This is a genomic window from Pseudoalteromonas luteoviolacea CPMOR-1, from assembly GCF_001625685.1.
GTDB lineage: Bacteria > Pseudomonadota > Gammaproteobacteria > Enterobacterales > Alteromonadaceae > Pseudoalteromonas > Pseudoalteromonas luteoviolacea_K.
In genome coordinates this window covers 115344-173014 of record NZ_AUYC01000062.1, presented here as the reverse complement: position 1 = coordinate 173014, position 57671 = coordinate 115344, and the positions used below count along the sequence as shown (strand labels likewise).

The window sequence follows — 57671 nt, the reverse complement described above, 5'->3', positions numbered from 1 at the left end:
TATTGATTAAGCGTTGGCTTCTAAAAAGTCTTTTGCAAAACGCTGCAATACGCCACCCGCTTCATAAATAGACACCTCTTCTGCGGTATCTAGGCGGCACGTTACATCCACTTCGATACGCTCACCATTTCGACGATTAATCACCAGCGTCAACGTTGTACCCGGTGTACGCTCACCCACAACGTCATAGGTCTCTGTACCATCTAACTCAAGTGTCAGCCTTGTTGTACCAGCTTTAAACTCCAGCGGTAATACACCCATACCAATCAAGTTGGTTCTGTGAATACGTTCGAACCCTTCCGCAACAATCACTTCAACACCTGCAAGGCGCACCCCTTTTGCCGCCCAATCTCGCGAGGAGCCCTGACCATAGTCCGCACCTGCCACAATAATAAGCGGTTGCTTTCTATCCATATACGTTTCGATTGCTTCCCACATACGGGTCACTTGGCCTTCAGGCTCGACGCGTGCAAGAGAGCCTTGCTTCACCTCACCATTTTCCTTCACCATTTCATTCAGTAGCTTCGGATTCGCAAACGTTGCTCGCTGCGCGGTTAAATGATCTCCTCGATGTGTGGCATAAGAATTAAAGTCCTCTTCAGGTAGGCCCATTTTGGCCAGGTATTCACCCGCGGCACTGCTTGCCATAATTGCGTTAGAAGGTGAAAGGTGGTCGGTAGTAATATTGTCACCTAGAATTGCCAGTGGCCTCATGCCTTTCATCGTACGCTCGCCTGCAAGCGCACCTTCCCAATATGGTGGACGACGGATATAAGTGCTCGTTTCGCGCCATTCATACAAGGGGTCATTATCTTCACCATAATCAACCGTGAGGTTGAACATAGGGTCGTATACTTCTCTAAATTGCTGTGGTTTTACACTATTTGCTATAACCGCATCAATTTCTTCATCACTTGGCCAAATGTCTTTCAGTGTTACCGGATTGCCCGCTTGATCATGACCAAGGACATCTTGCTCAATGTCAAAGCGCACACTACCTGCAATAGCATAAGCCACAACCAATGGCGGTGACGCCAAAAATGCTTGTTTTGCATATGGATGAATACGACCATCAAAGTTTCGGTTACCCGACAATACAGCCGTTGCATATAAGTCTCTGTCGATGACTTCTTGTTGAATTTTAGGGTCAAGTGCCCCACTCATTCCGTTACACGTAGTACATGCAAACGCCACAATGCCAAAGCCAAGCGCTTCAAGCTCTGGTAGTAAGTCTGCTTCAGTCATATAAGAGCGCACCGCTTTGGAGCCTGGCGCAAATGATGTTTTTACCCAAGGTTTGCGCTTCAGGCCAAGTTTATTTGCGTTTCTTGCCAGCAAGCCCGCTGCGACCACATTGCGTGGATTACTGGTATTGGTGCAGCTGGTGATTGCAGCGATGATCACCGCGCCATCCGGCATTTGGTCTTCTGTTTTTTCGTAATCAGCCACAATGCCTTGCTTTGCCAAATCTTGCGTTGCCACACGGCGATGCGGATTAGACGGACCCGCTAAATTACGCCCTACACTAGATAAATCGAACTTTAATACACGCTCATACTTGGCTTCAGTCATAGCGTCAGCCCACAAACCTGTCAGCTTGGCATATTTCTCCACTAACTCGACTTGCTCATCATCACGGCCCGTGAGCTTCAAGTAATCAATGGTTTTCTGATCTATGTAGAACATAGCAGCCGTTGCGCCATATTCGGGTGTCATATTTGAAATCGTCGCACGGTCACCCAGGGTTAGGTCATTTGCGCCTTCACCGAAAAACTCTAAGTAGGTTGAGACCACTTTTTCATTACGTAAAAATTCAGTAATGGCTAATACAATATCCGTTGCAGTGATACCCGGTTGGCGTTTACCCACCAGCTCTACACCCACAATATCTGGTAGTCGCATATAAGATGCACGGCCAAGCATGACACTTTCCGCTTCTAGGCCACCTACACCAATGGCAATTACCCCCAACGCATCAACATGCGGCGTATGGCTGTCTGTACCGACTAAGGTATCAGGAAATGCAACACCGTCTCGCGCCTGAACCACTGGTGACATTTTTTCTAAATTGATCTGGTGAAGAATACCGTTACCCGGCGGGATCACATCGACATTTTTAAACGCTGTTTTTGTCCAGTTTATAAAGTGGAAACGGTCATCGTTACGGCGATCTTCTATCGCACGGTTTTTCTCAAACGCATTTTCCTCATAACCTGCGTGCTCTACAGCAAGACTGTGGTCAACAATTAGCTGAGTTGGTACAACCGGATTAACTTTGGCAGGATCGCCTCCTTTTTCTGCGATGGCATCACGAAGACCTGCTAAATCAACAAGTGCTGTTTGACCAAGAATATCGTGACATACAACGCGCGCAGGAAACCATGGAAAGTCCAGATCTCTACGCCTTTCGATTATTTGCGTCAAGAAGTCATTAAGCTTTTCAGGCTCAGCTCTTCTCACTAGGTTTTCTGCGAGGACTTTTGAGGTATAAGGTAATCCATCATATGCACCGGGCTTTATCGCTTCGATGGCCTCGCGCGTATCATAATAGCATAGTGTAGAATCAGGTAATCGTTTACGGTATTGGGTGTTCATAACTGCTTTTTCCAACTGAAGATGTGACGGTGTGCTTAGCACGCAGCGCTATCAAGCACTGCATGCTCACGACTTATGGTCTATATAAGTCGTCGGCTAATTAGCGCGCTGCAATCGCAGGCACTGGGCGAAGATCTTCACCTGTATATTCAGCCGAAGGACGAATAATACGGTTATCCGCACGCTGCTCCATCACGTGTGCAGCCCAGCCCGTTAGGCGAGACATCACAAAAATTGGGGTAAATAGCTTCGTTGGGATCCCCATGAAGTTATAAGCAGATGCATGGAAAAAATCCGCGTTACAGAATAACTTTTTCTCACGCCACATCACTTCTTCACAGCGAACAGACACAGGGTAAAGCACCGTATCGCCAACATCTGCAGCCAGTTTTTCAGACCACGTTTTAATAATTTCATTACGAGGATCTGACTCAGAATAAATCGCATGACCAAAGCCCATGATTTTCTCTTTACGCTCTAACATGCCCATCATTTCTTGTTCAGCATGATCAGCAGATTCAAAGCGCTCAATCATCTCCATCGCGGCTTCATTAGCACCACCGTGAAGTGGACCACGCAGTGAACCAATTGCGCCTGTCACACAAGAATGCATGTCTGATAGTGTTGACGCACATACACGCGCAGTGAAAGTAGATGCATTAAATTCATGCTCAGCATAAAGGATAAGTGATACATGCATAACGCGCTCATGAAGCTCTGATGGCTTTTCACCACGCAGTAGATGTAAGAAATGCGCACCGATAGAATCATCCTCCGTTTCAACATCAACACGAACGCCATCATGGCTAAAGCGATACCAATAACAAATGATGCTTGGGAAACACGCCAACATACGGTCTGTTACTTTACCTTGCTCATCAAAGCTAGCTTCGCCTTCCAAGTTACCAAGCATAGAACAACCTGTACGCAATACATCCATTGGGTGAGCATCTGCTGGAATACGTTCTAGCACGTCCTTAAGTGCCACAGGTAAACCACGCATTGACTTCAATAAGGCTTTATATTCGTCAAGCTCGCTTTGATTTGGCAGCTTGCCTTTAAGAATAAGGTAGGCGACTTCTTCAAACTGACAGTTTTCAGCCAAATCTTTCACATCATAACCGCGATAAGTTAGCCCCGAACCAGATTTTCCTACTGTTGATAATGCAGTTTTCCCTGCTACTTGACCACGTAGACCTGCACCACTTAGTACTTTAGCCATCACTTTCTCCTGAAAATTTTTTACCTGCTGAATTTTAGAATCTTTTTTCTGAGCATGTTAAAACATACTCTATTATATTATTTGTTACTTGTTTTTACCTTGAGCAAACAATGCATCAAGCTTTTGCTCGTAATCGTGATAACCAAGATAATCATATAAATCCATACGTGTTTGCATGGTATCTACAACCGCTTTTTGGTCACCGTCATTCAATAAAGTACGATATACCAGCTCGGCAGCTTTATTCATCGCACGGAATGCGCTTAAAGGATACAGCACCATGCCTACGCCCCACTCACCAAGCTGTTGCTTGCTCCAAAGTTCAGTCTTACCAAACTCTGTCATGTTCGCTAAAATTGGCACGTCTAACGCTTCTGAAAATGCTCTGTAGTGTTCTTCAGTTTGAATCGCTTCTGCAAAAATGCCATCTGCGCCCGCTTCTACATAGGCTTTTGCGCGTGCGATTGCAGCGTCTAGACCTTCTTGAGCAAAGGCATCTGTACGGGCCATAATGAAAAAGTCTTTATCAGTACGAGCATCTACCGCTGCTTTAATTCGATCGACCATTTCTTCTGTTGATACGATTTCTTTGTTTGGTCTGTGACCACAGCGCTTTTGCGCCACTTGGTCTTCAATATGCACCGCCGCAGCGCCGGCTTTTTCCATATCGCGAATAGTTTTAGCAATGTTGAATGCACCGCCCCATCCTGTATCAATGTCCACCATCAGAGGTAAGTCACAAGCAGATGTAATGCGCTGAACATCAGCAATGACATCATTTAATGAGGTCATGCCTAAATCAGGTAAGCCATATGATGCATTAGCGACACCACCACCAGATAAATAAATTGCTTGGTGGCCTATTTGCTTTGCCATAATCGCACTGTAAGCGTTAATCGTGCCTACAATCTGCAATGGTTGATTGGCATTTAACGCGTCACGAAATTTTTTTCCTGCACTCATGATGGTGTACTCTCCTGTGATGTTTACTTCATGTTTGATAGCTTGACGGCGATGTTATTTTTTGAATATTGAATGTGGCGTCGCATTAAGATCTCTGCCAATTCGCCATCACGATTTGCGATGGCTCTTACGATATGTATATGCTCGTCATAAGCTGTTGTCACTCGTGGTCCAGTCATACCTAACTGAACTCGATACATTCTAGCTAAATGGTAAATCCCGTTGCTTAACATCGTGATCAATTGTTGATTTTGGCTGCCAACGATAATGCGGTAATGAAAGTCCAAATCTCCCGCCTCTTGATAATAGACGTTGCGCTGCTTTACCTCATCTTGCTGGCCTTCCAACAGGCTGCTCAATTGATTGATCTCAGCATCAGGCATATTTTGTGCTGCCAGCCTGGCCGCCATGCCTTCTAATGCTTCACGGATCTGATACAGCTCAAGTAAACCGTCAGACGTTAAAGTCACGACGCGCGCACCGACATTGGCTTTACGCTCAACAATATTGCATGCCTCTAAGCGGTTGATTGCTTCGCGAACGACTGCACGGCTAACCTCATACTTTGTCGACAATTCAACTTCACTCAGCTTTGAGCCCGCTGATATATGGCCTTCAACAATCTCTTCCCTCAATTGAAAAAACGTTTTATCTGAAGAGGTTACAGCTTTTTCTTGAAAGAAGTTCATCAAATGATCACGCAATAGTTTTTATCAATTGCCAACAATATAGATACACTTTACGTTAACGTCAACCTACAAACAAATAAATTGTCGACAATCTTGTTATTCACACTATTCACCTTATTTATGATGGCTGAGCAAGCGCCTACCAATCTAATAGTACTGATAAAGTAATAAACTAACGTGACACGCTTTTAGTAAACAGGCAAAAAAGCAGATTTAAACGTTGATATGGTAGTGAGCAGAAAGAGAATAGGTAAGTATAAAAACAGCAGGAGATAGACAATAAAAAAGGCAAGCTAAGCTTGCCTTTTAAAATTCGTATAAACTGTGACAGTTACAGCTTAACGATTTCCTCAGCTTGAGGACCTTTTTGGCCTGTAGTAAGTTTAAATTCTACACGCTCGCCTTCAGCTAGAGTACGGAAACCGTCGCCTTTGATTGCACTGAAGTGTGCAAAAACGTCTGGGCCATTTTCCTGAGCGATAAAACCAAAGCCTTTTGACTCGTTAAACCACTTTACTGTACCTGTTAAAGTATTAGACATAATAATAAATCCTGATAAAAAATATAAATGCCAATCCTTAAAAGCAAATTCTAAACTGCTTAAAGAGAATCCATCTTTATAAACTGGCAAACCTATGCCCTTGTGGGCGCATAGACCTAAATTTTGCCGGTGATAAAACTTCAGGACGGTACTACTACAAGCTAACACTTATACAACAACGTAATGGAGATTTATAAACACTGACTGAAATTCTGTCTATGTTCATCTTATAGGGATGCCCCTCTAAGTCAACTAATTTTTAAACATATTTGTGAATGCTTAATGACATAATCACATAAGCAATATGAACAATTAAAGACTCAGCTATAACCCCAGTAAAAACAGGGCCTAGCGCGGCGATTAGACAATTTAAATTTTATTGATTTTTATGCATAAAATAGTGCTTGTGTGTCTTTGCATAAATCAGTTGGCGTAACTTTATAAATACTTTATTTAAGGCTATAACGAGGTGAAATAAGCTGGAAATTACGCTTACTTCCCTTAATGACAAAGTTGCAATAATAGCAATTAAAAGTTACTTCATCTGCGGCAAGAATAATTTTTTTAAAAGTTTAGCGTAAATCCATCTAGACTAACCCACAATAACAAGCCGATCACTTAACGCATAATTATACGCGGCTGCGAAGAAAAGATTCATGCATAGTTATTTGCAAGTTTTACGACTTAACAGCTTTGTCTAACAAGGCGTCAACTTCCACACTTGGAACAGGTTTTGAGAATAGATGTCCTTGCAATTGGTCACACCCATAAGATGTCAAAGTTTTGGCCTGCACTTCGCATTCCACTCCTTCAGCAATACAATTAACCCCCAAACTTTTTGCAATATTAATCATCACCAGAGCAAGATCATCTTGGTGTTCTCCCCCACCCATTTCATTAATGAAACTCGGATCAATTTTAATTGAATCAAAATGTAACTCCCTCAACAAAGAAGGGTTGGTGTGTCCAAGACCAAAATCATCAATGGCCAAATTAAACCCAAGTCGACTTAACGCATCCAAAGTCGATTTAAGCTCGTCAGCACGTTCTAATAGCGGGCGCTCAGCAATTTCCAACTCAAACTGCTCTGGTTTGAGTTGAAACTTATCAAGTAGAGACATTAATTGCTCTGTGAATAGGCCATTGAGTAAATGTTTTATCGATAAATTTAAGCACAGCTTGAGATCTGGGTATCGCGCACTCCATTGCACGAAGTCAGGCATTGCAAGCTCAAAAACGTACATACTGAGATGTCCGTTGATACCAGCACTTTCGGCAATATCCACAAACTGCTCAGCAACAATAAGTTCTGTACCATGCTGCCAACGTGCCAATACTTCAAGCTTTTCAACCTCTAAAGTCTGGGCATTGTAGATAGGTTGAAAATGCGGCAAAAAAGTCTTTAGATGCAGGGCCGCTATCATCGCCGTTTCTTTTTCTAAGTACAGCTCTGCTTCTTTATCCAGCTCAGCGCAGTAAAATTGATAGTTTGAATGCCCCACCTTTTTGGCCCTGTACATAGCAGTATCTGCACTTTTCATCAAACTATCTGCATTTTCTCCATCCTCAGGATACAATGCAACACCAGCACTGAAGGATACTTTGACCTGTGTAGACCTGAGTTCGTAATCTCCACTCGACGCCTGAAATATCTTCTCAACGACATGGCGTACATGCTTTCTATCGTCCATGCTATCGATAAGGAGTACGAATTCATCTCCCCCTATGCGTGAAACCGTATCACATGCTCTGATACTGGCAGTTAAACGTTTGGCTACTTGTTTTAACAGCTCGTCGCCGCTGTCATGACCTAGGGAATCGTTGATTGCCTTGAACTTGTTCAAATCTAAAAAAATCAGCGCAAATTGGTGCTTGTGTCGTTTTGCTCGTTTGCATGATTGAACAAGACGGTCCTGCAAAAGCAACCTATTTGGTAAACCAGTTAATGCATCATGATGTGCCAAATGATTCATCCTTTTACGCATCAACCGAGATTCTGTGACATCTTGGAACACCAGCACAGCCCCCGCAATTTTCTCGCCACGAATAAAAATAGGTGAGCAACACACTTCAATAGCAAAATCTAATCCGAGATGATTCCTAAAACAAATAAGCTCACTTAAACAAACAGTTTGAAGCTCTGTCATTGCTTGTTGCATAGGGTCATCAATAGGCTCTTTGTTATCTTCATGATAGAGCGGCATGACTGCTTTAAACCCTTTCCCTTTAACTTCTTCGGTGAGCAATGCTAAAACAGCCTCAGCAACGGGATTCATAAAAGTAATTTCGTTATGCGTGTCAGTACAAATAACACCATCACCAACGGAGCTGAGGGTAATGGCTAACAACTCATGCTGTTTTTGCAGCTCACTTTGCTTGGCTACATCAACAAGTTGACCTAAAAACACACCATGCAAATGAGTATGATTGATCGACACAGTGATTTCTTTTTGCTCATATTTAGCCTCGGCTAAAGTCAATACAAGTTGGTCAAAATCCTTTCCTTGTGCTTGCCATTGCATGAAAAGCTCATAGCTAGTCTGGTCAACTAACCCTTTAAGCCCTTTACCAATCAGCGTTTCCTCTGTATCACCTATTTGCTTGCAAAAACCTTGACTCACTGCATATAAGGTCCCGTTCTCACACACTAAAAACTGTGCAGTGAGACACTCTCTAAACACTTCATAATACAGCTCGCCATGCTCTCCAAACCCTATTTCTTGCTGTTTCTTTCGAGCAAAATAAATCACCCCACCACCCAGCACAATGGCCATTACGAAGCCGATAATGCCGAGTGAAAAGTAGTTAAACAGCTCTATCATAGATTCATTGCCATAATGCCCAACTTCAGTGAAAATCCAATTTTCAACAAACTGACTAATTTGAACACCAAAAGACAGGCCAACGAGTAGAAAAAACAAACTAAGTAAGAGTTTTTGAGTGTGTCGATTCATATGCATTTACGCAAGATCACGATATTATGAACAGTTCCTTAAGCATGTATTAAGCGTAGACACTGTTATTGAACTTTAACAGCCAGTTTAAAAAATTGATTGTTTAGATTTCTGGAATTTAAGCGACTTTTGTCCTACATCTAAAGGGGGTTAGATTATCGGGATCAAGCTATGATGACTTTGGGCGATGATGCAAAAGTAGTTGAGAATTTCGTGCGCGTGGCACAGATAATCGCTAATTTAGAGTCGATATTAACGCAGGCGAAAAACCTCTCTTTGACAGCTAAAAATGCAAGAGTTGTTGCACTTAGAGCCGGTGATGCCGCGCTTGGCTTTAAACCCATCACCAATTTCATTGATGAATTTTCGGAACAAACAATCGCCTCGACGACAAAAATAGCTGAACTATCAAATCAACTCTTTAGAGTCGCGCACAAACTTGTCAGAAGCAGCCAGTACTTTCATCAAATGACTGTACTAAAAACGCTCGTAAAATCAAACCAAGTAGAAGCGATGTATCAGCACGCCCTCAAGTCACAACGTCGTGCAGCTTCGCAACTTTCTCTTGCACTGAGTGAACTAGAAAATCATTTTGAAGACATCCAAAAGCAAATGCAAAGCGCTGAATATATTGCGGTGACAAGCCGAGTCGAAGCAACCAATGCTGGGGACTTTAGCGATAGCTTACAATCTGTCTCAGACTTCATCGCCAGCGCAGCGAAAACAATCAAAACCGCAGTTGTATATAACTTAAGTGAAATCCATACCTTACGGGGAGTTTTAAAGTGAAACTAGCGGAGCTATTTAAAGGTAAAACACACAGCTGGATGATGTTAGAGTGCAATGGCTCAACACAAAACACGCAAGGCAGTATAAATCAGTATTTCATTCACACAGACTATGAATCCATGCTCATGGACCCTGGTGGAATCGAACTTTTTTCTCCTATGCTTGCTGCGGTTTTACAGCATACGGAGCTTGAAAAATTAACCACCTTATTCGCGTCGCATCAAGATCCAGATCTCATTGCCACCCTCAGCTTATGGGATAAAGCCATTTCTAATGCCACCTTGTACGCGCCTTCACTATGGGAAAGGTTTATCGGCCATTTCGACCTCGATAATTTACATTTTGAAGGGATCAGTGATGAAGGTGGAGAGATCCAATTAGGCGGTATACGCTTGCGCTTACTCCCAGCACACTATTTGCACTCTGCAGGTAATTTTCAGCTATTTGACCCGACGGCAAAGATCCTTATGAGTGCCAACGTTGGCTCAGCAATCAATGCGCCAAATGACAATAAATTCGTTGAAGACTTCTCGCAACATGTTAAACATATAGAGCAGTTCCATAAACGCTGGATGCCCTCAAACCAAGCGAAAGCTAACTGGATTGCACGTGTAAGAGAGCTTGATATACAAGTACTGGCCCCGAACCATGGCAAACTCTATAAAGGCGAAAAAGTTCAAGAGTTTTTAGAATGGTTTGACAAGTTAGATGTGGGCAGCGCCGCGAAATAGAAGCCATAAAAGAATAACTTTTTCTGGAGTTTATTTGATAAAGGGGAGTGTTTGACAATTGATGTATGGCCCCTTCCAAATTGGTTTTAGACCGTCATATGAATAATTCATTGTCATTATGGACTTGATGGTATGTAAGCAAAAATAACTTGTTGGACGATCAAGCCCCCCTGATCGTCACATTGCTACACAAAGGATAGATTTAGAAGATGGTTTCACTGCCAGATAATATGTTCAACGCCAAAGAGAGACCTGCCGTTGCCCACTATATTGGCCGAACCGCGCAAGAGATAAAACAGCAGCAAGTACAAATCCCCCACCGCAGCTATATCGCCAGCTGCAATACCCATACAGATTCGCCCAGTATGTTTGTATCTACAACCGTTCAATCAATCAGCGATGATACACAATCACCCAGATTTGGCGCAGTCTACGAGCTAAAACTCAACCCACAAAGCGGCATCTTTGAAAACACAGAAAACCAACGTGTACTCAATGAGTGCACTGCAAGCCATGGCATTAGCGTGAGTAAGGACTGCAAGCGCATTGCCGTGGTCTGTGAAAAGCCGCATGGTGCATCTGAGCGGGATGAGCATGTCATTGATTTACCAGCTCAAACAAAAGGAAATTTTGTCAATAAACACGCCGATAATCACGCCACCATTGACAGAGCAATGCATGATTTAAGTATTCGAAAATCACGAAAATCCCCCATGACACTGCCCTCACTGATAGCTAGCAACCGCTATTATGTTTCTCAGTGTTTGGACAATAACCCATATAATACGCTGTCTGTTACACCGTATGTCGACACCTTAGTTAATCAATTTGGGGCAAATCGAAAAAAGCTCAAATCCTTCACTACTGTCGTACAAGGCAATGCGTTTAAACAACAAGATAGATGGCAGTACTTACTAAACGCTTTGCCAAATAATGAGCAAAAAGCGCATTTTCTAACGTGTGTCGAAGCGATGGCGAAAAATGAAAACACCGAAGCCTGGCTACTTGAATGGCACAATGAGCCACTCAGCCACGAGTACGACGCCTATGTAGCGACGAAAATGAAGTCTCAACACCTAGGAAACGTGTCATTAAACTATTCTGAAAAGGACCAAAGCTATGCCATCGCCAATGTGGCGGCAGTGTACAATCATATTAACGGCACCAAACATAAGTCAGCGCAGCTTATCGTGTTACAACGCGAAGGAACGACTCTCAAGATCGACTATAATGAACGTGGCTGGGAATGGAGCTGCGGCAAAGGACATGTACTGCATATTCGTGGCTATTATGACCCCAACAACGACCAGTTTGGTGCGGTGTGTACGACAGATATGACCGATAAAGAGTTCTCAAAAGCTGTCAAACCCCATAAAAAATCGCCAAAACGTGCACGCCATAAAATCTGAAGCAAACTCTAACCGGGGTCCTGGCACATATCTATTTACTGTTCCAGCAAACAACGCATCGTTTACTCGAGGTGGTATACATAACTTTGTGCCTGTTCGTGACAATTACGGTCTGTCGGTTGCTGTAGCCCCAAAGAAAGTGGCTGAATCAGACCTTAGAAACTTCATAGCACATTTAAATATCACACCAAAAGAAGATGTTTACCGTACAAACTGTTTAAAAAAAGGGATATTCTCCAACTGTGAGTTAGATTACTTATCTGCTCTTCGCCACAATGAAATCAAAATTGAGCACTACCCACTTGTTCCGACACAAAACTTAATGGGCGAAAAGCACATGGACAGCACCAGCGCCACAAGAATTGGCTTATTTGGTATTCCAATTGGCGGCAGCAGGAGTACACCTAGAGAAGATCAAACCAGTTCCACGCGTTGGCTAGTCGGCGATGACAACTGCCAATACTCAGATCCACAATTAGTAAACCTACATAATGGTCGATTTTTACTGGGCTATGCCAAGTTTCAATGCGTTGACGACAACCAAAGCTTGCAGCCACTTGGCTCCAGCCGCGCACTCATACCAAAAACATATCACTTGGTTGAAATAAATGAGCAAGGTGACAAACTCACAGAAACATTGTCATTCACAGATTACGGTTGGGGTGGCCTAGATGACCTGATCTACATTGGTGATGGCAAGGTTGCTTGGACTTACATCAACAACCCTACACTCAGTAATCATATTGGCGCACAGCACCAGCAATGGGAAGTCATGGTGTACCAATCGCCACATTAAATAATTAACTTAGAATTTAAAAAAGCCCGAATAATCGGGCTTTAATGAACATAAGCTCTATTACCCACGGTAAGAGAACCCAAACCAAACAGAGCGGCCAAATTCAATTTCACTGGCCAACATGTGTTGATGCTCACCTGTCATACTGCGACGCTTTTCGTTGGTGAGATTACGCACTTTGGCTTTCATCACCCAATTTTTATTGACGTCATAGCGCAACTGCATATCCCATTGTGAAAAGGCTTGCCACACCTCTCGAGTTTGAGCAGTAAGCGGCAAAGGCTGATAAGGTGAGTACTCTCCTGCGTAGTGATAGCCTAAACGGATCTCTGTTTTGCTGCCACCAAATCGATAATGTGCAATCACGTTCGCCGTTTTATCAGCTTGGCCAAATTGATAATCTAAGCAAGACACTGCTTGATTGGGTATTTCGTAGCACACCTCGTGAGACAAAATCGTCGCATTTGCAACCAGCCCGAACCCTTTAAGGTGCTTTGACCACGCAGACCAATCCTGCAGTGTTAAACTGAGTTCAACGCCATTAACTTCAGATTGACCATAGTTAGACTTTTGCTCAAGTATCACTCGGTTATCTTGCTCACCCAGTACAGTACGCGTATCCACTGCAGTGTCATCAATATACTTTTTAAATAGCGCCATTGAGGCCAGATTGCCATCTTGCCAATAATACTCAGTTGATACATCCCAACTCTCTGCAAGGCTGGTTTTTAAGTTTGGATCGCTTCGTTTGATAACCGTATAGTCGCGCCTTTCATTCACAGAATTTAGGTTATTACTGGCAAAATAATCTGGTCTCGCAACGCTTTGCCCAACACTGGCAAATATGCGCCAATTGTCAGTTATATCATAACGACCACGTAATACGCCCAACCACTGTGAGTCTTTCAGAGAAAGTGTATTGGGCGTCACGCTTCGGGTATTCATATTAATATCTTGCCCTTGCGTTTCTTGCTCCCATGCTTCGTAACGAGCACCGATAGACCAACGCCACCTATCAGATTGGTTAATTAACTCAATATGTGCAGCACTGACTTTATCGACGCTATTAAAGTCATGCCTCAAGCTTGCAAACTCACTGGCATTGTTATTTAACTTAAAATCCCTGACATTTTCATTGAAGTAATTACTTACATACTCATTAGATAACCAAGGTAAATTAAGCCCAAAAGCATCTACCGAATACCTGCTGTCACTAACAAGCTTGCCAATTGAGATATCTCTTTTGACATCATACCTACTAACATCTCTATTAGATCGCACTTTGCTGTGTGTATAGCGCAGTCCAGACTTAACACTCCAACCCAGCCCATTGCCGTCGGCATGCCAATTATACAAAACTCGGGAGTCCAATATGGTGTTGCTATTTTCTCTGCGTTGTAGCTCAAATTCATCAAGCTTGATGACACGAGGGCTCTGTGCAAAACGAGGATCGTTTACTGACCAGCTCCTATCGCTGTCGAACCCCATATATTGATACCCCAATAAGTGATATTCTTCTGGGTTGCTTGCGCTTAACCACACACTTTCTTCATCTTGCCTATCTGAGCTAGCTTCACTGTAAGCAATATCAAAGCTGAGGTGTTGACGTGAATAAAGCTCATTTTTAAAGTGTATATGACTGCCAAGCTGTTTACGCGCAGTGTCTCTATAAATGGTATCCAAAACTAAATCAGCCTGTTCAATCTCGGCCTGATTTCGATTCACTCTTACTGGCGTTCTGGGCACTTGCTCAAATGCAAAGCTATTACGCGGTTCATTCTCTGTTTGTTGGTAGTAATAACTATGCCAAAACCCATAGCTTTGTTCTGTTGGCACAGCTTCAAGCTTAATTGAACCGCCCTGACGTACCCAGACATTTGAATATGCCGATTGGCGAGAGCGACTAATAAACGCTTGCCCCTCTTTATTGACATGATACTGATTACTGAGGTTGCTTTGGTCTCGTGATTTTTCTGAATACATACCAAATGCAACCAAACCGAACTGTGAATCTTGCCCAAGAACTCGGCTATATTGGCTACGAATATTTAATCCCAACTTGTCGTCATCATCGGGCACATCTTGATAACTATACTGAGATAATTCAGCATCAAACCTGAAGTGTGGCGATCGTTTGTCAAACGCACTATAGCTCTTAAGATCCATCACCGCCCCAACAGAGTTGCCGTTAAAGCTCACATCAGGGGTTTTATACAACCACAACTGGCCCACAGAAGAGGCCGGAATAGTTTCTAAATTGACGCCTCGAGTATGCTGCCTGTCACTGGCAAGGGCCATGCTATCTAGCGTGACGGAGTTCATACCTGATTGTACACCACGAACAGTGACCAACTGGCCCTCATCCGAATCATTGATGGTGTGCACACCCACAATGCGGCGATATGAATCGGCGACATTAATATCCGGCAGCTCGCCAATATCATCCGCAGCAATTAAATCAACAAGGCCTACTTGATAGTTGTGCTTCAGCCACACCGCCTCAGTGCTTGCTCCCTTTTGACCTAATACGCTTATTCTTTCGATCTCACTGTCATGCTTGGACCCAGATTTACGCTTTTTCCTTTTGCCATCATTTACCTTATTTGGCCGGTAAACAATGTAGCCAGAACTTGCTTGCTTAACTTTAAGGCCAGTATCTTTGAGCAATATTTGAAGTAGCTCATCAAGTGTAAATTGGCCTTTTATTTCAGCCGTTTGGTACCCTTTAAGTAAAGCTGGCTGAGTAAAAATAGATTGCTCACTTTGTTTGGCCACATTAAATAACGCTTGGACTAAGGGCTGGGGCTCAATATCGACACGAAGACTTTGCTCACTTGCAGTTGCTAATGTGCTTAACTGCAGACCACTCAACAATAAAAATAGATTTCGCATTACACTCTTACATTAATTCGTTTTAACCATGGCAGGCTTAGTTAGCAACCATGTATCGCCTGATTGCGTGTATTCTAGGGACAACATCGCAGCCAGATCTTGTATCACAGACGGAATATCTTGGGTTGAAAATGAGGCTGTGACTCTCAGTTGTTCCACATCTTCACCAACCACAATAATCTGGCCAGCGTAATATCGATTTAGCTGAGAGACAATATGGCCGAGAGGCACGTCTTGATAAGTCAACTGGCCTTGCTGCCAGTCATCGATCAACGCCGGATCAATTGACGTTACTTGACTCAAACCACTGCTGTTGTCTGCAATAATGACCTCTCCTGCTTGAAGTTTGGTACGCATATCTTGCAGCTCTACCTCAACTAATCCCTCAGAAACAGCCACTTGAATCGAGTGTGAGTTGTAGCGCACATTAAACTCTGTGCCTATTATGGTGACACCCACTTGACCAGAAGAGACAACAAAGGGTCGAATCTTGTCGGTAACGACATCAAAGTAGCCCTCACCAGAGAGTAACTTCAATGACCGTGCTTGATTTGATATAGACACCAACAACTTACTATCAGGGCCAAGCGTCACCACACTACCATCAACTAACAGGTAGGTTTCAACTTGCGCTGTTTCAGTTTGATAAATTTGCTGTGCTATTACAGGGCCCGCCTCTTGCGGCTCTTGCCCAAACCAACCTAACATAGCTATCAACATGATACTCGCCGCAACAGCAAACCAACGATATACATGGTTATTCACTGCTACTTTGTCAGTAGCAATGGTTACTTTTGACGAATTGTTTAATTGCTCAACCAGCACTACAGGATCTGAGCTTTGTGCTACCGGTATTTGCTCTACCAAGGAAAGCGCTTCCTCTAGGCGTCTATAAATACGCTCATGCTCGGGGTCTATGACCAGCCACTGTTCAAATTGCACTTTTTGATCAAGATCCAGTTCATCTTGAATAAGCAGCCAGTGAGTTGCCTGTTGTTCGATAAGTTGCTTCGAAGATGTTGTATTTAAATCGGTATCAATGCTTTCGAAAACATCATTGGGTTTAGTCATTAGCACTTACCTCTGCCTGATGATTTAACGCATTTCCACATATAAGCACTGCTTTGGCAACCTGACGCTTTACTTCTATTTGAGACATATCGCAACGCCTAGCAATTTCTGCATATGACATTTGGTGAACCCTATTGAGCAAGAATAACTGTCGCTGCTGCGCGGGAAGCTGCATAAAGGCTTTATCAATCAATGCCAGTTTCTGCTTATTATTTAAAACGGATGAAGGCTCTCTGTCATCTAAACTGATATCAGGGTCAGAGGTTTTTTCATCAATATAGCCCTGTCGTGTTTTTTCTGAACGCTTGAAGTCTAAAACCAAGTTTTGCGCTATTTTATACAAAAATGCGCGATGATTTTCGATTTTATCTTGATGCTCCAACCGAGAAAAACGTTCAAATGTTGAATGTACTATGTCTTCAGAATCTGGCGGCTCACCAAACTTACTCTTTAAAAAAGCGCCAATTTCTTGGCTGTATTTATGGTACAAACGAGTGGGTAAATTACTTTTTAAATGACTAATTTTGGAAGTTGTCTTTACTGTCTCAGACAAATGTGTGCTCTCTAGCTCAAAAAAGTAAAACAAAGGCAAGTTAATGGCCAAATGATGCGCAATATTATCACTCAGTCCACACGTTAGACAAGTCAGTCAAATTTACTAAAACGCAATGATTGCTCGCTTAGTTCGCCATCGGCCGAGTCCAAGAGAGGCTGATATTGATAACCTACAGAATAAACGCTGGTGATCAACATGTGTTGGGGGGAAATCGCCTTTAACTTTCGACGCAAATTACGAATATGGCTATTCACCGTATTTTCCGATACAACCCGATGATCACTATAAATTTGTCGACTAATGTCATCTCTGGTCAACACTTTATAAGGCTGCCCATGTAACAAACGAAATAAATAAAACTCTACTTGAGTCAGCTGCACTTCTCTGTCAGCGAACGTTACCTTGAAACCATGCTTAATAAGCTGCAAGCGGTGCTTTATCGCTGCGAGTTTTTGTAACCTGCGTATCATAGCGTTAATTCGCGAAACCAATTCCTCTGGGCAATAAGGCTTATTGATATAATCATCTGCACCAGACTCCAGCGCAATGAGTTGATCTGTAACTTGATCGCTATTGCTGGTCAAAATTAACAAAGTATCTGAACGATGATGAATTTCACAGCATAAACTAATGGCCCGGCCTTGTAGCGATCCCTTATCAAGTACAACCAGATCGGGACGATTCAATAGCACCCAATCGACAATGCTTTTTTCATTCGTTAATCGATTACATTGATGTCCTTCAATGTGGAGTGATAACTCTAATTTACCTACTAAAACATTGTCGCGTTCGACCAATAATATTTTTGCCATTTTCTTACTTAGACTCAGTTACTTATTGATGTGACGGATAACTAAAGTGAATCGTCCAAAGCGATGATTAAAAAGCGCTGCTTTTTTATAAGTAGATACAAACCAGCGTATCAACTAACAGCACAAAATCATATAAGTCGAGACTTTATCAATAGAAAATAAGATGGATAGGTGAACTAAAAAATACGTTTTCAGGAAAATAGCCGCGATGCTAGTATCATTTTACGCGCTTTAGCGTCAGTGGCTGGTATAGCCACTGTAATTGAAAAGTATGATAACAGACAATAAAAATCAGCTTAAGCCATGTCAAAGCTCGCAGTAACAAACCGCAAAATGTCATAGTACAAAATAAAGTGTGTCCTCATTTACCCATTACATTTTAAACTTACCAGTTGCTTCCATTAAATGATCTGATGCGTCATGTAATTGATGAGAGACTTCATCTAAATCAGAAAATGAGGCATGAACCTGTTGCTGAGACTGATTCATGCGCTCAATGGTTTCTGCCACAATATTAGCCACTGAACTTTGTTGCTCTGCCGCTGAAGCGATTTGATTATTCATCATTGTTATATTTGCAATCTTACTTTGGATTTCTTCAAGCGCTTGTCCCGCATTCAGAGAACGCGCTTCATTACTGCTAGCCTGGTCGTTCGCTTGAGTCATCATTTTCACACTGCGATCAGCTGCGCTTTGCAAAGAGTCCAGTAATGTACGAATTTCTGTCGTCGCATCACCGGTTCTTGATGCGAGTGTCCGCACTTCATCAGCCACAACAGCAAAGCCACGTCCTTGCTCACCCGCTCTCGCCGCTTCAATCGCGGCATTCAGCGCCAGAAGGTTAGTTTGCTCAGCAATAGAACTTATCACATCCAAAATAGACGACACGCTATCAGTGCCTTTTGCCAAATCATTAACCGCATCTGCGGCTTCGCCAATTTGCAAGTTCAGATCTTTTGAATTCGCGATATTATCAGACACCGCTGTTAATCCATTTTGTGCTTCAACTTCGGTTTCTTGCGCAGCCGTATTGGCCGCAGAAGCAGCCTCACTGATACTCGATATAGACTGAATAAGCTCATGAATAGATTGTTGGGTTTGAGACGCCTGAGATGCCTGCTCATCGGTTAGATTACGAACACTTTCAGTGCTTTGCACCAGTTTTTTGGATGTGTTCAACAGGGGTTGAGAAACCGCCATCACGCCTTTTATCGATTCTGTCAGCGTATCCATAAACTTGTTAAAGTTATATGCCGTGCGCCCTAATTCATCTTTACCGATGACCGTTAAGCGTTGATTTAAATTACCTTCACCATCTGCCAGCTCTCTCAATGAGCCTCTTAACGCATTTGCCGTACTGCTAATATTCCTCGCCACCGACAATGCGACCACAAGTAATAAAATACTCAATACTAAGCCTGCTTGCACTGACAGCCACAGTCCATCGTTTCCGCTTTTATTTGCTTTTTCAATGGTTTCTTTAAAGTTTTGACCGACCAACTCCCTATAACTGGTCAAGTCATTGTCTGTCTGTTCAAACAAACTGGCTTTTTGTTTCGCAAGCGTTGGTAACTGACTAAAGTCAATTGTATTTGTGATCATGCCATCTGCGAGTTTTTCTGACAGCTTACGGTATTGGTCAATCACCACTAACTGCTCGTTCAGCATCGCGCTATTGTTATCATCTAAATCAGCCAGCTGCGTGATGTTATCGGTCAGCTCCGCCACCGTCTGAGATGCCTGCGTCAACACATCCTTATCAGCAAAAGATACTGATTGGCTAAATAACTCGTCAGCCCTTTTGATCAGTACGCTGTTAATTGTTGATAACTGTACTGTTTTATATATTTTTTGTTCCAGCAAGAGTAACTCTTGCTGTGTACTTTTAAAGGCCGCAAAGTTAATTAATAAGTTGATGATAAACACAGAAATGGACAAGGCCACAATGAGACAAACTTTATAGAAAAGCGGTAGGTTTTTGAACCACAGCATGTTCAGTATCCTGCATGAGCGTCAGTAGAAAAGCGGTAGTGGTAACCCACACAGCTTCATTTCGTACATTTGTAGATATAATCTTGGACAAAATTACGTAAATTGCCAATTATTCGACAATTTCCGATAAACAAGGTGGTTTGTTTTTGAAATGGGAAATTTTTTTTACAAACTAGTAAATAAGTAATCTTGTTCTACGGTTAGAGTGGTGCATGTGGTCGGTTGCACCTAATACAACCACAGGACAGGGTGAAACTATGAAATCTAATAATGCTGTAAAGTTGTTAATTGGAGGAGCGCTAGCGTCATGCAGCTTCTGCAGTTATGCAGAGGTCGTGTTTAATGGCTTCGCATCACTTCGCGCAACCTCTGCGGACAGTGACGGCGGAACATCTGCATTTCCCACACACAAAGCCGATGGCGATATATCATTTTCAGACGAATCTCTATTTGCGCTTCAAGCGAGAACAGACCTAGGCGAAGGCCTTAGTGCCACAATTCAAATCATGGCAGAAGGCACGGATGACTTTGACGCGGAAGCGCGCTGGGCATATATCAGTTACGAGCTGTCTCCCCAGCACACCATCAGTATGGGGCGCTTTGCTAATCCGAGCTTTTATCAATCTGAATATCAAAACGTCGGCTTCACCAATAATTTTGGCCGCTTACCACGGGCAGTTTATGCCGGTTTTGACTTCTCAACCATTGAGGGGATCGCGCTTGATAGTAACTTCACATTTGGTGATTACTCGCTTGTTACCAAAGTGCTGTATGGTAATTGGGATGGCACCACCTTTCTTGCTGCGACACAAAATGATGAGACTTTTGGCTTTAAAGACGAAATCTCTGTACGCGTTGAATTAAGTAAAGATTGGTGGACCGTATTTGCTGGTTTCTTCATGGTTGAAATCGAGGGTGGCAGTGTCGACAGCAATGCCATATTGGGAGCGACACAAGGCGCTGTTGATCTTGCTGTTAGCCAAGGCGCAACGGCTCAACAAGTCAAAGAATATGAAGATGCTGTCATATGGGGCGGCAAAGACGGATTATACGGCTACTCAGGCTTCCATATCGATTATGAGAAGTTTATCGTCGATTTTGAATTTGCCAACTATGGCGTAGAAGACTCATCTGATGGCTTTAACCGCGCTTGGTATACCGCATTTGGTTATCGACTCATGGACAAAACCATCGTCACGGTTCACCATGAAAAATCCATTCAAGATGAAGGCGATTTAGAATTTCTTAAAGGCATTTCTCATCCAACGTTATTTGCAACAGCACAAGCACTGAGAAACACACTCTCGCTCAGGGAATTTGATGCCATAGGTGTCTCGGTACGTTATGACTTTCACTCTAATGCGGCATTCAAGTTCCAGTATTTATCTGGCGAAGACACGCGTCCCAACGTTCAGGACTTTACGGTTTTGAGTGCTGGCGTAGATATTGTTTTTTAGTGGGGTGAAGACATGAAATCAATCATACTTACAACTATGTTACTGTTATCCACCTCGGCTTTGGCCGTTGATGTCGTTGTTCACCCATCTAATAATGCCACACTTGATAAAGGTAAAATCGAACAGATCTTTCTCGGTAAGTTAAAAACCTTTGATGGCTCGGCGAAGGTCATTCCAATTAGCCAAGTAGACAGCAACCCAGTAACTGAAGAGTTTAATACCAAAGTGGTTGGCCGTAGCGCCAGTCAACTCAAAGCATATTGGTCTAAATTGCTCTTTACGGGTAAAGGACAACCACCAAAAAGTATGGCGAATGATCAAGAGGTCATGAAGTTAGTGGCTGATAATCCTAATGTAATAGGTTATGTCAGCAGTGGCAGCGCGAATAGCAGTGTAAAAGTGCTGATGTCCTTTTAAGGAGACTCGATCAGGTTATAAAACTGATCAATCGCTTTAGTATATAAGAAGCTCTGCTCCAGCAGAGCTTCCATCACCCCACTTTGTTTTGCTTTAACAATTTCTGATTCAATTACCGCTTTTTGCTCTATGCAAGGGCTGAAGTTAGACAACGCTAAATATACGTGATTAATTTGGATTGGCTCAGGCAACATCGCTAATGGAACCACTCGCCCTGACTCAAACCAAGTATTAATTGTCTGCCACTGTGGCGCGATAAAATAATCGATCCTTTTGAGTTTGATGAGTTGGATTGCCTGAGCAATGCTATCTGTTCTAAGTAGTTGTAAGTTCTCAATTTCAAGCTTAATTGTTGGATTTGGTTTGAGCTCCATATCACGCAAAATTGCCCCCCTTAAGCCATATAGCTTATCAATGTTCATCACCCGCTTGCCTCGGCGATAAAATACCGCGTAGGCAGAGTCCGTAATTGCAGGGTGAAGTACAGTAAACCACTCTTTGGGATACTCATCACTTTGCAAGCCGACAAACATATCAATATGGCCATCACGTGCCCACTGCACAACGCGTTGCAACGGTGCAGGTCTTGTTACCTCGACACTGATCTCCTTTTGAAGGATCGTACGTACAAACTCGAAGCCAATACCAACCAACTTTTCTTCATTAATGGCATAACTAATTGGTGGCATATCAGCACTACCAGATAGGCGCATTTGTGTGCATTGCGCTTCACTTGCAACCCCTTTAAAGAGACAAAAAAATAGACATATGCAACAGTGCTTGTTCATGCGGCTCTCGTGCCCACAGATCCCTAACCTTAGTTATAGACTATTCTCAAGCGAATATATGACCATCTTGTGCAAACATTCTCTTTCAAAAACATCACTGAATTAGCATGAAAGTCTCTCAACTCGTAAGATCACATGATAAAGTAAACAAAAAATTGATCATTCAGCACCGTGCGTATTTTAAATCACATCAAACAATTAGGTTTACTCAGTATTATGACTTTAAGTACATTCGTTAGCGCCGACAACGCTGACACCAACATTCGCCACTTGATTGGACAAAAGCTTATGCTGGATTTTCGCTACTTTTGTCAACAAGATACACATTGCCGCCAACCCATGACCGAATTGCCTGAGGAATTAGCTCAACTCATAGAGCAGTATCATATTGGCGGTGTCATACTGTTTGCCGAAAATGTACAAAAAACAAGTCAAATTATCGACTTGACCAAAGCATTACAACAAGCAAGCGATACCCCGCTCTTTATCTCAATCGACCAAGAGGGAGGCCGAGTCGCGCGTATCAATCGTGCTGAGGCGACCGCATTTACTGGCAACATGAGCATCGGCGCCACTTATCAAAAACACGGTGAAAAGTATGCCACGAGTGTGGCAAATGCAATCGGAAAAGAGCTCAATAGCCTCGGCATTAATGTCAATTTTGCCCCGACTGTCGACGTTAACGCAAACCCACATAACCCCGTTATCAACGTACGTGCCTTTGGTGAAGATCCTAAGATAGTTGCACAATTAGGCGCTGCACAGGTCAAAGCATTTGAGCAAAATGGCGTTATTTCGGCGTTAAAGCACTTTCCCGGGCACGGTGATACCCATGTCGACAGCCATACTGGACTGCCTAGAGTAGACCATACGCTGGCCCAAATTAAACAGCAAGATCTCTATCCTTTTAGTCAAATTATCAAACAGCAACAGCCCGGCATGATCATGACTGCGCACATACAATACCCCGCTTTGGATAGCAGTAACGTCACCAACAAACAAGGCGAAAACATGATCCGCCCAGCTACAATGTCACGGGCAATTATGCATGACTTACTCAGAGGAAAAATGCACTATCAAGGTGTTACAATTACCGATGCGCTCGATATGGCTGGGATCAGTGACTTCTTTACGCCGCTTGACGCCGTATTAGAAACTTTTAACGCAGGTGTAGATATTGCGTTGATGCCAATTCAAGTCAGAACCCCTGCCGACCTCAATCAATTTAAAACGTTTTTTGAAGCACTGGAAAACGCGGTAAAATCTGAGCGATTGAACAGACAAGAGCTCATTCAATCAAATCAGCGGATCGCGAAGCTCAAAGCCAATATGCTCAGCAAGCAAGTAACACCTAGCCTTGCAATTGCCAAAAGCATACTTGGCAATCCCAAACATAGACAAATTGAGGCGAACTTAGCGCTTGATGCGATCACCGAAGTGAAAAATGTAGGCTTGCTGCCCATGCAAATAAAGGATGGCGATCATATCCACTTAATTATGCCAGATAGACAAAAAGCCACCGCTTTAAAACAAGCTTTACTCAGTGAAGTTGACAAAAAGCTCACTATCTCAATGACAAGCTTGCAAGCGTTTAAACCCCAGCGTGCCAAACAAGCCATTTTAGACGCTAACTGGGTGATCAGCGCACATGCATCTCCATTGCAAAGTGCCGCAGAAATTGGTGGAATGGACGACTTAGCTGAGCTTGAGTCTTACGAAATCGCTAAGCAGCAACAGCCCAAAGCACTCTATGAACTTATGCTATTTGCTCATACACATAAAAAAGCGAGTTTATTTATCAGCTTGCGCGCCCCATACGAAATTGCAAAATATGCACCTTTCAATCAAGCGGTTTTGGCAAGCTATGCCTATAATGTGGATGTAGCAACTGAAAATGATGTGCGAGGGCCTGCATTTACTGCACTTGCAAAAGTGATTGTCGGTCATGCAAAAGCACATGGGCAGCTGCCTGTGAGCATTGATCTTGAGTGATTAATTCAGTTAACTTTCACCAAGTACCAGCCCCGCATTAGTACAACAACTTGTGTATTTTAGTGAGGGTAATATGGATCCAAAGGCGTCCTTAACGGCACCTAACGCGATTCGTGAAATGATTCGAGCCGGTGACTACTCTGGTCCCACTAATGGGTTTGTTCCCGGCTTCACACAATGTAATATTGTGATTTTACCTAAAGCATATGCTTTTGACTTTCAAAAATATTGTCAGAATAACCATGACTGCTGTCCATTATTAGCAACCAGTGTAAATGATGGTGAATTCCATTTAGACGCGCTTGGCAGCAACATAGATATCCGTCATGACGTGCCTAAATACCGTGTACTCAGAGATGGACAATTAGTTGATGAAGTCACAGACATCAAACAAATTTGGCGAGAAGACTTTGTCACCTTTGCCTTGGCAAGCTACGTAGCATTTGACTACGTCCTCAATACCTATGGCTTTGATACCACGACCTCTAGCCCTGCACATACACTACCTATGTACATCAGTAATATTCCAAGCCTGCAAGTTGGTCCGTTTAAAAGCAATAAAGTCGTCTGCCTAAGACCGATGGACACACAAGAAATTATCAGAGCGATACAAGCCGGTAGTATCAGTAGAGTTCCTCATGGTATTCCCGTACATTTTGGCAACCCGGATGAGATAGGTATTAATAATCTGCAAAAACCCAACTTTGGTGACCCCATCTTCATGCCTGAAAACAAACAGCCTGTATTTTGGACAACCAGCCTCACCGCTCATCTCGCAATTACCCGTGCAGCACCAGAATTGTGTATTATAAACAGTCCTCAACATATGCTGGTCACAGATAGGCCAGATATGGATCTGTTAATACAATAATTAAAAAGTAGGTTGGCATGCTGTTAAATTGTGATTTGGGTGAAAGCTTTGGTGCTTGGGAAATGGGGCTTGATAAAGAGGCGATGCCGCATATAGACATGGCAAACGTTGCATGTGGATTTCACGCAGGTGACCCAAGTGTTATGCAAAAAACGATTGCACTTGCTAAGCAACATAATGTGCTCCTTGGCGCACACCCCAGTTACCCTGATCTCCAAGGCTTTGGCCGCCGCTCACTCACTATGGCTAAACAAGAGCTTATAAACTGTATCCACTACCAAATAGCTGCGCTAGAAGGAATGGCAAAAATCGCGGGGATAAAGCTCAACTATGTTAAACCTCATGGCGCACTATACAACGATATGATGCGTGATGAATCTATTTTAACGACGCTTATTGAAGCCATCCATCAATACCCAACAGATCTAAAGTTAATGATTTTAGCCACATCACGAGCTAAACAACACCGCGCCCTTGCCCAGCAATATCAAGTGACTTTACTCATGGAAGCGTTTGCCGATAGGTTGTATACCGATGAGGGGATGCTCACACCTCGCTCTGAACCTAACGCAGTACATAGCGAAGAGAAATTATTAGAACAAGTACAACTCCTCGCTGGCAGTCAATCCGTGATAACCGCAAGCGGCCACAAACTCGCGCTGGCAGCAGACACACTGTGCGTACACGGCGATAACCTTCACGCCATAAAACAAATTGAAAAAATTAAAACGATACTCAACGGCCTGAAGTAGCTATTTCGTTTGAAGGGGATAACCATGGAGTTGATTACACCGCGATTAAGACTCAGGCCGATGGATAAAAACGACTGGCAACTGTTTAAACTGTTAAACCAAAATCCAAATGTCATGGCTTATGTCGCAGATATACAAGACCAGCAAGCCCTAAAATCAATTTTTGATGAACGCTGCGCTAGTTGGCAAAAACAGACTGATGCATGGCTCTCTCTAGTCATTGAACGACTCGATACAAATGAATGTATTGGCTTACATGGGTTTAAAGGTTTCTCTAACAAGCCAAACATTGCAGAGTTGGGGTTTATGTTATGTCCCACGCAACAAGGCCAGGGATTTGCATTTGAAGCATCCAAAGCCGTTATAGACTATGCATTTACTCATCAAGGGTATGACACATTATTGGCAACTGTAACTGTCGGTAATAATGCTTCTGAGCAGTTACTTAACAAGCTCGGATTTACAGTGCTTCAAGTCATTAAACAAAATTATCAAATAGGTGAACAGATATTTGATGATCTTCAACTTACTTTGCATAACCCACATCGATAAAACATAAAAGCGCCACCCTGCGTAAGTTAGGTGGCGCTTGGTCTGTCCAAGATTTCGCTTGGAACTTGAATGTGCGCGATTTAGAAAGGACCAGTGTTTACATCAGGCGACTGCCATAAACTAGACCAGACGAAATTTCCATGGACATAATAGATCGTATCTCCATGAATAACGCCTCTATCATCTGCTGCGCGCACATAAGGAACGCTTTGAGAGGGCTCATCATACTTTGCAACGCTACTACCGATGTAAGTTAAAGAGCCTGAACCTTCAGTGCTAACCTCAAATGCTGCCAGCTCATTTTTGTTACCCCAAGTACTCGTATTGTCATTTTGAATAGTGACCTCCCATGACTCTACAGGTAATGCCATACGAAATGTTTGGTCACTGGCTTTTAAGTAACTAAAAGCGTGATGGTCAAATTCGACGGGGGTATATCCACCTGCAAAAACATGTTCTTTGATTAAGCTTGGTGATGTCATATCGCTCACATCAAATAAACTCACTTTGGCACCAAAAGTGGGCTCTATATCAGTGGATGAATCATCTGAGGCATTAAATGGGAAATCCTCAACATTTTGCCCGACACCGATAAGCAGATCATCTGATACAGGATGAAGATAAGCAGAATAACCCGGGATTTCGAGCGCACCAGCCATGATAGGCTCATCCGCTTTTGATAAATCCAAGACATAAAGTGGATCTATTTGTCGAAAAGTAACCACATAAGCTCGCTCACCCATAAAGCGAACAGCGTAGATATTTTCCTCTACCATACCATTTGACTCAACCTTACCTATCGGCGTTGGATGAACTTCGTTTGGCAAACGTGCTAACTCTTCAAGCTCAGTCCCTTGCTGCTGCAATACAAATAGCTGATGAACCATTCCCTTAGACTCACTAAACCGAGTAGTGACAACTCGTAACTGGCTACCATACTCACTCAGTCTAAAGGCGGCATTGCTGACATTTGCCACGAAAATCGGTTCAATCATACCTATCAAATTACCGCCAAAACCGAGCGACCCCTCTACTGCACCGGATGCACTATACGCAACCCCTCCATCATTGAGTGAAAACTTATGCAAAACGGTTTGCGATAAATCATTGAAGCTTGATACGTCACTTGGCCAAAAACGCTTATGTAAATAGATACTCTCTTGAGAAGCATAAACTCCGTCAGAAGGCGTATTAATACATGTAGACTCAATGCTTGTAGGATTTTGCATAGAGATTTTAGTGATGGTCGTGATTGTATTTGCACTATCTAATTCAGTTGCATCTGTTGGTATGTAACAAGCACTTGCATCAAACAATGGGGACGCTTCCCCAGAGTTTAAGTCCTTAATTTTAGGGATAAGGTCGGATACATTGGTTTGATAAAGTGCCTGATAAATTGCCAGCTCATCCGTCTCATCAGTATCAAACTCAGCATGGTATTGGCTGATCACATACAGTTCGTTACCTATGACTCGGCTATCAAGGATATTTCCGTCAATGCGATACTGGTTGATCACCTGTGGTTGCTCTGGTGAACTTACATCTGCAAAACTCAGCTCAAACGTGTTAGAAAACGTATTCGTTGAAGGAGAAGTAGAAGCAATGTCATTGGAATCAGTAGGCGTCTCGAGCGTGAGCACAGGATATTTGAATACGGATGCAAGGCGCCCCTCATGTAAATATAAATCCTGATGACTATACAGCGAGTCAGAGGCCTCTATTTGTGTAATTTCTTCTATACCTTGTTCAGTTCGCTTCATGACACGAACATACTGCCTAAATACAGCACTTTGCGAGAGTTCTTGTTCGGAGTGTGCGGCAATATAAAGATAGTCCCCATCATATTCAATGCGATCACCTTCATCAACGCCTGCTTCAACCACATTAGTAGAAGAAAATCCTGCACTCGATTCACCATCTGACACAGGTGAAGCGTTGACGGGTACTGAAGAATCAGTCTCATTAACTGGCACCCGACTTAGAAAAGCACCATTTTTTAGTAATGCACTAAACTCACTGGATGATGCTTTTTTTAATTTAGCAGATGATTCACCCAACCAATTTAAGTCAGGTACACTGGTTGGTAATTTTGTCTGTCCTTGATCTACCTTGTTATCACTATTGCTCTCACTGCCACCTCCACACGCGACCAAAGCGGGTAATGCGATTAAAGCAAGGCCTGCTCGTACTAACGAAAGAGTAACTCTGGAATAAAACATAGTTGTGCTCCTTGATTAAAAGTAACTTTACTTTAATACAGTCACGCCATTGTTCTGTTATTTCGCTCGATCTATTTGTTATTTTATGTAACCGCTTCTGGTAATTATAGAAATTACTGGTAAATTTAGCCCTAGGTTTAACAGGAGTAAATTGATTGAAACGACTTTTCATTTTGTTATCTCTGTGCTGCGGCTTATTCGCTAAGGATAGCTTTGCAAACTGCAGTGAGAATAATGAGCAATGTGCAGAAATAGGCAGGTGGGATTTTTCTATTGCCATTGGTGCGGGTGTTGCGACCAACCCAGTCAGGGGCGGGGATAATGTGCCTTTGGTGATATTACCTTACATTAATTATTATGGTGATAAGTTCTTCTTTGACAACACAACTGCAGGCTACACATTTATAGAGCAAAAACAGTTCGATGTCAGTCTCATCACCCAACTCAATACTGAACAAGCATATTTTGAGCGCTTCCACCCAAGCAATATATTAGTCAAGAACTCATTCACTAGTGAGTCTAGCAACCCGATAATAACACCAGAACCAGATGAATCGAACCCACCCACAAGCCAGCCTGGCTCAGATGGTGTGGACTCTGATGGAGATAGTGGCGTTACAGATGGCGATAATGATAAACAAGAACAAGAACCAAACGAGCCCGCTGAATCAATTTCGCTGGATACAATTTCTAAACGAGACTGGGCGCTAGATGGCGGCATACTTGCACATTGGTATTTTGAGAATTCTGCCAAATTAACCCTCTCTTTGCTGCATGATGTTACAAATACTTATCAAGGTTATCATGGCCACATCGATTACAGTTTTATCATCCCAATACAAACTGATAACCCCTCTCGCTTAAAGGTCAAACTTGGTGCAGAGTACAAGGACAAACATTTAGTCGATTATTATTATGGGATCAGCCTCAAAGACTCACAATCACAACACCATTTATATCAAGGTAAGGCCACTGTAAATCCTTATGTAGGTATTGCTTTTAATTATAAGTTAAACTCAAACTGGCAATTAAAGTTCAGTGCAAGACATACTTGGCTCGGTACTGGCATTAAAAACAGCCCACTGGTAGATCAAAGCTCTTCGTCCAATATTTTTATTGGGGGATTATATGAGTTTTAAGCAGTTCTCTCCCCTTGTTTTATGTTTGTTATTATCGAAAGTTGCTAATGCTGAAATAAATACATTACCAAACAAAAAAGCAAAACTTGAAATCAAACCCATCGTTTGCATGGTTAAATCAATGGGTCAAATTTGTGAGATGACTATTTCTGTCGATTGGTCTATCCAAACACCGCAAAATGTTTGCTTATTTAAAAATGATACTTCTTTACAGTGTTGGCTGAACACGCAAAAAGCAAAAACCAATATCAGTATCTCTATTTCTGAAGACATGATTTTTTCACTTAAAAACGAAAAAATGCATGTATTAGCAAATCAGAAAGTAAAGATAAACGCAGCAGCAAACCGAAAATATAGACGTAAACTAAAATCTGACTGGAGCTTTTTTTAATGGCTAAAGTAATCCTTGTTGAAGACGATGAAAGACTTGCAGCCCTGACGGGGCAATTTCTGGAGAGTAACGGTTTTTCAGTTACTCTAGTGAATGATGGTGCCAAAGCAGTCCAAGCCATTACAGAGCAACAACCGGACATCGTCATACTAGATATAATGCTTCCTAATATGGATGGTTTTTCCATCTGTCGTGAGGTACGTCATACCTACTCAGGTCCAGTATTGTTTTTGACAGCAAAAGACAGTGACTTCGACCATGTAAGAGGGTTAGAGATTGGCGCAGATGATTATGTCATCAAACCTGTAGAACCTTACGTCCTTTTAGCTAGAGTAAACGCCTTACTCCGACGAGGAGTAAAACAGCAGGAAGAAAACGCTGATAATCTCAAGCTTGGTCAATTAGAAGTAGACAAAGCAGCCCGAAAAGCCTATTTGTCAGGGCAAGAAGTCGAATTAACAAGTTACGAATTTGATTTACTATGGGAACTTGCCAATAATGCTGGGCAAACTTTAAGTCGAGAACACATTTATAATCAAGTGGTTGGACGTGAATATGACGGTTTAGACCGCAGTGTAGATGTGCGTATTTCACGTTTGCGTAAAAAGCTCGGTGATAACCCTGAACAGCCTTTCAGATTAGTGACTGTGTGGGGTAAAGGTTATTTATGTTCTAAGTCAGCTTGGGATTAATATTCAATGCTCCGACTGCTCGCAAGCCTATATTTCTTTGTTTTTTTTAGTATCATTGCCATTAATCAAAGCAGTGAATATATTTGGAAAAACTGGGGCAATCAGGCCCCAAGTGAATTGGGCTATGCCAAACAAGTAGCGGTTAATTTAAGAGATGTACTAAACACTGTAGGCATCAACAATTACCCTCAAAAAAATAACCTTAATATTATTCATATAAACGATGTTGCGTGGTTTCCAGAGCAACGTGCAGCGCTAGATAAAGGCGATGTTGTCATTTCATTTGATAGTCATGACAATTATCAACTTTTCATGCTTTTAAATGACAAAAGCACCGTCGTCAAACTTGGACCATTTGCACCAAAGCCAAACTCTATTTTGACGAAATATGCTTTCAAACTGGTTTCTTTTTCGATTTTAGCCCTCTTGTTAATTTTATGGTTGCGCCCGCTATGGCGTGATTTGGAGCAACTAAAAATAATCACTGAGCAATTAGCAACAGGGGGGTTAGATATTGAAACAAAACCCTCTCGGTTTTCTGCGATATCAACATTGACACAGCATATACAAAAATTAGCTTTGCAAACTGCCAGCCTGATGCAAAATCAAAAGCAACTCGTTAATGCCGTTTCCCATGAGCTTAGAACGCCGTTAGCGAGGCTTAAATTTGCACTGGCTATGCTCGCTCCGAAAGATCCACAGCAAGTTCAAGCAATGAACCAAGATGTCGTCGAAATGGAACTATTAATCGACGAAATGCTCAGCTATGCTCGCTTGGAGTTTTCTGAGCGGGAAATGACGAGAGCAAAGATTAACTTCAGCGAGCTCGTTCAAGCTCAAATAGACAAAGTAAGTATCTCTTCTAACAAGCAAATCAACCACCACCTCAAACCCAATGTTTTCGTCGATGGCAATGATCACTATCTAGCACGTGTTCTGCAAAACTTACTACAAAATGCAGAAAAATATGGCGAACAACAGATATTGATCGAACTGAAACAAGAAACTGATGATAACGTCATCCTAATTGTCAGTGATGATGGGCCAGGCATACCAGAAGATAAACGGGACTGTGTTTTCAGCCCTTTTACCCGACTTGATAGCAGTCGCAGTAAAGAGACAGGAGGGTTTGGGCTTGGTCTTGCGATTGTGACCAAAATACTTGGCTGGCACAGCGGCACATGCTGGGTAACCGAATCTCAAATAAACGGCGCCTCATTTCACGTGTCCTTACCTATCAGCAAAAAACTAAAACTTAACTGATTTTCTCATCACTTTTGTTTGGGCTCTTTTATTTTTACTATCAAGGCGTCGTCTCTGTGAGCTTTTTGTCGGCTTCGTTTGACGGCGCGTTTTTTCCACTTTAATTGCATCTAAAATTAATTGCTTGAGCCGATTTAGTGCATCCTCTTTGTTTTGCTCTTGAGTTCTAAAAGTTTGCGCTTTTAGAACAATCACCCCTTCTTTGCTGATCCTATTGTCTTTTAAAGCCAGTAACCTTTCTTTGTAAAAAGCAGGGAGTGACGAACGATTAATGTCAAACCTTAAATGAATCGCAGACGATACTTTATTTACATTCTGTCCACCAGCGCCTTGCGCTCGTATGGCTGACAACTCGATTTCCCAAGCAGACAACTCAACATTATTTGATAGACGTAACATATAAACCAACCTTCTCTTATTCAACTGCTTAGCAAAAACCCAAGCGAAACAGCAAGCCTAGTGCTTCATTACCGCGATACTCACTCGCGGTGATAAAACGTACATGCTTTATTATAACAAAAATGGGATCTAAGAAGGTGCTTTTTAGGTACTCAACTTTTAGCAATAATGACTAAAAGCCAAGTACCACTTTGTATTTTTTACACTGTACGTGTCGCAATCGCTGGTGATAGCTGCGAGGCCTTGAATGCGGGGTATAAAACGGCCACCTGGCCAAGCAGAATAGTGCAGAGGCTACCAAAGAACATATAACTTGGTGGCACGGTACCAAGTTCAAACGCACTGCTAAATGCATTACTTAAAACGATTGCAGCAATGATGCCGATAACAATACCGATTGCGCACAACACTGCATTCTCCAACACAAAATACCTTACTATCTGCCCTTTACTGGCTCCCATAGCTCGTCTGATCCCAATGAGCTTAGTGCGCTTAATAATGCTGTAACGAGATTGGCCAAATATCCCCAGCGCAGTCACCAACAGTAAACCTCCAATCACACCAAATAATGTGTTGCTTGCAGCATTTTCGGCACTATAGGCATTTGCTTTTACTTGTTCAAAGGTTTCATATTTATCAATTTTTCGCCCATGTAAAGCAGTCAAATAACTCAGAGCCTGCTCCAAAACAGCACTTTGCTGATTAGGTTGAGTACGTATGATGTAATAAACCATAGAATCTGCTTCTTTGACTGGTGCCAACACTACATGTTCAACCACAACCCAAGTTGGCCATGCGGCTTGAAGCCTATCAATCACGCCAACAACACGCTGCGGCTTATTATTAATATAGATTGTTTTACCAACCACTTGCTCCCATTGTTCAGAATATAGTGATTGAGCAAGTGACTTGGTGATCATGATGTCTATTGCATCTCTATATCCGTCGGTTCGCACCGTCAGCTCTGCGCTGGGACTAAACTCAGCGCCCGCAATAAGCTCTGCACCGAGTGCCTTTAATAAGTTCAAATCTCCGCCATAATACCCGGAAAATGTGTCATATTTAGAATCGGGTTTAGTTGCTATTTCTATGAATCTTCCCCACCCACTGAGCGGTACGCCAGAAGAAACCGACGCATATTCAACACCTGGTAATGCTCGAAGATTATCAAGATCTTGATCCAATTGACTTGCTTGAGATGCTTCTTCAACGGGTAAGTTAGTCGCAATATAAAGTACATTTTGCTCATCAAGACCTGAGGGACGGGCTATCGACTCACGCTTATCTAGCGCAAGATAAATCGCATTGACCAGTATTGTAAAGGTGATCGCAACTTGAAAAATAAACAGCAGCGATGCGCCATAATTACTCTTTAACGACTTTAAAATTGGCAAAAAATCTTTCATCTATGCTCCCCCGTTACAAGCTTTTGAGTTGAGTGGCAGGTTGCACGCGGATCGCATTGGCAATCGGGAACAACCCAAAAACCAAACTTGATAACACTGATAAAACCACTGTGATCACCATTAAATCCACACTCATTGTCATAATATTTTTGCTCAAATGAGTGTACAGTTGGCTGGAGAAAAATAGGCTGAATTGCGCTAATAACAATCCAAGCCCCCCTCCTAATAAGCCGATAATCCCCGTCTCAATCATATATTGCTGGAACAAATCCATACTGCTTGCGCCTACAGCACGCCTCAAAGCGACCTCGCCCGCCTTCCCTTGGAATTTAGTCATAATAATGCTCATTGCATTGAGTAAGCACAGAGTAAAAAAGCATATCGCAAGCCACACCGCGATTTCACTGTCAGACGAGTAAGCTTCACGCTCTTTTAAATACGCTGATGGAGACTGTAATTGATTCAGAGTTGGCCGTTGAAAACGCCCCAATGCCTTTTGCTGTTCAACATAAGAGTTCAAAAAGTCCATGTATGCGCGCTTTTCAGATCCACCGTTTAGTTCTACCCAAAAAAACACCCAAACACACTCTGATGCCCATAAAGCCGCTACGGAAGCGTCTTCTGTTTCTTTCCAGCACTCAAAAGCCTGTAAGTTTGGTGACCACAGTTCCAAATTTAACTGGGTCTGAAAAGGTACAAATATATCTCTTGGCGCTTTAAATGCTCGCGTTGACTCGCCGTAAAAGCGCGGTAATATAAACCAATCATCTATTACACCAACCACAGTAAATTGGTGCTCCCCCAGTTCAACTGTTCGTCCTACCGAATCCTGACCATCAAATAATTTATCATTGAGCTTTTTCGAAATAACGGTAACTTGCTCACCATTAGTGTCGCTCGTTTCTGGCCAGCTAGAGCCATATAAAAATGGCACTTCAAAAGAAGAGAAAAAGTCCTTTGTAGAGCTGCGAACAAACGTCATTCTAGCGTCAACCGCATCTTGAGATGGCAGCTTCAACATATCTTTAAAGCCCGCAATGGGGATCTGTGCTTGTGCTTTGTCATGACGAATTAAATTAACAGCATCTTGCACAGACAAATAAATCGGTGCGGTTTCTACATCACGGTTCTTATAAGCTGACTCAGGACTCCAGTTGTTAAGTCGCACTAAAAACAAAGAGTCGGACTTCGATGGCAAAGGATCCTTTGTCATCATATGGTTGATAGTATAAGTCGTCATGGTCGCTGCTATACCCACTGCAATCACAATGACGGCCAGCAAACTCATGTAACGAGTTTTCCATAAACTCAAAATGGCTAATTTGGTGTAATAGCTGATCATGTATTTACCACCTTAAGCAATTTTTTGAGCTAAGTTTTTTATTTCACTAATTACCCCATCTTTTACTTCTATGACCCTGCTGGCTTGTGTAGCTTGCTCAAGGTCATGAGTCACCATAATTATGGTCGTCCCATTGCCATTAATCTCTTTTAACAGAGACATGATCCCCGCAGCCATCTTTGAATCTAAGTTACCTGTCGGCTCATCCGCCAACAAAAATGCCGGCGTGCCAGCTAATGCTCTAGCAATTGCAACACGCTGCTGCTGCCCTCCAGACAATTGAGACGGATAATGCTTTTGACGACTAGCCAGCCCCACTTTTTCAAGTGCTTGTTCTACTCGCTCTTTTCGCTGTGCACCAGAGAACTTCCTATAACGTAATGGCATTTCCACATTGTCATAAATGTTTAATTCAGGAATAAGGTTAAAACTTTGAAAGATAAAGCCTATTTTTTCATTTCTCAAACGGGATTTCGCTTTATCTCCCAGAGTCGACACCTCAACGCCATCAAGCCAGTATTGCCCTTCACTGGATACTTCAAGTAGGCCCGTAATGTTAAGAAAGGTTGTTTTTCCCGATCCAGAAGGACCAACAACAGCGATAAACTCACCTTGTTTCACCTCTAAATCAAATGGACTAAGCGCCTTAGTTTCGATTGTATCTGTGCGATAAGTTTTCGCTAAATTCGCCATTCTTAACATACTGTCCCCTATTGAACGATTCTTACACTTCCTGCTTCTTTGAATACGTCTAGGTCTGAAATTACCACTTTTTCACCCATTGCTAGGCCGGAAATAACCTCAACTTGTCCTAAACTCTTTGAACCTAATTTGATAGATTTTTTCACTGCGACATCGTCCTCTACAACATACACAAAGCGGCCGCCGCCAGACTCTGTAAATTGTCCACGAGGAAGATAATAAACATCATTTTTCTCTTCTAATACAACTCGGCTGGTCAATCGCTGATTTTGTCTCAACCCTTTGATATTCTTTTCCTTGAATCGAATTTTGCCTTCTACTTGACCACCAACAATTTCAGGCGAGATAGCGATTAACTCACCTTTATATATGCTCCCATTGAGCATTAAATCAGCACCCATCCCCAAAGCTAAGTCATCTGCATAATTCTCAGGAATGTTCACTTCGACCTCATACTGCGACAAATCTACAACGCTCAATAGTGGTTGATTTTTGGTCACTGAGTTTTTTTGCTCTACGGCCAAATTACCGACGATACCTGACACTGGAGAAACGATTGAAAGTGAAGCGACCTGTCTTTGTAATTCACTTACAATAACTTGTTGTGCTTCCAACTCCAGTGCGCGGGTTTTAATTTCAAATTTTTGACTTTCCTTCAATAATGCAACTTCCTTAACAGCTAAGCGATATTCCCTTTGTGCATTTTCCAAATCGTCTTTGGCCTTTTGAAAATCAATATCACTGACGACTTGGTTCTTATGACCTTCTTCATTTCGGCGCATTTCGCGTTTCGCAGCATTCAACGCAACTTGTGCTTTTCCGATATAATTCTCTTGCTCCAAGTCTTGCTTTTTTACTTGAATTTTTTCTCTATCTAGTTGTGTTTTCAGCCGTGTTAATTCAGACTTTTCCTGTGCTAACAAGCTCGTTAATTCGGGGCTGTCGATGGAAGCTAACGGCTCACCTAATGATACTGTATCTCCCGGCGTAACTAAGTAGGTCACGGTTCCTTGCGCTGGGCTATAAAGTGTTGGACGCTTCGCAGCTACGACGCGACCCTGCACTGAAATATCACGAATAAATTGCCCCTTTTGCACCTCAGCAATACGAATATTCTCTAAACGCACTGCACTTTTTCCACTCATCCAAATGGACAGTTGTGGCACTATCAAAGTAAAAAAAATAACGATACCGACTGCAATTGCGATGTAGAGCTTATAATTCCTTTTTTTCTCAATTTGCGTGTCTTGGGCACTGGTATCAGATATATATGTCATGTTACTTCCTTGAGCATTATGTCACTGCTTTTTCATTGGTTAAAATACACAAGAAGCCCCAAAATGTCACTTAAAATAAACATTTTATTAAAAAACAGTATAAGTGTGAGGCCGCTCTAATGACCAATTATTTGCTCTATATAGGCATATTATTTGAATATTTATATAGAAAATATTGGCAAAAAGGATATTAACATGAACGTCAACAGAGTTTAATCAACATTAAATATTTTATATGTTAGCGTAAAATTTAATGTGGATTTAACAAATTAAGGGGAAAGATGCAGCTTCCATGCTGCAGCAAGTGCGTGGGAATTACTCTTCTTCCAACAGAGTCAAAGGGATAATTTAGATTTAACAGAAGCGCAGTCGCTTCTGCTGAGAATAATTAACATAGTTTTTGTGTCAAAACGGTTTCACTGTTACTGACGGCGCGACTGATCGCTTGCACTAAGTTTTTTCCTTTTGCTTTTACAGAAATACTAGGCAGACCCGGTAAAAGCACTTCAATACTACATTGTGTCAATGTGCCGTGAAGTTTCGATGGAACTTCATCAATGTGGACTTTAACTTTGCGAATATTGGCAACATATTTTAACAACTGGTCACTCACTATTTTTGATGCTTTAGCCTTTGCCGCGCTACCAATTGCCTTACCTGTCATTCTTAAGTTAAGTTTCATATCTTTGACCTCGCTCATAAATGCGCATTAACCACTGTGTCACGGTGAAATAAATGATTGCGCCCTTGAGTTAAATCTACTAAGGTGGAATCAAAGATAAAAGCTGATTAAATCTTATTTAAACATCGAAATTTACGAAGTATGATGAATATAAACTACAACCACCTCTATTACTTTTGGCAAGTAAGTAAATTAGGCAGCATTGCGTCCGCAAGTAAAGTGTTACACCTCACCCCACAAACCATCAGTGCACAAATCACCAGCTTAGAGCAAAGACTGGGTAAGCCATTATTTGTTCGCGAAGGCAGAGGTTTGAGGCTAACAGAATACGGACAACTTACTCAGCAATATGCAAACGACATGTTTAATGTTGCAGAAGAGTGGCTAGAAACAACCCGCGGTGATCTGGATAATATCAATCGCACTTTAAAAGTAGGGATCTCTGATGCACTCCCTAAGTCACTCGTTTCTAAATGGCTATCTCCTCTTATCAAACATGAGCGTATTACCAATTTACACTGTATCGATGGTCAGCAGTCTGAATTACTTGCACAAATGGCTACCCATAAAATCGATTTAGTATTAGCTGATAAACCATTAGATAGCTCAACGCCATTCAAAGCCTTCTGTCATGAAATAGGGAAAAGTCAGCTCGGCCTCTACGGCAACTCAGCCTATTATTCAAAGCTCAGCAAAGATTATCCAAATGCACTCAAAGATATGCCAATTATTTTGCCCGCAAAGGCAAGTCCAGTCACAAATGCCATTCAGTACTGGCTTGAAGACTTGAATATTGAAATGTCTGTTGCAGGCCATGTTGATGACAGTGCTTTGATGAAAGCCTTAGGTCAGCAAGGGTTTGGTATATTTCCTGCGCCTCTGTCTATTAGAGAAGAAATAGAACGCCATTATGATGTCACGTTTATTGGCAGTATTGAAAACGTTTACCAACATTATTACGCATTCACACCAGATAGGCTGATCAAAGATACAATTTATTCTGAATTTGTGCAAAATGCGCAGCGTGAAGGTGAGTAGCGCCTTTATGCAAGTACAATACAGATACTAACAAGTAGCGAATTACCGATGAATAAACCTAAGATCACGATACATTATTGTGTACTATGCCAATGGCTACTGAGAAGTGGCTGGTTAGCACAAGAGCTATTATCAACTTTTGGAATGGATCTCGCAGAAGTCTCACTATCCCCCGCCAGCAAAGGGGTTTTTCAAATTTTTTACGATGATAAATTAATTTGGTGCCGGGTTAAAGATGGGGGCTTCCCTGAGGCCAAAGAACTCAAAAAACGTGTCAGAGACCTCTTAGATCCCACCCGAGATTTGGGGCATATCGACAAACATCAAAGTTAAAACATTTTTCACGTGGCTGAGTGACCTTAAACCATCCAGCCACTCACCCTTCAACTGCACCAAGGTGCACCACTGAATTCATCAACCTCAAAACAGTCAACCTCTCTCACCTTTAGGGTTGCGAAATTGACGACTTGCCATTGTTATCTAACACTATAAAGCCATAAAATTAAAAGAATAAATCCTGATTTTACCCAGCGATTGTGCGAACAATTAAATCAATTTAGATAGTAATAAATAAAGTAAAAATGACGCTATCAAATGACAAACAATCGGTAACAACATGACATAAAATTTAGCGATAAAAAAGTTCCCCTGCGCGCCATTGGTGAAGCCATCTTCCTGCTTCACCCCTATTGAAAATTCTTTATCCATGTCTTTCACAACTGAGTACATTTTCTTATAAAATGGCAACAGCAAGAAAAAGGTTAAAACCACACATAAACAGACTAAAAAATAATTCATACAAACTCCTTGTTAAAACCTGTATCGCTGGATTTTACCCGTATCTAAGTAACCACCTAAAAAAGTAAAAAAGCGAAAAATAAATATAAGTACCTATCTGCCAGCATCTCTACGTATTTGTCGCAACAATTCTTCATCCCTGATCAAGCGCTGCATTACCGCTTGAACTTCTGCACTATTCGCATTGTCGTACATTGTTAAAATGTCATTGGCCAGCTGCTGTTTTACTTCGGGGTTACTTTCATCTGCTTGATAGTATTGGCCCATCAAACCTTCAGCCGCCATTGTTTTCATATATTTATTAGGCTCTTTTTCAATAATATCTTGTAAGGATTTTGCGATACGCCTATCTACAACGGGAGAGTGTGCAACGACTTCCAATGCCTGAACTTTTAACTTGTCATCAGCGCTATTGCGGCTGATCTCAAGCACAGCGTCAACAGTTTCGTAATCAAACATCTCATCCTGAGTACGGTTGAGAATATACATGTTCATCTGTAACTGCCCCATGGCAGACAAGCGCTCATGTGGTGTCAAGCTTTGATCTAACACTTTTCCTCTTAGGTCTTGACTGACTCGATTTGCATATTCAGGATCTGTTTTTAATTTTAAATCATAGTCTTTAGGTAAATCTTCATAGAAACCATAAACTGGATTGTCTTCATTTCGTTTTTGTCTATCTTGACGTTCTTTTTCTTCCAAAACAGCCAGAATCGTCTCTTCAATCGCCCCACTTGATACACCTGCTCCAAAAGCTTGATTTTCAATATCTAAAAGGCGCTCTTCTAAATATTCAATGCGTGCTATCAGTGCACTATTATCCAAGTCTGTATAGTCTTGATTGCGTTTAAATTCAGCGACATGAGCAAGCTTTTGCACAGTCTGAGTGTTGTCCATTTTCGATTGGCGCTCTACTGTTAGGACTGGGCTACTGCTTGATTGAATTAAAAAGTTATATAACGTCAACGCCAGTGCCGCTGAAGCAATCCCTAAAGTAATATTATTTTTCGTTTGAGACATCTTGTACCTACACCTCTATATCAGGCCTGAAAATAAACACGCTTCCTTGAACCAACATTAAACACGGTGATCTTCTTTAATCAGATAGAATAACTGTTAAAAGTTGTACACTAAATTTAGCCATACAATGAGGTCAAATTGCAATCCTTGAACGATATAAAAGCAGTTTTGACAAACTAAACCGTAACAAAAAACATAACACATTGAATTAAATAAACATAACAAATTTTATGGCGGGTAATACTTCCTTGGGTCACCGTAAATAATTAAACAAAATGATGTGAATGGACTATCTAACAGGCTTGTTTATCAATTTAAAATCATTAAATTGCTGTTCAAGCCATTCGCCTAAACACCTTAACCCATTGGTATGATTAGCCTTGCTTGGCCTAATCAGGAAATATGAGAAAGGCATCATCAAAGGTGCATATGGCATCTTGACTAATGCGCTTTGAGTTATCATTTCAGTCGCAATATGATGCCACGCTAGCGCTATTCCTTGGCCATGTTTCGCAGCAGTTAATGTATGACCAACGTGGCTAAACATAGTAAATCTATCTCGAGAAACGCAATTAAGCGACTGCAACTCAAACCATGCTTGCCAGTCAATTCTTCCTGGTGCGTCTTCTTTGCCACCTTGATAACTCAATAAGTGTGCACCTTCACCCAGCTTTTTTGAATAGTGTGGTGCACATACAGGATAAACCCACTCTGTAGCGAGTTGCTGGCAAGTAAGACCTTGATATTGTCCATGACCAAAGTGAAGATGTGCATCAACATGTTCACGGTTGAAATCAACCAGTTGATCTTTCGCCACCAATTGTAATTCGATATTTGGGTAACGTCGGTAAAAGTCACTTAATTTAGGGATTAGCCAATGTTCAAGCAAAGAAGGGATCACAGCAAGTACAACGCGCTCGGTTTGATTGGAACGCCGCGCATTATCAATACCAAACTCCAAAATATTGAACCCTTTGTTGATATGCTCAGCGAGCAAAGTAGCGTCTCTGGTTAATGTGACCCCTTTAGACTTGCGATGAAACAAACTCATACCTAACTGAGTTTCTAATAGTTTCATTTGATGACTTACAGCACTTGGAGAAATATGTAATACCCCAGCAGCCGCTGTAAAATTAAGTTCTTTTGCAACCACAGAAAACGTATGTAATGCAGTTAAGGAGAGATTTAGATTGCTCATGATGTGAAATTGCCTCAAGTCACTTTGAGCTATTATCGCTTCTACTCTTGCTCTGTCAATTTCATAATGCTCTATATTAACATCAGCACTTAAACCGATACATCAGCTGAATCACAGGAGGAAAGATGTCTACCTATCAAGCAGCCATTTCTTGGCAAAGACAGCCCAATGAAGCATTTATCGATGCGAAGTATAGCCGAGCACATACTTGGTCTTTTGATGGGGGGGCTATCGTTGCAGCCTCCTCATCCCCCTCTATTGTGCCCTTACCATATTCTGTAGAACACCATGTTGATCCAGAAGAAGCATATGTCGCATCACTATCCAGCTGCCATATGTTGTTTTTCCTTCATTTTGCTGCAAAAGCCGGACTAGTTGTCGAGTCCTATATCGATAAGGCCTCAGGTATTATGGCTCCAAATGCTCAAGGGAACATGGCAATGGTTGAAGTAACGCTTAAACCACAAATAACATGGCAACAACCTCAGCGCGTCAATGAAAAAGTGCTCACTGAACTACACCACCAAGCACATTGCGCTTGCTTCATTGCAAACTCAGTAAATACGCTAATAAAAATAGAACATTGAGAAGAGTAAAACTCACAGAATGTCTCACTCTGCTATTAGGTTTCGCACATTAAAACACCCGCAGAGATACACCATCATGCTTGACCGCGCACTTTGTCATACTCAATGAAACGCTTTGACAGAGTGCTGACGTGGTAAGCCTAAAAAAGTCATGGAATATAAGGCAAGTTATCGCAATTAAAAGCTCTATTCACTTTTTGATATATTGCTTTTATCTTACCTTGTGTTTCCATTTTCCTTAATATCGGCTCTACACGTGTCATTAACGCCTTATTGTTTTCATGAAGATAGTGGTAAACAATTAACTCTGTCATGGCAGGCTCTAATTTCCTTATCTCACTTAAACCCAGCTTTTTTAAGCTGCATTCCCCGCTTTCTAAGTCAATGACAAAATCAACTTTATGCTGCGACAACATGTAAAATGCCTGCTCAATACTCGATACTTCCACCAATATACCTGATGGAAAACTCTGCGCCACAAGCATAAACCCTCTGACAGCTGCAACACGATACTTGGTTAATTCACGCCAATCTATAGGAGAAACATATCGCTGATTAGTGAATAAATACACTTTTTCAAACGCAACTGGCACACTCAGCATTCTCAGGTTGGGATAGTCTTGTTCTAGACCCGGTGTACGGGCAAGCAATCCATCTGTCAAACCTTTGTCAGCAATTCTCAAAGCGCGTTTAGCTGGATACAGCTCAAAAGTAACACTTTCATCAATTTGAGCATACGCGCTCAGTAACACCTCCTTGGCAACTGAAGAATAGATGGTGGGCTGAGTGATGGGTTGGGCGAGCAGGATCGTTTGCTCGTCACCATAAATACGGATAGACACTACAAAAAGAGAAATGCCTAGAATATAACCAATATAAGTGGGCATTGATTTATCCAAAGGTGAGCTTATCAACCTAACAGTCTCAATAGGAAAATAATAATGCAAAATCGTCATATTGGCCCAATCAATGATGCCAAAGACAACCATTTATAATACTACTGAGACTTCTCAGCCACTGCTACTTGATCAGTCCCCGCTTCTACTAAACTTCCCCAAGTAATACGCACTCTATATTTATCATTCACAGTTACGCTATATTGCCATCCAAAGCAATCGCATACTTGCGACGTGATCTTGCTACCAAGGCCATAACCTGTTTGCACTGCACTGACATTGATACTATTTTCGAACTCGACGCCCGAGACATCGCACCTCACGTACAATGCCCCTTCTCCATGCTGTAACGCATTTTTTGCTATCTGTGTCAAAAGTAGCTGCAATAATTTAGGTTGTACGGCTTGCTCATTAAGCACAAACTCATTGTCAAAATGAATGATTAAGCCCAGACCAGCCCACTTTTTTTGCCACGTAATTAAGATGGGTAATAGAGCATGACACGCCAGTTTCGCTTTATTGGGCTGGCTCAGTAATAAAACCGCATCTGCTACCTCAGTTAACTCTGTTTGTCCAATTTCCAATTCTTCAAAAACATCTAGCGCAGCCAAAGGGATATCATCTATCTGCTGAAGTCGGTGAATACTGTGGTTGATTTTAGTCAATGGTGTTCGTATTTCATGGCTCAAAAATGCCGAAAACAACCGCTCTTTCTGTTGCGCATGCTGGCGAGCAAAGCGTGCCAATGTTAATGAAGACTGAAGCTCTGCAAACTCTACAAACCTTGCTGTTGGTGCACTCTCTTGCTGTTCATCCAAGTTTTGTTTAAGCCCCCCGATATCTCTGCTAATTGCACGCCAGATCCGCCAAATTAATAGCCCGATAGGCACAATCATAAAACCACTTAAGATCAAAAAAATAGGCAATAGGCTGGGGGATGTCTGCTGTGAAAAAACATGAATGACAAACAGTTCTCGACCTAAATTATCTTCACTTTTGAGTACATACATATCCCCTTTATCATAGGGCAAAAGTAGTGTGTGCTCATATTCTATATCGTGGATACTCAGTATTTTTTGATACTGAATTGGCATAGTATTCATTACACCAATGTACTTTTCTGCTGATTCGAAAGGTAGCTGAAGCTGACCACTGTGTGCTAGCGCCAAGTCCTGATAGAGGTAATGCTCAGTGGTATCATCCCAAGCATAGTGATACACCCAGGTTGCAACTTGGATCCATATCGCAATAAATACAATAAAAAAAATGCCAAATCTCAGCGTAAAATAACGCCCGAGGCTTTGTGGGTTAGCCATTAATACACCTCAATACCACCCCTTGACTTTTAATCGTGTGGATGAGTTCTGGCTCATCATATTTAGTTATATTGCGCCGCAAACGCGTTAATAAAGACTTATACATATTATTATTCACGTCCTGATCTGGCCATATATGTATCAAGATCTGATCTTTATTCACCGGCGTCGGACTATGCTTTGCCAGTAAAGAAAGCAGTTGCCACTGCTGTGGAGATAGCACCAAAATGCGTTCTCCTCGTCTGGCTATCTTCATAGAGAAATCAATACATAAGCTATCTAGCTCGAACATGACTTCGGCTTTTTTCGGTTGTTTCTGCGCCAGTATTTTTAGCCTAACTGCAAGCTCAGGTAAAGCAAATGGCTTGGTGATATAATCCAATGCCCCCGCAGAAAAAGCCGCAAGTTTGTCCTCAAGAGCAGTGGCTGCTGTACAAAACAATACAGGCACGCCTTGCCCCAGAATATCTTCTGACAATAAATTCAGGCCACTGCCATCAGGCAGGTCCATATCTAAAATCACCGCATCATAACGACTATACAAATTTGTTTGTACTGCTATTTCTTTTGCACTCGCGACAGACATGGCATAATCCACTTCAATGCCTTCACATTGCAAAAAGTCAATTAATTGTGCCGCTAAAGAAATATCGTCTTCCACCAGTAAAACAAGCATAAAACCTCTACACTGTTACCTTATGGTTACCATGCCACTGATATTGTAACGCCAACTAATAGGAGTCAACCATGAGAGTCACAAATATGTCTTTACTTCCTTTAATTGTAGCTGGCCTTTGTTTATCAGGCTGTAACTCAGATTCGAGCTCTACCGCGAATAATACTATCAATAGCAATACACCAAACACGGCGCCCAATCAAACTACGCAAGCTCAATCCACTATGGTGTTTGTAAATGGTGATATTTATACCGTCAATGAAGCTAAACCTTGGGCACAGGCGATTGCAATCAAAGATAATAAGATTATTTTTGTGGGCTCTACAGAGCAAGTGCAACAACATATTGGTGAAAATACGCAAGTTATTGACTTAAAAGGTAAAATGATGATACCTGGGTTTCATGATGTGCATATGCACCCATTGGAATCAGGCTCAGACGCAACGCAATTTACACTTCCTGAACAAGCCTCTACCGAGACTTACATTGACCTCATTGCAGATGCTGCATTTCAAAATCCTGATGCTGAGTGGCTAATTGGCTATGGGCATTCAATTGGCACACTTTTGGACATGCAAGACAGTCCAATTGAAGTCTTAGATAAGGCTGTACCAAACCGCCCCGTGATCATCATGGAACAAACTTCTCATTCTATGTGGGTCAATAGCAAAGCACTAGAACTAGCAAGGATCCATGTCAATAGCCCAGACCCTATTGGCGGTGTCATTGGAAAAGATGAGCAAGGGAATGTTGATGGGATCCTGTATGATAACGCGGGTAATCAAGTGATGGAGCTAGCGATGCGCTCGCTGACCAACACACAACAAAACGATTACTTGGGGCTGATAGAGTATACGATGCCTGCACTCAATAAAGCTGGGATCACATCTATCAGCGATGCACGAACTTATTGGCAACGCGGTCACCTAGAAACCTGGTTAAAGATCGCAAACGAAGACAAATTAACTCTCAGAGCGCACTTAGGCCTTTGGGCATACCCACAAATGAGTGATGCGACACAACTGAGTAAACTAAAATCTCTCTACCAAGCCGATCCGAATAGTTTGCTAAAAGTGAATCAGGTGAAGTTTTATGTCGATGGTATTCTGGTCAATACCACAGCAGCCATGCACGAACCATATCACCAAAACTGGTTGGAACTAGATGGTAATAATGGTTTTAATTACTTTACTCAAGCTCGCCTTGAGAAATACATCAAAGCGCTTGAGCCAACAGGTTTCGATTTTAATATTCATGCCATTGGTGATAGAGGGATCCATGAAGCATTAAACGCCATTGAAAATGCATCTTCTGGTAAAGCACGTCACAGATTAACCCACCTTGAAGTTGTTGACCCAGCTGATTACGAACGCTTCGCTAAATTAGGTGTCATTGCGGATGCACAAGTTGCTGGAGATTTTACTGATCCAAGTCACTGGCCAGAAAACATCCCTTTACTTGGTGTAGAGCGCTCACAAGACCTCGTGCCTATCAAAAACTTGGTCGACAGTAATGCCACCCTAACACTCTCTAGTGATTGGAATGTAAGCCCATTTAATCCATTCATTGGGATCAGCAATGCGATATCAAGGGCACCACAGGCAATCACTCTCGCTCAAGCACTCGAAGCCTATACATTAAACAGCGCCTATGCCATGCGGCAGGATCATCTAGTTGGCAGTATCGAAGTTGGCAAGCTCGCTGATTTAGTTGTGCTTGATAAAAATCTGTTTGAAAGCACCGTCAAAGAAATCGCCAATACGCAAGTCACCATGACCTTACTTGATGGAGAGATTGTATATCAACGATAACTCCCTCTCCAATGGGGCTGATTTTTAGCCCCTCTTCAAAGAAACTAAAATGTAACAACACACCCACTAGCATCCATTTTCATGACTTCTATTATCACTGAATTACTAATAAAGTTACTTTTTTACTCACCACATACAGACCAAACACTTACTCAACAAGTTTCATACTTCCCATCACAATTATTTATTTAAATATACTGAATAAATACTAGGTTATTTTAAAATAGACAGTGTTACCATTGCGCAAAATTTAAACCTGTTTCACCAATAAGTTACCCATACCATGTTCAAAGCATCCGTAATATCAAGAATATCAGTCGGATACACGGTAGTTCTCCTGGCAATGGTTGCCATAAGCGTCTTCTCTCTCTTTAGAATGTCAGAGATCAACAGCAACTTAAAAAAAGTCACTCAAGTTGCTCAACCAATCGACATAAAAGTAAATTCTGTCGAAAGTAAACTTGATCAACTTAACCTATCTGTGTATCAGCATTACTATGCTGACGAGATTTCTGAGCAGTTAAGATTGGAAGGTTCCATAAACGCATATCAGAAAAAAATACAACAGCAGCTCGATGCAATGACAGAGTTGTTTACCAATTTACCAAACAACGGTGAGAAAATTCAGGTTGTTGAGCAGTTTGAAGCCAGCAAAGCACAAGTATTCAGCGCACAGAAAAAGTCGATGAGTGTCGCCAGTGCGGCGCTGAAAAACAAAGCCACGTTAAAACAATACCAGATACAGATCAGTAATCTCGACAAACAACTTGCAGATATTACAGAGCGTTACACACGCTACCGACCAAACCAAGCGGTTAGTTCCTCTTTAAGCCAACTTAGATATGGTATTTCTATCGCTAAACAGTTTCTATTGATAAACAACTTACAAGAACTGCAAGCGCTCTCACAAGAATACAAGTTGTGGTTGAGTGACTATGTGAAAAGTGGTTATCAATTGCAAGCGCTCTCCCCCAGTGCACCTTTAGAGCGAAACATCATTAAACCACTGGGTAGCGTAGCAACTGATCTAGCCTGGGTAATCGGAAAACAAGATGGCATAAAATCTCTTCAGAGCAGCTACTTATCGAGTAAAAATGTACTTATTAGTAATCTTGCACAAGTGGAATCAGGGTTACAGCAGCTCAAATCTGATATGGCACAAATCAGTAAATTAAGTCAGGACTTTAGCGCTTCGGTCGAGTCACAAACGACTGCGTCAGTTGAATCAAGCTTTACTTGGATTTCTTTGGCAACCCTTACCACTCTGATATTCGGTATTTTGACAGCGCTGTATATTACTCGCAGTATTAGTCGCCCGTTAAAGCAAACCGTTGCGGACATAGAAAAGCTAGCGACCGGCAATCTTCAAGATCATATTGATGTATCAGGCAAAGACGAATTTGCACAACTGCGTCAATCACTACAACGTTTGAGAATTGCGTTTGTGACGATTATCACCGACATCAAAACACAATCAGAGCAAATCAATCACTCTGTCGATACTTTGTCTAATAGTGCACAACATACAACCACAATCGCTAATCAGCAAAAAGATCAAACCACTCAAGTGGCAAGTGCCGTACTTGAAATGACCGCAACGTCGAGTGAAATTTCAGATACGGCGGTGCAAGCAACTCAGCTAATGGCCGAAGCCGACGCGCTGGCAACACAATCTCAAGGTTTAGTTCAGCAAAACCAAACGCTCAGTGAACAACTTCGTTGTGACATGACATCGGCTGCGGACGTAGTGGCTTCTCTTGACAAAGAATGTCGACAAATTGAAGAGGTAGTCAACGTTATCGATACAATTGCCGATCAGACCAACTTATTGGCGCTCAATGCTGCAATTGAAGCAGCTAGAGCCGCAGAGCACGGCCGTGGATTTGCCGTTGTTGCTGATGAAGTGCGCACACTCGCTATGCGGACACAAACATCAACTGAACAAATTCAAACTAAAATAAATCAACTGCTTAAATCTTCTGATTTGGCGGTACAAGCGCTTCGTAGCTCAGTTAACAATACAGAGTCTTGTACTCAAATGGCAAAAGAAATCGATGTGCAAATTAAAGCGTTTGCGCAAGGTGTCAGCGATGCACACCAACTTAACGAAGTCATTGCTGAAGCCGCCAAACAACAGCATATTGCCGCGCAAGAGATAAGTACCAGCATCGAAAACATTGATGAGCTTTCGCTGCAAACACTCGATCAAATTCAACATAACCATGCCGCAGCCAATGAGCTAGACAAAGCATCAGATGCCCTAGTAACAATGAACGAGCAGTTTAAGGTGCAATAAGAGGTGAACATGACAAAATATTTCTATTTACTTATTGCTTTATTGCTCTGGCCATCCATAGCCTGTGCAAAGCAGCAACTTGACCTTTACACATGGCGTCAGCAAGAACAGTTGTTATGGGATAAGATTAACAACCAGAACTTAATTGACGGTGTGCAGGTCAATGTCAAAGTCATTGACTTTGATACATACCAATCACATATCCAATTGGCGATACAAAATCAGCGCGTAGATTTGTTTCAATGGATGCCCGGGCCCGCGGCACTCGCGCCACTGATTGAACATAATTTGATATTACCACAGAACTCGACGTTACAATCAATCAACCCAAATGCACTTCCAGCAGCAACAGGCGCTGATAACAACATCTATGGTGTACCGTTTGCCATGCAGCTTGAAGGCATATTGGTCAACAAAAAATTATTGGCAAAACATGGATTGGAGTCACAGCCTCATTCTATTTCTGCACTCGAGCATGTATTCAGCCAATTAAAAAGCCGAAATATTACTGCTCTGCAAATGGCCAGTGATCAGTGGTACCTATCGCAAGTGGTCGCCGAAGTAATGACTGCGGGATTACTCAAAGCGTCTCGAGCACAAGCACTTACAAATGGCCAGGCTTGTTTTACGGACTCTGATTACGTCAATATTTTGGACACCTTAAAAGACTGGCACACAAAAGGCTACATCAATCATGATGTGTTAAAGCAAGATTATCATGGTATGGGCACCAGCAAAGCACTTGGCAACTCAGCGTTAGCTTTAGATGGCGGTTGGCGTGCAGGACCTAACTCTGTGTTTTACCAAATAGACAAAAGCTATCAAGTTGGCTTTTGGCCAATCCCCGGAGAAAGCGGCAAATTCTACGGGTTTGCCGATGGTACCTATCAGACAAACGCCAAAAGCAAGTATGCTGAGCATGCCCAAAAAGTGCTTAACTTTACGACGACAAAAGCATTTGCCAACTTATTTGCCAATACGCTAAATGAAATCCCGGCATACGGTGGGGAAGTGCAAATCAATAGTGCGAACCTCAGAGCACAAGCAAAGCGCTTAAACGAGCAAAGTTATGGTGCCAGCTTATTTACGGCTGCGTCATTAAATCAAGGCTCGCCAAGTTATCAGCAACTTGTTTCAGAAGCCATCAAGCAGGTGTTTTCTGGAAAGACTGCACAGCAAGCAGCGCAGCATATTCAGCAAGGACTAAACAGTTGGCAATATATTGGTGCCGAGTACTGTAACAAATAAACAGTACGTTTTAATAAATGCGAGTTCTCTTAAACAAGGTAGGGCACATAGACATGTTTCCTACCAAATCGGCTAACAGGGAAAGAGAGATTTAAAACATGTCAGCCTAGTGAAGGCTCGCATTATATTATTACTGACACGCAGAGTGGCAACTTTCGACCAATCAATGAAGGCGCAATGAAGATAGGTGTGTAAAGATAAAATGAAGATTCTACTCTCATAAACACATAACCTGAACACACCTCATACCAATGCCAATCCACTCGAATAAGAGTAAACTTAGCTTTTTAAGCATAGTCAAAAATAGCTAAACATCTGACTATCATGAGAAAAAATCAAGAAAATAGCGATTTTATAAAAATTTTCTTTCATTTTGTTCGTAAAAAAACAATACCAGATATTTTAATAAAGTGTCGTATATAGCATTGGAAGTATACTGTTCCTTTTTATTGCTCAGATTTACTATTAGATTAAATTGAGTAATAAAATAGCCACTTCGCCACCATTTAATTTTTGTAAACGGCTAAACACACAAAAATATTTTATGCTCTATCACCACAACCCTCGTCATTACATATAATATGTACCATATATTTACTCACTTTAAATACCTGATGACTTTCACATGCTAGGGCTGTGATTGATACATCACCTAAATTTAAAAAAGTGATGTGAATAAACACATCACTCTTAAGCGTCAACTTAAGTTACCTCAACCCATCTGTAAGTATATCAAGTACGACTTGATGCGCTTTCTCAAGCTGGATATCAACATTATTAGCTATCGAAGCTTGTGTAACAGGCACCAAGTAGTCGGGTTGAATACCAACACCGATCAATTTACTGCCATCCACTTGATCCGAACGAGCACCAGTATACAAGTAATAAATACCACCATTTGCTAGAGAGCCAAAGGCCCAACCAGCAATGATATCGCCATTAATCCCCGCAGTCACATCACCTACGATGGGTATATCCAAGTTTTGTGCGATCATTAAAAAGTGCTCTCCTGCACTCCCATTTTGAGTTGAAGAAATAGCGACCGTTGGAACATTAAATAGTTGCTCATTTAACGGTATACCTACAGGATAAGTATTCACATAGACATCCTCCTGATTTGGTAACCTTTGAGAGAAGTGCATGAAAGGACCTACAGTTGTCGCTTCATTAGAAAAGTATCCCATAAACTCACGTACTAAAAAGAAGTTACGTGGATACCCTCGCATATCCAGAACAATGGCCTTGGCGTTACTCAATCCAGCTTTTGCCTCGTTAAATTGCGCCTCCGTTGCTATATCATAAACATTCAACCGAACAACACCCTCTCCTAAATCTTGGATCAGTGACCGCTCTAACGCATTCCCTTTAAACTCACCAATGACATCTTTATGAATTGTCGCCGTTGTAGTCGTCACTATTTCACCTGTTGGTTTTCTAAACACTAAATCAACCAATTTAGGAGATTTGTAGTTTTGAGTTATACCGTAAGCAGCATAGACTTCTTCCATATGATCACTGACTACCTCCGTCTTTGCGGCTTGCTGAATGATCTCATCAGCGGTCTTACCATCAATGGCAACAAGTTCATCACCAATATCTATTTGCAGTGACAAATAGTCCGTTTTACTCGTTATAATAGCTTTACCTTCAATATACTCCACTTTAAGCGGCAACAAGTAGTCACCACGACGCTCAAGCACTTCAGAGAGGGCAATCCAGACATGGTTATCTTGTAATTTTTTGAATTCAATATTAATGATATTTTGAAGGTTACTAAAATTGCCCAAACAGCCTTTTAATAACGTGATATGACTATCTTCCCAAACAACAGGCACCTGTTCAAAATAAGGCCAAAAATGATAGATTTCAGCCCAAACATAGCTTACTGCGGCCATACATGTTGCGGGGTTAGTCATCGTAGACAACCTCTTTTCAGGCCTAAAAACTGCACCATTTTGGCTTTCTTGACTATCTAAATACAAAGGCCAATATAGCGTTTGATTACCATATACATCGTTGTAATATTTAGACTTGGGCGTATGTATATGATTGAAGAGTTCTGACATGCTACCTGAGCGTAAATTCCTTTCATACACATGATAATTCCGTGCGCCTGTCGCAACCCATGTATGTGCAATATCGTCATGTGCAATAACGGGCAGTTCGCTCGGTTGAGTCACTATGTGTGGCGTGATGTTTTTAAGCTCTGCTAACGCAAAAGCCAACCGTTCCTGTTCTGGCAACACCGCCATTTGATCGATGACTTTCTCAAGAAAAAATTCCCAGCGAGTCTGTGATACAGCTTCACTTGGATAAAAGTACCGCACTCGATGCACAAGTTCATTAAACGTTAAAATATCAGGTAATGCTTGCTCTAACTGCGCTTTAGTTGCAGTGCTATTTTGAAAGACTTGCTCACTCACTAAGCTTGCGTGGGATGCACTACTCATTGCGAGTAAAGTACCAGCATAAATTGCATGATGAAGAAATTTAGATAGCATAGTAACTCCTTTTTTATTTATGTTCGCCCCTATATTCGTAACAAAATATTTAACTTGTCAACAATTCCCTCTTGTTCATAATTAAATTAATAATATGATTTTTATGTACTTTTTAATTTTTACTCATAGTACTAGAGTGATTAAGGAGTGAATTATAAAATATTCAATAAAAGGTAATTAATAGATAATATATACATACCTTTACTGGTAATTTGAATTAAAAAACGCCATCGGTGATTTCAGTGTCACAACATTTGGAAAGTCAGGCCTAAATTTTTTATCAAAAAGGTAATTTGCTCTTGTTTTAGCTAATAGTACAGGTATCGTATAGCAAATTTTTTAATCAAGCTTGTTTGTTGGAAGTCTAATGCGTTTATTCATGTTACTCCTTTTCTGGTTATCCATCCCTGCAATGGCCTATCAAGTTCAGCCTATGATTGTTGATCTTGCTGCACATGGTAAAAAGTCTTTAGTGACCTATCGACTACAAAACCCAAGTGAAAGCGCATTACCAATTGAAATAGAGGTATATAAACGTACTTTTAATGACAAACAACAAGAAGTCTTAGTCCCCGCAGAAGACGACTTTATTGTGCTACCACCACAAGTTGAAGTCGCAGCAAAAAGCTATCAAGTGTTTCGTGCAAAATACTTAGGCTCGCCAGAATTAAAAGAAACGCATTCATATCGTATTGTATTCAAGCAACTCCCACTGCCAGACGAAGATGACAAATCAGGCGTAAAAATGGTGTTTAACTTTGCGACCCTAGTGTTCGTGAGCCCTGACGGCATTGCCAGTCAGCAGCAAAGTGATATCCAATGTGACAAGCTTGATGACTGTACCCTAACAATCACTAACACTGGAAAACGGGTATTAGATTTGTCACATTTCGACTATCAGTTTCATGAAGGTGAAACAGTCATCGCCTGGGCACAGCTTCAATCCATTACCTCCGGCCGTTTCATTATGCCCGGACACAAAATGGCAGTAGACTTACAGCCAGTTTTGAAAGAGAAACCCAGTAAAAGCGCAAAACTTGTCAATTTACTTGATAAAAAATAGTCTAAGCCATGTCTAAATTAGGCGCTACTATTCGGCCTATCAGAAAGAAGTGTGTATTGTTCACACTTCTTTTGCTTTGGGCCACCCGTGTTTTTGCTGCCACATTCGAAATGGATTTTCCTGTGCGGCTCAATGTTGCCGAAGTGGGGCAAATTTCTGCCGCTACAGATGGCTTTGAGTTGAAGTCTATTTCTGCCTCTGAATTTAAAAAACAGTTACACAATGTTCTAAGCCAAAACGTCATTGATTGGCTAACGAGACAAGGCGAAGCTCCTATTTCACCTGAAGAATTTGCAGCGCAAGGGATAGAGCTTAAACTTCAAGCTCAAGATCTCACCATAGAAATGTCTCTTTCTGAAGCGGCAATGGCAACTGATAACCTGTCTTATGGCAGGCAAAATCATTTTGAACAACCCAAAGGCGAAGCTTATTGGGCTATGTTAAATAACCTCAATTTAAACCATGAGCGCTTTAACAATCATAATGACCATAGATCACAATTTGAATGGCTGATGAGCGCAAATGTTGGTGGCGGAGATGGTGTTAATATGCGCAGTTCATTATTCTGGGAAAATGGCAGTCGCAGAGAGACCAAAGTATATCGCGGAGAAACTGCTTTATATTACGATCAACCAGACAAACCTCTACGCATTACCCTTGGTGATACAAGTATCAATAGCACAGGTCACCTCTCAAGCGCCCAACTGGCCGGCTTCAGTATTGAAAAAGCATACTCCAAGTTACAACCTCAACGGCGAATCACTCCAGGCAACAGCCAACAGTTTGTTCTTCCGCGCATGGCAATTCTTGAAGTCTATATTAATGATTTTTTGATCTCTCGGATCCGCGTAAAAGCTGGAAGATATGATCTCAGTGACTTGCCACTCACTTCAGGTGAGAACAACATTCGCGTCATCGCCACTTATCCAAATGGTGAACAAGAGGAATTTAATTTTACCACGCACTATAATGCGAGACTGCTGGCAAAAGGCTTGAGTGATTACACCTTATCTGTTGGCTATTTATCTTCATTTGAAGAAAGGCGCTTTGAATATGACGATGACCTACTTGTATCTGGTAGCTATGAATACGGTTTAAGTGACCACTTTACCTTTGGCTTCAATGGCGCAGTGCACCCTCAAGGTCATGTCATTGGATCACTCGCAACAATAAACAGCCCTGTTGGTAACATCTCTGTTCGCTACTCTCAAAGTGAAGTAGATAACACAACAGGCAGTATATATTCGATTGAGACTGAACACAGTGTGTTTGGTGATGGTAATGTAGGATCCCCTAACTTACGCATTGGCTATGAGATAAGCCATAACTTTACCAATACACCTTGGCTTGAGTTTAACACCATCAACAACCGAAATCGTGCATTTGTCGACTATAGCTTCTTTATTAATGAAAATATAGACTTAAACTTCAATGCGGCCCGTGCAAAAGATGCAAACAATCTTACTACCGATAATGTCAGTACTGAGTTAAACCTGCGCTATGAAGATATTCGCATGAGAATAGGCTACAACTTCAGTGACAGTGAAGATGAACGGTTTATCTCTGACAATAAGCTGTTTCTCACCTTTACATGGAATTATGATAGTCGAAAAACCAACCACCGAACTCGAGCTCAATATAATAGCCGTACCAAAGTCTCAAGTGCCAGCTATGCAAAAACAAATTATAACTTTGTAAACGATTATGGCTATCAAGTTTTGGCTGAGCAAGGCGACGATTTTAGGCAAGAACAATTTGAAGCCAGCTACACCAGCTCATTTATGAGAACAGATATCAGCGCCAGTAACTATTCCCGCTATGGCATTGGCTCAGAAAGCAACGCCAGCGTGAACTTGTCTACTAGCCTTGGGGTCGCTGATGGCCATATTGGCCTGAGCGCCACAACAACAGCACCATTTGCAGTCATTACCAAGCATAAAACGTTAAAAGACGCTAATGTACTGGTCAATGTCGACAGAAACGGGCAAGCGCAATCCAAACCGAGTAGCCAAGTTGGCTCGCTCATTGATTTAGGTAGTGGATACAGTAAAGCTCAACTCAACATAGATGTACCCGATGCACCACTTGGCTATGACTGGGGACCTGGTATGTATGTTAAAGTCGGCGGCGCTGCAACGGGGCACCACATTCAAATTGGTTCAGACCTTTCTTATACCGTCATTGGTAAATTCGCGGACAACTCGGGCACAGCTATTGCAATGCAACGTGGTCGGATTGTAAAACTTCAAACCGACATTGACGCTGATAAACAACCTCAACGCTGGCCGTTTTTTACCAACCGAGCTGGGCGCTTTGTCATTGAAGGTATTAGTACAGGACAATATCTCGTTGAGTTAGGGGATATGACAGGCCTGATCAATATTTCTGACACAGAGCAACGATTTGTCAGGGTGGGCACGATTACGTTACAAGCCGCGCAGCCTAAAGGAGGCACAGAATAATGAAATTCAGAATCTTGGCTTTAATGATTTTGACTTATATGATGCTTACTGCACAGGCATATGCAAATTGGAACAGCTGTTACGGTAACTTGTGGGTCACCTCTAATTCAACAGACATCATAACCGAACATAATAATAGAGTGACCGTCTATTTGCCTTTGAAAGTGCAAGTTTCAGATCAACTCTTAAATTGCGCTGACGAGATATGGGTCGAAGACGTCTACTACTATTCAATGGTATTCGAAGGGCCAACGCAAGATAAATACGCAAAGCTCTACGACGCTCAATTCAAAAAAATTAAAGTGAGAAATGGGATCTGGAAATCCCCATTAAATGAAAGAACGACCCAAATGTGGGTTCGTCTTCGTCACTACAGTTTATTTCCCGCAGGCGAATACAATGGGGCCA

49 protein-coding genes (1 of these 49 only partly in view) are annotated in these 57671 nt (G+C 41.9%); 23 read left to right on the top strand and 26 right to left on the bottom strand.

Annotated elements, in window-relative coordinates; all coding sequences use genetic code 11:
• Positions 1-6: 6 nt before the first annotated feature.
• The 6 genes from acnD to N473_RS21590 form a co-directional block, all read right to left on the bottom strand.
• On the bottom strand, positions 7-2595 hold the full coding sequence (gene acnD, locus N473_RS21615) for a Fe/S-dependent 2-methylisocitrate dehydratase AcnD (RefSeq protein WP_063369734.1): 2589 nt from the start codon (positions 2593-2595) through the stop codon (positions 7-9).
• Positions 2596-2695: 100 nt separating this feature from the next.
• Positions 2696-3817, bottom strand: a complete 1122-nt coding sequence (prpC, locus tag N473_RS21610; protein ID WP_063369733.1) for a bifunctional 2-methylcitrate synthase/citrate synthase — start codon at positions 3815-3817, stop codon at positions 2696-2698.
• An 84-nt stretch (positions 3818-3901) separates the two neighbouring features.
• Positions 3902-4780 carry a methylisocitrate lyase gene (prpB, locus tag N473_RS21605; protein WP_063369732.1) on the bottom strand — a complete coding sequence of 293 codons (879 nt, stop codon included), beginning with the start codon at positions 4778-4780 and terminating at the stop codon, positions 3902-3904.
• Between the two features lie 23 nt (positions 4781-4803).
• Positions 4804-5469: a GntR family transcriptional regulator gene (locus tag N473_RS21600; protein ID WP_063369731.1), complete on the bottom strand. Its 666-nt coding sequence runs from the start codon at positions 5467-5469 to the stop codon at positions 4804-4806.
• A 331-nt stretch (positions 5470-5800) separates the two neighbouring features.
• Positions 5801-6010: a cold-shock protein gene (locus tag N473_RS21595; protein ID WP_023398377.1), complete on the bottom strand. Its 210-nt coding sequence runs from the start codon at positions 6008-6010 to the stop codon at positions 5801-5803.
• Between the two features lie 677 nt (positions 6011-6687).
• Positions 6688-8964 carry a putative bifunctional diguanylate cyclase/phosphodiesterase gene (locus N473_RS21590; RefSeq protein WP_196766451.1) on the bottom strand — a complete coding sequence of 759 codons (2277 nt, stop codon included), beginning with the start codon at positions 8962-8964 and terminating at the stop codon, positions 6688-6690.
• 171 nt (positions 8965-9135) lie between these two features.
• Here N473_RS21590 and N473_RS21585 point away from each other — a divergent pair, with 171 nt between their 5' ends.
• From N473_RS21585 to N473_RS21570, 4 genes are all read left to right on the top strand, one after another.
• The gene (locus N473_RS21585; RefSeq protein WP_063369729.1) at positions 9136-9753 is read left to right on the top strand and encodes a hypothetical protein; all 618 of its coding nucleotides are present in this window, start codon (positions 9136-9138) and stop codon (positions 9751-9753) included.
• Positions 9750-10484, top strand: coding sequence for an MBL fold metallo-hydrolase (locus N473_RS21580; protein ID WP_063369728.1), 735 nt, complete (start codon positions 9750-9752; stop codon positions 10482-10484). Before N473_RS21585 ends, N473_RS21580 begins: the two co-directional genes overlap by 4 nt.
• A gap of 209 nt (positions 10485-10693) precedes the next feature.
• Positions 10694-11893 (top strand): hypothetical protein, encoded by a 1200-nt coding sequence (locus N473_RS21575; protein ID WP_063369727.1) that lies wholly within the window; start codon positions 10694-10696, stop codon positions 11891-11893.
• Complete coding sequence (locus N473_RS21570; protein ID WP_063369726.1) at positions 11874-12689, top strand: hypothetical protein; 816 nt, start codon at positions 11874-11876, stop codon at positions 12687-12689. The genes N473_RS21575 and N473_RS21570 overlap by 20 nt, the downstream gene beginning before the upstream one ends.
• A 60-nt stretch (positions 12690-12749) precedes the next feature.
• Here N473_RS21570 and N473_RS21565 read toward each other — a convergent pair whose 3' ends face one another.
• From N473_RS21565 to N473_RS21545, 5 genes are all read right to left on the bottom strand, one after another.
• On the bottom strand, positions 12750-15581 hold the full coding sequence (locus N473_RS21565) for a TonB-dependent receptor (protein ID WP_063369725.1): 2832 nt from the start codon (positions 15579-15581) through the stop codon (positions 12750-12752).
• Positions 15582-15593: 12 nt separating this feature from the next.
• Positions 15594-16652 carry a FecR family protein gene (locus N473_RS21560; RefSeq protein ID WP_063369724.1) on the bottom strand — a complete coding sequence of 353 codons (1059 nt, stop codon included), beginning with the start codon at positions 16650-16652 and terminating at the stop codon, positions 15594-15596.
• Positions 16645-17205: an RNA polymerase sigma factor gene (locus N473_RS21555; RefSeq protein ID WP_196766450.1), complete on the bottom strand. Its 561-nt coding sequence runs from the start codon at positions 17203-17205 to the stop codon at positions 16645-16647. Before N473_RS21555 ends, N473_RS21560 begins: the two co-directional genes overlap by 8 nt.
• 92 nt (positions 17206-17297) lie before the next feature.
• Positions 17298-18020, bottom strand: a complete 723-nt coding sequence (locus N473_RS21550) for a winged helix-turn-helix domain-containing protein (protein ID WP_063369722.1) — start codon at positions 18018-18020, stop codon at positions 17298-17300.
• 372 nt (positions 18021-18392) lie between these two features.
• Complete coding sequence (locus N473_RS21545; RefSeq protein WP_063369721.1) at positions 18393-20012, bottom strand: methyl-accepting chemotaxis protein; 1620 nt, start codon at positions 20010-20012, stop codon at positions 18393-18395.
• Between the two features lie 257 nt (positions 20013-20269).
• On the opposite strand from N473_RS21545, the gene N473_RS21540 reads away from it, so the two are divergent.
• Positions 20270-21469, top strand: coding sequence for a hypothetical protein (locus tag N473_RS21540; protein WP_155735692.1), 1200 nt, complete (start codon positions 20270-20272; stop codon positions 21467-21469).
• A gap of 12 nt (positions 21470-21481) precedes the next feature.
• Positions 21482-21886 (top strand): hypothetical protein, encoded by a 405-nt coding sequence (locus N473_RS21535; RefSeq protein ID WP_063369719.1) that lies wholly within the window; start codon positions 21482-21484, stop codon positions 21884-21886.
• Here N473_RS21535 and N473_RS21530 read toward each other — a convergent pair.
• On the bottom strand, positions 21883-22674 hold the full coding sequence (locus N473_RS21530) for a substrate-binding periplasmic protein (RefSeq protein ID WP_155735691.1): 792 nt from the start codon (positions 22672-22674) through the stop codon (positions 21883-21885). The genes N473_RS21535 and N473_RS21530 overlap by 4 nt on opposite strands.
• 216 nt (positions 22675-22890) lie before the next feature.
• Here N473_RS21530 and N473_RS21525 point away from each other — a divergent pair, with 216 nt between their 5' ends.
• The 4 genes from N473_RS21525 (at position 22891) to N473_RS21510 (ending at position 26841) form a co-directional block, all read left to right on the top strand.
• On the top strand, positions 22891-24666 hold the full coding sequence (locus N473_RS21525; protein WP_063369800.1) for a glycoside hydrolase family 3 protein: 1776 nt from the start codon (positions 22891-22893) through the stop codon (positions 24664-24666).
• 73 nt (positions 24667-24739) lie between these two features.
• A complete protein-coding gene (locus N473_RS21520; RefSeq protein WP_063369717.1) occupies positions 24740-25537 on the top strand; it encodes a D-glutamate cyclase family protein in 798 nt (265 codons plus the stop codon).
• Between the two features lie 17 nt (positions 25538-25554).
• Complete coding sequence (locus tag N473_RS21515) at positions 25555-26289, top strand: 5-oxoprolinase subunit PxpA (protein WP_063369716.1); 735 nt, start codon at positions 25555-25557, stop codon at positions 26287-26289.
• A gap of 24 nt (positions 26290-26313) precedes the next feature.
• Positions 26314-26841: a GNAT family N-acetyltransferase gene (locus N473_RS21510; RefSeq protein WP_063369715.1), complete on the top strand. Its 528-nt coding sequence runs from the start codon at positions 26314-26316 to the stop codon at positions 26839-26841.
• Between the two features lie 80 nt (positions 26842-26921).
• On the opposite strand, the gene N473_RS21505 is transcribed toward N473_RS21510, so the two are convergent.
• Complete coding sequence (locus tag N473_RS21505) at positions 26922-29060, bottom strand: beta-propeller domain-containing protein (RefSeq protein ID WP_063369714.1); 2139 nt, start codon at positions 29058-29060, stop codon at positions 26922-26924.
• Between the two features lie 155 nt (positions 29061-29215).
• Between N473_RS21505 and N473_RS21500 the strand changes: the two genes are divergently transcribed.
• The 4 genes from N473_RS21500 to N473_RS21485 are packed head-to-tail and all read left to right on the top strand — an operon-like array spanning position 29216 to position 32545.
• Positions 29216-30199: a MipA/OmpV family protein gene (locus N473_RS21500; RefSeq protein ID WP_063369713.1), complete on the top strand. Its 984-nt coding sequence runs from the start codon at positions 29216-29218 to the stop codon at positions 30197-30199.
• Entirely contained in the window at positions 30189-30590 is a 402-nt protein-coding gene (locus N473_RS21495) for a DUF3019 domain-containing protein (RefSeq protein WP_063369712.1), read from the top strand. Before N473_RS21500 ends, N473_RS21495 begins: the two co-directional genes overlap by 11 nt.
• Positions 30590-31282 carry a response regulator transcription factor gene (locus tag N473_RS21490; protein WP_063369711.1) on the top strand — a complete coding sequence of 231 codons (693 nt, stop codon included), beginning with the start codon at positions 30590-30592 and terminating at the stop codon, positions 31280-31282. The genes N473_RS21495 and N473_RS21490 overlap by 1 nt, the downstream gene beginning before the upstream one ends.
• A 6-nt stretch (positions 31283-31288) precedes the next feature.
• On the top strand, positions 31289-32545 hold the full coding sequence (locus N473_RS21485) for an ATP-binding protein (RefSeq protein ID WP_063369710.1): 1257 nt from the start codon (positions 31289-31291) through the stop codon (positions 32543-32545).
• Here the strand turns inward: N473_RS21485 and arfB are convergent.
• The 6 genes from arfB to N473_RS21455 all read right to left on the bottom strand — a co-directional run bounded on the left by arfB (position 32531) and on the right by N473_RS21455 (position 38353).
• A complete protein-coding gene (gene arfB, locus N473_RS21480; protein ID WP_063369709.1) occupies positions 32531-32944 on the bottom strand; it encodes an alternative ribosome rescue aminoacyl-tRNA hydrolase ArfB in 414 nt (137 codons plus the stop codon). The two genes, N473_RS21485 and arfB, sit on opposite strands and share 15 nt — an antisense overlap.
• A gap of 200 nt (positions 32945-33144) precedes the next feature.
• Positions 33145-34350, bottom strand: coding sequence for an ABC transporter permease (locus tag N473_RS21475; protein ID WP_063369708.1), 1206 nt, complete (start codon positions 34348-34350; stop codon positions 33145-33147).
• Positions 34351-34363: 13 nt separating this feature from the next.
• Positions 34364-35692 carry an ABC transporter permease gene (locus tag N473_RS21470; RefSeq protein WP_063369707.1) on the bottom strand — a complete coding sequence of 443 codons (1329 nt, stop codon included), beginning with the start codon at positions 35690-35692 and terminating at the stop codon, positions 34364-34366.
• Positions 35693-35704: 12 nt separating this feature from the next.
• Positions 35705-36394 (bottom strand): ABC transporter ATP-binding protein, encoded by a 690-nt coding sequence (locus N473_RS21465; protein WP_063369706.1) that lies wholly within the window; start codon positions 36392-36394, stop codon positions 35705-35707.
• Between the two features lie 8 nt (positions 36395-36402).
• Complete coding sequence (locus tag N473_RS21460) at positions 36403-37671, bottom strand: efflux RND transporter periplasmic adaptor subunit (protein ID WP_063369705.1); 1269 nt, start codon at positions 37669-37671, stop codon at positions 36403-36405.
• A gap of 388 nt (positions 37672-38059) precedes the next feature.
• Complete coding sequence (locus N473_RS21455; protein ID WP_063369799.1) at positions 38060-38353, bottom strand: hypothetical protein; 294 nt, start codon at positions 38351-38353, stop codon at positions 38060-38062.
• Between the two features lie 144 nt (positions 38354-38497).
• Between N473_RS21455 and nhaR the strand changes: the two genes are divergently transcribed.
• Both nhaR and N473_RS21445 read left to right on the top strand, forming a co-directional pair.
• Positions 38498-39391 carry a transcriptional activator NhaR gene (nhaR, locus tag N473_RS21450; protein ID WP_063369704.1) on the top strand — a complete coding sequence of 298 codons (894 nt, stop codon included), beginning with the start codon at positions 38498-38500 and terminating at the stop codon, positions 39389-39391.
• A 48-nt stretch (positions 39392-39439) separates the two neighbouring features.
• Positions 39440-39724 (top strand): SelT/SelW/SelH family protein, encoded by a 285-nt coding sequence (locus N473_RS21445; RefSeq protein WP_039610654.1) that lies wholly within the window; start codon positions 39440-39442, stop codon positions 39722-39724.
• 213 nt (positions 39725-39937) lie between these two features.
• On the opposite strand, the gene N473_RS21440 is transcribed toward N473_RS21445, so the two are convergent.
• The 3 genes from N473_RS21440 to N473_RS21430 all read right to left on the bottom strand — a co-directional run bounded on the left by N473_RS21440 (position 39938) and on the right by N473_RS21430 (position 42407).
• Positions 39938-40189, bottom strand: a complete 252-nt coding sequence (locus tag N473_RS21440; RefSeq protein ID WP_063369703.1) for a hypothetical protein — start codon at positions 40187-40189, stop codon at positions 39938-39940.
• Between the two features lie 93 nt (positions 40190-40282).
• Positions 40283-41209 (bottom strand): hypothetical protein, encoded by a 927-nt coding sequence (locus N473_RS21435; protein ID WP_063369702.1) that lies wholly within the window; start codon positions 41207-41209, stop codon positions 40283-40285.
• 289 nt (positions 41210-41498) lie between these two features.
• Entirely contained in the window at positions 41499-42407 is a 909-nt protein-coding gene (locus N473_RS21430) for a LysR substrate-binding domain-containing protein (protein ID WP_063369701.1), read from the bottom strand.
• A gap of 125 nt (positions 42408-42532) precedes the next feature.
• Between N473_RS21430 and N473_RS21425 the strand changes: the two genes are divergently transcribed.
• The gene (locus tag N473_RS21425; RefSeq protein WP_063369700.1) at positions 42533-42994 is read left to right on the top strand and encodes an OsmC family protein; all 462 of its coding nucleotides are present in this window, start codon (positions 42533-42535) and stop codon (positions 42992-42994) included.
• Between the two features lie 149 nt (positions 42995-43143).
• Here the strand turns inward: N473_RS21425 and N473_RS21420 are convergent, their stop codons facing one another.
• The 3 genes from N473_RS21420 to N473_RS21410 form a co-directional block, all read right to left on the bottom strand.
• Positions 43144-43881 carry a transporter substrate-binding domain-containing protein gene (locus tag N473_RS21420; RefSeq protein WP_155735690.1) on the bottom strand — a complete coding sequence of 246 codons (738 nt, stop codon included), beginning with the start codon at positions 43879-43881 and terminating at the stop codon, positions 43144-43146.
• Between the two features lie 110 nt (positions 43882-43991).
• Complete coding sequence (locus N473_RS21415) at positions 43992-45206, bottom strand: HAMP domain-containing histidine kinase (RefSeq protein WP_063369698.1); 1215 nt, start codon at positions 45204-45206, stop codon at positions 43992-43994.
• Positions 45199-45882 carry a response regulator transcription factor gene (locus N473_RS21410; RefSeq protein WP_063369697.1) on the bottom strand — a complete coding sequence of 228 codons (684 nt, stop codon included), beginning with the start codon at positions 45880-45882 and terminating at the stop codon, positions 45199-45201. The genes N473_RS21415 and N473_RS21410 overlap by 8 nt, the downstream gene beginning before the upstream one ends.
• A 71-nt stretch (positions 45883-45953) precedes the next feature.
• Between N473_RS21410 and N473_RS21405 the strand changes: the two genes are divergently transcribed.
• The 3 genes from N473_RS21405 to N473_RS21395 all read left to right on the top strand — a co-directional run bounded on the left by N473_RS21405 (position 45954) and on the right by N473_RS21395 (position 51237).
• Complete coding sequence (locus tag N473_RS21405) at positions 45954-47693, top strand: amidohydrolase (protein ID WP_063369696.1); 1740 nt, start codon at positions 45954-45956, stop codon at positions 47691-47693.
• A gap of 283 nt (positions 47694-47976) precedes the next feature.
• Complete coding sequence (locus tag N473_RS21400) at positions 47977-49989, top strand: methyl-accepting chemotaxis protein (protein ID WP_081221336.1); 2013 nt, start codon at positions 47977-47979, stop codon at positions 49987-49989.
• A 9-nt stretch (positions 49990-49998) separates the two neighbouring features.
• Positions 49999-51237 carry an extracellular solute-binding protein gene (locus N473_RS21395; RefSeq protein WP_063369694.1) on the top strand — a complete coding sequence of 413 codons (1239 nt, stop codon included), beginning with the start codon at positions 49999-50001 and terminating at the stop codon, positions 51235-51237.
• Between the two features lie 707 nt (positions 51238-51944).
• Here the strand turns inward: N473_RS21395 and N473_RS21390 are convergent.
• The gene (locus tag N473_RS21390) at positions 51945-53738 is read right to left on the bottom strand and encodes a S41 family peptidase (protein ID WP_063369693.1); all 1794 of its coding nucleotides are present in this window, start codon (positions 53736-53738) and stop codon (positions 51945-51947) included.
• Between the two features lie 367 nt (positions 53739-54105).
• Between N473_RS21390 and N473_RS21385 the strand changes: the two genes are divergently transcribed.
• The 3 genes in view from N473_RS21385 to N473_RS21375 are tightly spaced (at most 56 nt apart) and all read left to right on the top strand, a layout consistent with a single transcriptional unit that may run on beyond the window.
• Complete coding sequence (locus N473_RS21385; RefSeq protein ID WP_063369692.1) at positions 54106-54801, top strand: molecular chaperone; 696 nt, start codon at positions 54106-54108, stop codon at positions 54799-54801.
• A gap of 56 nt (positions 54802-54857) precedes the next feature.
• Entirely contained in the window at positions 54858-57263 is a 2406-nt protein-coding gene (locus N473_RS21380; RefSeq protein WP_231099619.1) for a fimbria/pilus outer membrane usher protein, read from the top strand.
• Positions 57263-57671: the 5' portion of a hypothetical protein gene (locus tag N473_RS21375; protein WP_063369690.1), read on the top strand. It continues 458 nt past the right edge of the window; 409 of the gene's 867 nt are visible here — the first part of the coding sequence; the start codon lies at positions 57263-57265; the stop codon falls past the right edge of the window. Before N473_RS21380 ends, N473_RS21375 begins: the two co-directional genes overlap by 1 nt.

Bases quoted from the DNA above. Each gene is read 5' to 3' on its own strand.
- acnD (WP_063369734.1), bottom strand. From the start codon at position 2,595: ATGAACACCCAATACCGTAAACGATTACCTGATTCTACACTATGCTAT.
- prpC (WP_063369733.1), bottom strand. From the start codon at position 3,817: ATGGCTAAAGTACTAAGTGGTGCAGGTCTACGTGGTCAAGTAGCAGGG.
- prpB (WP_063369732.1), bottom strand. From the start codon at position 4,780: ATGAGTGCAGGAAAAAAATTTCGTGACGCGTTAAATGCCAATCAACCA.
- N473_RS21600 (WP_063369731.1), bottom strand. From the start codon at position 5,469: ATGAACTTCTTTCAAGAAAAAGCTGTAACCTCTTCAGATAAAACGTTT.
- N473_RS21595 (WP_023398377.1), bottom strand. From the start codon at position 6,010: ATGTCTAATACTTTAACAGGTACAGTAAAGTGGTTTAACGAGTCAAAA.
- N473_RS21590 (WP_196766451.1), bottom strand. From the start codon at position 8,964: ATGAATCGACACACTCAAAAACTCTTACTTAGTTTGTTTTTTCTACTC.
- N473_RS21585 (WP_063369729.1), top strand. From the start codon at position 9,136: ATGATGACTTTGGGCGATGATGCAAAAGTAGTTGAGAATTTCGTGCGC.
- N473_RS21575 (WP_063369727.1), top strand. From the start codon at position 10,694: ATGGTTTCACTGCCAGATAATATGTTCAACGCCAAAGAGAGACCTGCC.
- N473_RS21565 (WP_063369725.1), bottom strand. From the start codon at position 15,581: ATGCGAAATCTATTTTTATTGTTGAGTGGTCTGCAGTTAAGCACATTA.
- N473_RS21560 (WP_063369724.1), bottom strand. From the start codon at position 16,652: ATGACTAAACCCAATGATGTTTTCGAAAGCATTGATACCGATTTAAAT.
- N473_RS21550 (WP_063369722.1), bottom strand. From the start codon at position 18,020: ATGGCAAAAATATTATTGGTCGAACGCGACAATGTTTTAGTAGGTAAA.
- N473_RS21545 (WP_063369721.1), bottom strand. From the start codon at position 20,012: ATGCTGTGGTTCAAAAACCTACCGCTTTTCTATAAAGTTTGTCTCATT.
- N473_RS21540 (WP_155735692.1), top strand. From the start codon at position 20,270: ATGAAATCTAATAATGCTGTAAAGTTGTTAATTGGAGGAGCGCTAGCG.
- N473_RS21535 (WP_063369719.1), top strand. From the start codon at position 21,482: ATGAAATCAATCATACTTACAACTATGTTACTGTTATCCACCTCGGCT.
- N473_RS21530 (WP_155735691.1), bottom strand. From the start codon at position 22,674: ATGAACAAGCACTGTTGCATATGTCTATTTTTTTGTCTCTTTAAAGGG.
- N473_RS21525 (WP_063369800.1), top strand. From the start codon at position 22,891: ATGACTTTAAGTACATTCGTTAGCGCCGACAACGCTGACACCAACATT.
- N473_RS21520 (WP_063369717.1), top strand. From the start codon at position 24,740: ATGGATCCAAAGGCGTCCTTAACGGCACCTAACGCGATTCGTGAAATG.
- N473_RS21515 (WP_063369716.1), top strand. From the start codon at position 25,555: ATGCTGTTAAATTGTGATTTGGGTGAAAGCTTTGGTGCTTGGGAAATG.
- N473_RS21510 (WP_063369715.1), top strand. From the start codon at position 26,314: ATGGAGTTGATTACACCGCGATTAAGACTCAGGCCGATGGATAAAAAC.
- N473_RS21505 (WP_063369714.1), bottom strand. From the start codon at position 29,060: ATGTTTTATTCCAGAGTTACTCTTTCGTTAGTACGAGCAGGCCTTGCT.
- N473_RS21495 (WP_063369712.1), top strand. From the start codon at position 30,189: ATGAGTTTTAAGCAGTTCTCTCCCCTTGTTTTATGTTTGTTATTATCG.
- N473_RS21490 (WP_063369711.1), top strand. From the start codon at position 30,590: ATGGCTAAAGTAATCCTTGTTGAAGACGATGAAAGACTTGCAGCCCTG.
- N473_RS21485 (WP_063369710.1), top strand. From the start codon at position 31,289: ATGCTCCGACTGCTCGCAAGCCTATATTTCTTTGTTTTTTTTAGTATC.
- arfB (WP_063369709.1), bottom strand. From the start codon at position 32,944: ATGTTACGTCTATCAAATAATGTTGAGTTGTCTGCTTGGGAAATCGAG.
- N473_RS21475 (WP_063369708.1), bottom strand. From the start codon at position 34,350: ATGAAAGATTTTTTGCCAATTTTAAAGTCGTTAAAGAGTAATTATGGC.
- N473_RS21470 (WP_063369707.1), bottom strand. From the start codon at position 35,692: ATGATCAGCTATTACACCAAATTAGCCATTTTGAGTTTATGGAAAACT.
- N473_RS21465 (WP_063369706.1), bottom strand. From the start codon at position 36,394: ATGTTAAGAATGGCGAATTTAGCGAAAACTTATCGCACAGATACAATC.
- N473_RS21460 (WP_063369705.1), bottom strand. From the start codon at position 37,671: ATGACATATATATCTGATACCAGTGCCCAAGACACGCAAATTGAGAAA.
- N473_RS21455 (WP_063369799.1), bottom strand. From the start codon at position 38,353: ATGAAACTTAACTTAAGAATGACAGGTAAGGCAATTGGTAGCGCGGCA.
- nhaR (WP_063369704.1), top strand. From the start codon at position 38,498: ATGAATATAAACTACAACCACCTCTATTACTTTTGGCAAGTAAGTAAA.
- N473_RS21445 (WP_039610654.1), top strand. From the start codon at position 39,440: ATGAATAAACCTAAGATCACGATACATTATTGTGTACTATGCCAATGG.
- N473_RS21440 (WP_063369703.1), bottom strand. From the start codon at position 40,189: ATGAATTATTTTTTAGTCTGTTTATGTGTGGTTTTAACCTTTTTCTTG.
- N473_RS21435 (WP_063369702.1), bottom strand. From the start codon at position 41,209: ATGTCTCAAACGAAAAATAATATTACTTTAGGGATTGCTTCAGCGGCA.
- N473_RS21430 (WP_063369701.1), bottom strand. From the start codon at position 42,407: ATGAGCAATCTAAATCTCTCCTTAACTGCATTACATACGTTTTCTGTG.
- N473_RS21425 (WP_063369700.1), top strand. From the start codon at position 42,533: ATGTCTACCTATCAAGCAGCCATTTCTTGGCAAAGACAGCCCAATGAA.
- N473_RS21420 (WP_155735690.1), bottom strand. From the start codon at position 43,881: ATGCCCACTTATATTGGTTATATTCTAGGCATTTCTCTTTTTGTAGTG.
- N473_RS21415 (WP_063369698.1), bottom strand. From the start codon at position 45,206: ATGGCTAACCCACAAAGCCTCGGGCGTTATTTTACGCTGAGATTTGGC.
- N473_RS21410 (WP_063369697.1), bottom strand. From the start codon at position 45,882: ATGCTTGTTTTACTGGTGGAAGACGATATTTCTTTAGCGGCACAATTA.
- N473_RS21405 (WP_063369696.1), top strand. From the start codon at position 45,954: ATGAGAGTCACAAATATGTCTTTACTTCCTTTAATTGTAGCTGGCCTT.
- N473_RS21400 (WP_081221336.1), top strand. From the start codon at position 47,977: ATGTTCAAAGCATCCGTAATATCAAGAATATCAGTCGGATACACGGTA.
- N473_RS21395 (WP_063369694.1), top strand. From the start codon at position 49,999: ATGACAAAATATTTCTATTTACTTATTGCTTTATTGCTCTGGCCATCC.
- N473_RS21390 (WP_063369693.1), bottom strand. From the start codon at position 53,738: ATGCTATCTAAATTTCTTCATCATGCAATTTATGCTGGTACTTTACTC.
- N473_RS21385 (WP_063369692.1), top strand. From the start codon at position 54,106: ATGCGTTTATTCATGTTACTCCTTTTCTGGTTATCCATCCCTGCAATG.